Source organism: Paracoccus sp. (in: a-proteobacteria), assembly GCF_030538695.1.
Taxonomy (GTDB): Bacteria; Pseudomonadota; Alphaproteobacteria; order Rhodobacterales; family Rhodobacteraceae; genus Paracoccus.
In genome coordinates this window covers 1-54,885 of sequence record NZ_JAUNTN010000014.1, presented here as the reverse complement: position 1 = coordinate 54,885, position 54,885 = coordinate 1, and the positions used below count along the sequence as shown (strand labels likewise).

59 protein-coding genes (1 of these 59 only partly in view) are annotated in these 54,885 nt (G+C 61.1%); 28 read left to right on the top strand and 31 right to left on the bottom strand.

Going from position 1 to position 54,885, the window contains the following annotated elements; translation table 11 throughout:
- The 9 genes in view from Q4G24_RS09425 to fliL are tightly spaced (at most 9 nt apart) and all read right to left on the bottom strand, a layout consistent with a single transcriptional unit that may run on beyond the window.
- Positions 1-91, bottom strand: partial view of a hypothetical protein gene (locus Q4G24_RS09425; protein ID WP_303366269.1) — the 5' end (the start) only. 269 nt of this gene lie to the left of the window's left edge; 91 of the gene's 360 nt are visible here — the first part of the coding sequence; it begins with the start codon at positions 89-91; its stop codon lies off the left edge, out of view.
- Positions 85-1,146 carry a flagellar biosynthesis protein FlhB gene (locus tag Q4G24_RS09420; RefSeq protein WP_303366268.1) on the bottom strand — a complete coding sequence of 354 codons (1,062 nt, stop codon included), beginning with the start codon at positions 1,144-1,146 and terminating at the stop codon, positions 85-87. Before Q4G24_RS09420 ends, Q4G24_RS09425 begins: the two co-directional genes overlap by 7 nt.
- A complete protein-coding gene (locus Q4G24_RS09415) occupies positions 1,146-1,886 on the bottom strand; it encodes a flagellar biosynthetic protein FliR (protein WP_303366267.1) in 741 nt (246 codons plus the stop codon). The genes Q4G24_RS09420 and Q4G24_RS09415 overlap by 1 nt, the downstream gene beginning before the upstream one ends.
- A complete protein-coding gene (locus Q4G24_RS09410; RefSeq protein WP_303366266.1) occupies positions 1,883-3,964 on the bottom strand; it encodes a flagellar biosynthesis protein FlhA in 2,082 nt (693 codons plus the stop codon). Before Q4G24_RS09410 ends, Q4G24_RS09415 begins: the two co-directional genes overlap by 4 nt.
- On the bottom strand, positions 3,945-4,223 hold the full coding sequence (locus Q4G24_RS09405; RefSeq protein WP_303366265.1) for a hypothetical protein: 279 nt from the start codon (positions 4,221-4,223) through the stop codon (positions 3,945-3,947). Before Q4G24_RS09405 ends, Q4G24_RS09410 begins: the two co-directional genes overlap by 20 nt.
- The gene (gene motA / locus Q4G24_RS09400; RefSeq protein WP_303366264.1) at positions 4,220-5,086 is read right to left on the bottom strand and encodes a flagellar motor stator protein MotA; all 867 of its coding nucleotides are present in this window, start codon (positions 5,084-5,086) and stop codon (positions 4,220-4,222) included. The genes Q4G24_RS09405 and motA overlap by 4 nt, the downstream gene beginning before the upstream one ends.
- A 9-nt stretch (positions 5,087-5,095) precedes the next feature.
- Complete coding sequence (locus tag Q4G24_RS09395) at positions 5,096-5,632, bottom strand: MotE family protein (RefSeq protein ID WP_303366263.1); 537 nt, start codon at positions 5,630-5,632, stop codon at positions 5,096-5,098.
- Complete coding sequence (locus Q4G24_RS09390; protein WP_303366262.1) at positions 5,625-5,954, bottom strand: hypothetical protein; 330 nt, start codon at positions 5,952-5,954, stop codon at positions 5,625-5,627. Before Q4G24_RS09390 ends, Q4G24_RS09395 begins: the two co-directional genes overlap by 8 nt.
- Positions 5,951-6,421 (bottom strand): flagellar basal body-associated protein FliL, encoded by a 471-nt coding sequence (gene fliL / locus Q4G24_RS09385; protein WP_303366261.1) that lies wholly within the window; start codon positions 6,419-6,421, stop codon positions 5,951-5,953. The genes Q4G24_RS09390 and fliL overlap by 4 nt, the downstream gene beginning before the upstream one ends.
- Before the next feature lie 114 nt (positions 6,422-6,535).
- Between fliL and fliF the strand changes: the two genes are divergently transcribed.
- The 4 genes from fliF to fliP are packed head-to-tail and all read left to right on the top strand — an operon-like array spanning position 6,536 to position 9,610.
- Positions 6,536-8,101: a flagellar basal-body MS-ring/collar protein FliF gene (gene fliF / locus Q4G24_RS09380; RefSeq protein ID WP_303366260.1), complete on the top strand. Its 1,566-nt coding sequence runs from the start codon at positions 6,536-6,538 to the stop codon at positions 8,099-8,101.
- The gene (locus tag Q4G24_RS09375) at positions 8,098-8,649 is read left to right on the top strand and encodes a hypothetical protein (RefSeq protein WP_303366259.1); all 552 of its coding nucleotides are present in this window, start codon (positions 8,098-8,100) and stop codon (positions 8,647-8,649) included. The genes fliF and Q4G24_RS09375 overlap by 4 nt, the downstream gene beginning before the upstream one ends.
- Positions 8,646-8,900, top strand: coding sequence for a FliM/FliN family flagellar motor C-terminal domain-containing protein (locus Q4G24_RS09370; protein WP_303366258.1), 255 nt, complete (start codon positions 8,646-8,648; stop codon positions 8,898-8,900). The genes Q4G24_RS09375 and Q4G24_RS09370 overlap by 4 nt, the downstream gene beginning before the upstream one ends.
- Before the next feature lie 26 nt (positions 8,901-8,926).
- Positions 8,927-9,610, top strand: coding sequence for a flagellar type III secretion system pore protein FliP (fliP, locus tag Q4G24_RS09365; protein ID WP_303366324.1), 684 nt, complete (start codon positions 8,927-8,929; stop codon positions 9,608-9,610).
- 24 nt (positions 9,611-9,634) lie between these two features.
- Here the strand turns inward: fliP and Q4G24_RS09360 are convergent, their stop codons facing one another.
- A complete protein-coding gene (locus tag Q4G24_RS09360) occupies positions 9,635-10,321 on the bottom strand; it encodes an MOSC domain-containing protein (RefSeq protein WP_303366257.1) in 687 nt (228 codons plus the stop codon).
- A 231-nt stretch (positions 10,322-10,552) separates the two neighbouring features.
- Here Q4G24_RS09360 and argC point away from each other — a divergent pair, with 231 nt between their 5' ends.
- Together argC and Q4G24_RS09350 are read left to right on the top strand one after the other, a co-directional pair.
- On the top strand, positions 10,553-11,458 hold the full coding sequence (gene argC / locus Q4G24_RS09355; RefSeq protein WP_303366256.1) for an N-acetyl-gamma-glutamyl-phosphate reductase: 906 nt from the start codon (positions 10,553-10,555) through the stop codon (positions 11,456-11,458).
- Positions 11,455-12,558 carry an FAD-binding oxidoreductase gene (locus Q4G24_RS09350; protein WP_303366255.1) on the top strand — a complete coding sequence of 368 codons (1,104 nt, stop codon included), beginning with the start codon at positions 11,455-11,457 and terminating at the stop codon, positions 12,556-12,558. Before argC ends, Q4G24_RS09350 begins: the two co-directional genes overlap by 4 nt.
- A gap of 1 nt (position 12,559) precedes the next feature.
- Here Q4G24_RS09350 and fghA read toward each other — a convergent pair whose 3' ends face one another.
- From fghA to hrcA, 9 genes are all read right to left on the bottom strand, one after another.
- Positions 12,560-13,393: an S-formylglutathione hydrolase gene (fghA, locus tag Q4G24_RS09345; RefSeq protein ID WP_303366254.1), complete on the bottom strand. Its 834-nt coding sequence runs from the start codon at positions 13,391-13,393 to the stop codon at positions 12,560-12,562.
- Positions 13,390-13,896, bottom strand: coding sequence for a GNAT family N-acetyltransferase (locus Q4G24_RS09340; protein ID WP_303366253.1), 507 nt, complete (start codon positions 13,894-13,896; stop codon positions 13,390-13,392). Before Q4G24_RS09340 ends, fghA begins: the two co-directional genes overlap by 4 nt.
- A complete protein-coding gene (locus tag Q4G24_RS09335) occupies positions 13,893-14,516 on the bottom strand; it encodes an ATP-dependent Clp protease proteolytic subunit (RefSeq protein WP_303366252.1) in 624 nt (207 codons plus the stop codon). Before Q4G24_RS09335 ends, Q4G24_RS09340 begins: the two co-directional genes overlap by 4 nt.
- Before the next feature lie 57 nt (positions 14,517-14,573).
- Positions 14,574-15,701: an S-(hydroxymethyl)glutathione dehydrogenase/class III alcohol dehydrogenase gene (locus Q4G24_RS09330; RefSeq protein ID WP_303366251.1), complete on the bottom strand. Its 1,128-nt coding sequence runs from the start codon at positions 15,699-15,701 to the stop codon at positions 14,574-14,576.
- 65 nt (positions 15,702-15,766) lie between these two features.
- Positions 15,767-16,513 carry an amino acid ABC transporter ATP-binding protein gene (locus Q4G24_RS09325; protein WP_303366250.1) on the bottom strand — a complete coding sequence of 249 codons (747 nt, stop codon included), beginning with the start codon at positions 16,511-16,513 and terminating at the stop codon, positions 15,767-15,769.
- Positions 16,510-17,184 (bottom strand): amino acid ABC transporter permease, encoded by a 675-nt coding sequence (locus Q4G24_RS09320; protein WP_303366249.1) that lies wholly within the window; start codon positions 17,182-17,184, stop codon positions 16,510-16,512. Before Q4G24_RS09320 ends, Q4G24_RS09325 begins: the two co-directional genes overlap by 4 nt.
- A gap of 1 nt (position 17,185) precedes the next feature.
- Complete coding sequence (locus Q4G24_RS09315) at positions 17,186-17,944, bottom strand: amino acid ABC transporter substrate-binding protein (RefSeq protein WP_303366248.1); 759 nt, start codon at positions 17,942-17,944, stop codon at positions 17,186-17,188.
- Positions 17,945-18,106: 162 nt separating this feature from the next.
- Positions 18,107-18,613 (bottom strand): nucleotide exchange factor GrpE, encoded by a 507-nt coding sequence (locus Q4G24_RS09310; RefSeq protein ID WP_303366323.1) that lies wholly within the window; start codon positions 18,611-18,613, stop codon positions 18,107-18,109.
- Positions 18,614-18,646: 33 nt separating this feature from the next.
- Positions 18,647-19,696 carry a heat-inducible transcriptional repressor HrcA gene (gene hrcA, locus Q4G24_RS09305; protein WP_303366247.1) on the bottom strand — a complete coding sequence of 350 codons (1,050 nt, stop codon included), beginning with the start codon at positions 19,694-19,696 and terminating at the stop codon, positions 18,647-18,649.
- 70 nt (positions 19,697-19,766) lie between these two features.
- Between hrcA and rph the strand changes: the two genes are divergently transcribed.
- Genes rph through hemW form a run of 3 tightly spaced genes read left to right on the top strand, consistent with a single transcriptional unit; the run spans position 19,767 to position 22,224 of the window.
- Complete coding sequence (gene rph, locus Q4G24_RS09300; protein ID WP_303366246.1) at positions 19,767-20,480, top strand: ribonuclease PH; 714 nt, start codon at positions 19,767-19,769, stop codon at positions 20,478-20,480.
- Positions 20,477-21,079: an RdgB/HAM1 family non-canonical purine NTP pyrophosphatase gene (gene rdgB / locus Q4G24_RS09295; RefSeq protein WP_303366245.1), complete on the top strand. Its 603-nt coding sequence runs from the start codon at positions 20,477-20,479 to the stop codon at positions 21,077-21,079. The genes rph and rdgB overlap by 4 nt, the downstream gene beginning before the upstream one ends.
- On the top strand, positions 21,076-22,224 hold the full coding sequence (gene hemW / locus Q4G24_RS09290) for a radical SAM family heme chaperone HemW (RefSeq protein WP_303366244.1): 1,149 nt from the start codon (positions 21,076-21,078) through the stop codon (positions 22,222-22,224). Before rdgB ends, hemW begins: the two co-directional genes overlap by 4 nt.
- Here the strand turns inward: hemW and Q4G24_RS09285 are convergent.
- The 7 genes from Q4G24_RS09285 to Q4G24_RS09255 form a co-directional block, all read right to left on the bottom strand.
- Positions 22,221-23,096 (bottom strand): ParB/RepB/Spo0J family partition protein, encoded by an 876-nt coding sequence (locus Q4G24_RS09285; protein WP_303366243.1) that lies wholly within the window; start codon positions 23,094-23,096, stop codon positions 22,221-22,223. The two genes, hemW and Q4G24_RS09285, sit on opposite strands and share 4 nt — an antisense overlap.
- 1 nt (position 23,097) lies before the next feature.
- The gene (locus Q4G24_RS09280) at positions 23,098-23,877 is read right to left on the bottom strand and encodes a ParA family protein (protein WP_303366242.1); all 780 of its coding nucleotides are present in this window, start codon (positions 23,875-23,877) and stop codon (positions 23,098-23,100) included.
- On the bottom strand, positions 23,864-24,460 hold the full coding sequence (gene rsmG, locus Q4G24_RS09275; RefSeq protein WP_303366241.1) for a 16S rRNA (guanine(527)-N(7))-methyltransferase RsmG: 597 nt from the start codon (positions 24,458-24,460) through the stop codon (positions 23,864-23,866). Before rsmG ends, Q4G24_RS09280 begins: the two co-directional genes overlap by 14 nt.
- The gene (mnmG, locus tag Q4G24_RS09270) at positions 24,457-26,322 is read right to left on the bottom strand and encodes a tRNA uridine-5-carboxymethylaminomethyl(34) synthesis enzyme MnmG (RefSeq protein WP_303366240.1); all 1,866 of its coding nucleotides are present in this window, start codon (positions 26,320-26,322) and stop codon (positions 24,457-24,459) included. The genes rsmG and mnmG overlap by 4 nt, the downstream gene beginning before the upstream one ends.
- A 3-nt stretch (positions 26,323-26,325) precedes the next feature.
- Positions 26,326-27,588 (bottom strand): tRNA uridine-5-carboxymethylaminomethyl(34) synthesis GTPase MnmE, encoded by a 1,263-nt coding sequence (mnmE, locus tag Q4G24_RS09265; RefSeq protein ID WP_303366239.1) that lies wholly within the window; start codon positions 27,586-27,588, stop codon positions 26,326-26,328.
- A gap of 9 nt (positions 27,589-27,597) precedes the next feature.
- Positions 27,598-28,869, bottom strand: coding sequence for a transcription termination factor Rho (rho, locus tag Q4G24_RS09260; protein WP_303366238.1), 1,272 nt, complete (start codon positions 28,867-28,869; stop codon positions 27,598-27,600).
- Between the two features lie 121 nt (positions 28,870-28,990).
- Positions 28,991-29,446, bottom strand: a complete 456-nt coding sequence (locus tag Q4G24_RS09255; RefSeq protein WP_303366237.1) for a CopD family protein — start codon at positions 29,444-29,446, stop codon at positions 28,991-28,993.
- Between the two features lie 407 nt (positions 29,447-29,853).
- Here Q4G24_RS09255 and Q4G24_RS09250 point away from each other — a divergent pair, with 407 nt between their 5' ends.
- The 4 genes from Q4G24_RS09250 (at position 29,854) to Q4G24_RS09235 (ending at position 32,938) form a co-directional block, all read left to right on the top strand.
- Entirely contained in the window at positions 29,854-30,720 is an 867-nt protein-coding gene (locus Q4G24_RS09250; RefSeq protein ID WP_303366322.1) for a shikimate dehydrogenase, read from the top strand.
- On the top strand, positions 30,717-31,301 hold the full coding sequence (gene coaE, locus Q4G24_RS09245; RefSeq protein WP_303366236.1) for a dephospho-CoA kinase: 585 nt from the start codon (positions 30,717-30,719) through the stop codon (positions 31,299-31,301). The genes Q4G24_RS09250 and coaE overlap by 4 nt, the downstream gene beginning before the upstream one ends.
- Positions 31,294-31,995 (top strand): DNA polymerase III subunit epsilon, encoded by a 702-nt coding sequence (gene dnaQ, locus Q4G24_RS09240; protein WP_303366235.1) that lies wholly within the window; start codon positions 31,294-31,296, stop codon positions 31,993-31,995. The genes coaE and dnaQ overlap by 8 nt, the downstream gene beginning before the upstream one ends.
- A gap of 67 nt (positions 31,996-32,062) precedes the next feature.
- Positions 32,063-32,938, top strand: a complete 876-nt coding sequence (locus Q4G24_RS09235) for a YihY/virulence factor BrkB family protein (protein ID WP_303366234.1) — start codon at positions 32,063-32,065, stop codon at positions 32,936-32,938.
- On the opposite strand, the gene Q4G24_RS09230 is transcribed toward Q4G24_RS09235, so the two are convergent.
- Positions 32,939-33,742 (bottom strand): response regulator, encoded by an 804-nt coding sequence (locus tag Q4G24_RS09230; protein ID WP_303366233.1) that lies wholly within the window; start codon positions 33,740-33,742, stop codon positions 32,939-32,941.
- Positions 33,743-33,822: 80 nt separating this feature from the next.
- On the opposite strand from Q4G24_RS09230, the gene Q4G24_RS09225 reads away from it, so the two are divergent.
- The 11 genes from Q4G24_RS09225 (at position 33,823) to Q4G24_RS09175 (ending at position 46,599) form a co-directional block, all read left to right on the top strand.
- Positions 33,823-33,981: a NepR family anti-sigma factor gene (locus Q4G24_RS09225; protein ID WP_368660939.1), complete on the top strand. Its 159-nt coding sequence runs from the start codon at positions 33,823-33,825 to the stop codon at positions 33,979-33,981.
- A 7-nt stretch (positions 33,982-33,988) separates the two neighbouring features.
- On the top strand, positions 33,989-34,573 hold the full coding sequence (locus Q4G24_RS09220; protein ID WP_303366232.1) for an RNA polymerase sigma factor: 585 nt from the start codon (positions 33,989-33,991) through the stop codon (positions 34,571-34,573).
- Between the two features lie 6 nt (positions 34,574-34,579).
- Positions 34,580-36,364 carry a histidine kinase dimerization/phosphoacceptor domain -containing protein gene (locus Q4G24_RS09215; RefSeq protein WP_303366231.1) on the top strand — a complete coding sequence of 595 codons (1,785 nt, stop codon included), beginning with the start codon at positions 34,580-34,582 and terminating at the stop codon, positions 36,362-36,364.
- 36 nt (positions 36,365-36,400) lie between these two features.
- Entirely contained in the window at positions 36,401-37,801 is a 1,401-nt protein-coding gene (gene tsaE, locus Q4G24_RS09210) for a tRNA (adenosine(37)-N6)-threonylcarbamoyltransferase complex ATPase subunit type 1 TsaE (RefSeq protein ID WP_303366230.1), read from the top strand.
- Positions 37,798-38,466: a nucleotidyltransferase family protein gene (locus Q4G24_RS09205; protein WP_303366229.1), complete on the top strand. Its 669-nt coding sequence runs from the start codon at positions 37,798-37,800 to the stop codon at positions 38,464-38,466. The genes tsaE and Q4G24_RS09205 overlap by 4 nt, the downstream gene beginning before the upstream one ends.
- Positions 38,463-41,396 carry a double-strand break repair protein AddB gene (gene addB, locus Q4G24_RS09200; protein ID WP_303366228.1) on the top strand — a complete coding sequence of 978 codons (2,934 nt, stop codon included), beginning with the start codon at positions 38,463-38,465 and terminating at the stop codon, positions 41,394-41,396. The genes Q4G24_RS09205 and addB overlap by 4 nt, the downstream gene beginning before the upstream one ends.
- Positions 41,386-44,760: a double-strand break repair helicase AddA gene (addA, locus tag Q4G24_RS09195; RefSeq protein ID WP_303366227.1), complete on the top strand. Its 3,375-nt coding sequence runs from the start codon at positions 41,386-41,388 to the stop codon at positions 44,758-44,760. The genes addB and addA overlap by 11 nt, the downstream gene beginning before the upstream one ends.
- Positions 44,761-44,815: 55 nt before the next feature.
- Complete coding sequence (gene trxA, locus Q4G24_RS09190; RefSeq protein ID WP_303366226.1) at positions 44,816-45,136, top strand: thioredoxin; 321 nt, start codon at positions 44,816-44,818, stop codon at positions 45,134-45,136.
- Between the two features lie 144 nt (positions 45,137-45,280).
- Entirely contained in the window at positions 45,281-45,706 is a 426-nt protein-coding gene (locus Q4G24_RS09185; protein WP_303366225.1) for a hypothetical protein, read from the top strand.
- Between the two features lie 94 nt (positions 45,707-45,800).
- The gene (locus Q4G24_RS09180) at positions 45,801-46,205 is read left to right on the top strand and encodes a YbaN family protein (protein WP_303366224.1); all 405 of its coding nucleotides are present in this window, start codon (positions 45,801-45,803) and stop codon (positions 46,203-46,205) included.
- A gap of 52 nt (positions 46,206-46,257) precedes the next feature.
- Positions 46,258-46,599, top strand: coding sequence for a DUF2853 family protein (locus Q4G24_RS09175; protein ID WP_303366223.1), 342 nt, complete (start codon positions 46,258-46,260; stop codon positions 46,597-46,599).
- Between the two features lie 17 nt (positions 46,600-46,616).
- Here the strand turns inward: Q4G24_RS09175 and Q4G24_RS09170 are convergent, their stop codons facing one another.
- Positions 46,617-47,417, bottom strand: coding sequence for an IclR family transcriptional regulator (locus Q4G24_RS09170; RefSeq protein WP_303366222.1), 801 nt, complete (start codon positions 47,415-47,417; stop codon positions 46,617-46,619).
- 145 nt (positions 47,418-47,562) lie between these two features.
- Between Q4G24_RS09170 and Q4G24_RS09165 the strand changes: the two genes are divergently transcribed.
- From Q4G24_RS09165 to Q4G24_RS09150, 4 genes are read left to right on the top strand one after another with little or no spacing between them, the layout of a single operon-like run.
- Positions 47,563-48,360, top strand: a complete 798-nt coding sequence (locus Q4G24_RS09165) for a shikimate dehydrogenase (RefSeq protein WP_303366221.1) — start codon at positions 47,563-47,565, stop codon at positions 48,358-48,360.
- Positions 48,361-48,387: 27 nt separating this feature from the next.
- Positions 48,388-49,389, top strand: coding sequence for a tripartite tricarboxylate transporter substrate binding protein (locus Q4G24_RS09160; RefSeq protein WP_303366220.1), 1,002 nt, complete (start codon positions 48,388-48,390; stop codon positions 49,387-49,389).
- Positions 49,386-51,071 carry an FAD-dependent oxidoreductase gene (locus Q4G24_RS09155; protein WP_303366219.1) on the top strand — a complete coding sequence of 562 codons (1,686 nt, stop codon included), beginning with the start codon at positions 49,386-49,388 and terminating at the stop codon, positions 51,069-51,071. Before Q4G24_RS09160 ends, Q4G24_RS09155 begins: the two co-directional genes overlap by 4 nt.
- Positions 51,068-51,682: an NIPSNAP family protein gene (locus Q4G24_RS09150; RefSeq protein WP_303366218.1), complete on the top strand. Its 615-nt coding sequence runs from the start codon at positions 51,068-51,070 to the stop codon at positions 51,680-51,682. Before Q4G24_RS09155 ends, Q4G24_RS09150 begins: the two co-directional genes overlap by 4 nt.
- 36 nt (positions 51,683-51,718) lie before the next feature.
- Here the strand turns inward: Q4G24_RS09150 and Q4G24_RS09145 are convergent, their stop codons facing one another.
- The 3 genes from Q4G24_RS09145 to Q4G24_RS09135 all read right to left on the bottom strand — a co-directional run.
- Positions 51,719-53,386, bottom strand: coding sequence for an FAD-dependent oxidoreductase (locus Q4G24_RS09145; protein ID WP_303366217.1), 1,668 nt, complete (start codon positions 53,384-53,386; stop codon positions 51,719-51,721).
- Between the two features lie 10 nt (positions 53,387-53,396).
- Positions 53,397-54,209 carry a sugar phosphate isomerase/epimerase gene (locus tag Q4G24_RS09140; protein WP_303366216.1) on the bottom strand — a complete coding sequence of 271 codons (813 nt, stop codon included), beginning with the start codon at positions 54,207-54,209 and terminating at the stop codon, positions 53,397-53,399.
- 79 nt (positions 54,210-54,288) lie between these two features.
- On the bottom strand, positions 54,289-54,885 hold a 597-nt coding region (locus tag Q4G24_RS09135; RefSeq protein ID WP_303366215.1), incomplete at its 5' end, for an efflux RND transporter permease subunit.

Here is a 54,885-nt window from a genome sequence, read left to right as displayed (position 1 = left end):
GGCGAAATGCTGCAAACTTGCGCAGTTCCATATCGCTGAGCAGCTTGGCGGCCTTGGCCAGTTGCGCCAGTTTTTCAGCTTTGTTTACCATCCTTTCCGCGCCTTTTCCCGCATCGCTTCGGCAAAGCGGATTGCCGCAGCAACCGCCGCGAAATGTTCGGGATGGATTTCGTGACCAATATCCACCGTCGCATAAAGCGCCCGCGCACAAGGCGGATCAGACCAGATCGGCACCTGATGCTCCCCTGCCTTTTCGCGTATCCGCGCGGCCACCTGATCGACACCCTTTGCCACGCAAACCGGCGCCCGCCCGCTGCCACGTTTCCATTCCAGCGCCACCGCATAATGCGTCGGGTTCACCACGATCACATCCGCCTTGGCCACATCCGCCAGCATTGAACTGGTCGCGATTTCCACCGCCTTCTGCCGCCGCTGCTGTTTCAGATGTGGGTCGCCTTCGGAGTCCTTATGCTCATCCTGCATTTCCTTGCGCGACATGCGCAGCTTTTTCAGATGCTCACGCCGCTTCCAGAACAGGTCGATCACCGCAAAAGCCACCGAAATGGTGATCGCCAGCGCCAGAACACGCATCAGGATCAGCCCTGTCGCGGACAGCCATTGCCGCTCACCCATAAAGCCGGTTTCCGACAAAAGGATCAGCAGCGAGCGAAACAAAAACCAGCCGCCAACCCCGACCGCGATTGCCTTGCCCGCCGATATGGCAAATGTCACCAGCCCTGACGGCCCGAACTTTTTCTTGGCATTGCTGAACGGATTCAGCTTCTTCATATCCGGCTTCAGCTTTTTGGTCGAAACCGCAAAGCCGCGCTGCGCGGTGATCCCCGCCAGAATAATCAGCGCCGGAATCGCCACCAGTGCCAGCACGGCAACGCCTGCGAAACCTGCCAGCGCGCGCGCAAGATCAAAGGCTCCGATCTCTGGCCAGCCTTCGTCCCCCATGGCACGACCCGCCATCGGCAGCCATGCACGCAAGAAGAACGGCATGACCACCATCAGCGCAATTGCCAGGCCGATATAGGCCAACGCCGCATTAACCTCGGTCGAGCGGGGAATGTCGCCATCCTCACGCGCCTTGCGCAGACGCTGTTCGGTTGGTTCGAATTGCTTATCTTCGTCCTCAGCCATCAGGGCAGCCCGTAATCGAAGATGCGGTCGGACCAGACGCCAAGGATCGCAGGACCAAGCACGGCCAGCGCAATCAACGCCAGCAGGATCGAGGCCGGCGCACCGATCAACGCAATCGGCAGGGATGGCATAACCCGCGACACCACCCCCGCCAGTGACTGATACAGCAAACCGCCAAGAATGAAGGGCGAGGCCAGCAGCATCGCCAGCGTAAAGCTGCGCACCACCAGTGCCGCGCCAGATTCGCCCATCGTTTGCGCCGAAACAACCCTGTCCAGCGGCCAGAGTTCAAAGCTCTGCACCATCAGATCGGCCGCGAAAATTGGAAATCCCATCGCCATCAGCATCGCCAGCCCGGCAAGGTGAAAGAAGTTGCCGATGGGATGCGGCGCAGCCTCGCTTGGGCCCCCAAGGATTTGCGACAGGGATGCCGTCGCCGCAATGGCCGAGGTCGCGATACTCAGCGACATGGCCAGCAACCGTACCAGTAACCCGTTGGCAATCCCGACCAGCAGGTTCATGCCCGCCAGCGCCAGCAACCCGGTTTCAGCCACCGGGGCCGCAACCGACCCGGCCAGCAGCGGGGTCAGCACCAACGCCACCGAGACCCGTAACCGCACCGACAAAAGCCGCTCGCCATAGCCCGGAAGCGTCATCAGAAACCCCAAGATGCGCAGGTGAACCCCGATCAGTGCCGGGTCCACAAGGGCCACCAGCCGGGCAAGGTCATCCCAGATCATGCGGCCTCGACCTGACCGACCAGTTCCAGCGAGGCGGCGGGGTCGATCTCCTCCAGCCCCAGAACCGGGATGCCCATATTCTGCGAGGACAAGATTGACCGCACCATCCGGCGGCGATGATCCGGCACCGCCAGAACGACCTCTCGGCCCGTGGCCCGCTGATCACCCATCGCCTGTTTCAGCGCATCGGCAAGCTGCGGCCCCAGCGCCGGTGCAGGCATATCAGAACCAACCGGATCAGATTCCGCCTGCACCATCCGCGTTTCCCATTTCGGATGCAGGTTAATAATATGCAGCTTGCCATCCGGGTCGGCAAATTGCTGGGTAATCTGGCCGCGCAGCCGTTTGCGCACCAGTTCCGTCAACAGGTCCATCTGCTCAATTTGGCGAAACTCGGCCATGGTATCGACGATCTGCGGCAGATTGCGGATCGAGATTTGTTCATCCAGCAGGTTTTTCAGCACCAACAACAGCTTTTCGGGCGCAACCTTATCGGGGATCATCGCCTCGAAATAGCGTTTGTGGCGTTCAGCGCGTTTCGGGTCGGAAACCGTTTTCAACTCCTCGACCAGACGCATCAGTGTGGCTTGATTCAGGAACTCCGACAGGTGGTTCTTGGCAATCTCCATCAGATGCGTGGACAAAACCTCGATAGCCGTCACCACCGTGGCACCACTCGCCATCGCAATTTCCTGTTCCTGAGTCGCAATCCAACAGGCCGGGCTGTTATAGACCGGCTCGCGCAGCTGCTGGCCGCCAAGACTGGCCAGAACCTCAGGCGAGGCGAGGGCCAAAACCTCATGCGGCTTCACAAAGCCCCGACCGCGCACCACACCGTTCACCCGAATGACATAGTGACCGCTGGCGAAGCCATTGCCATCCGTAATGCGAATATCTGGTAATATAATACCGAATCGACGCGCGATGAACATGCGCAGATTGCCGATCCGTGCCGCCAGTCCCCGCCCCTCATCCATAGCGGAAACGATCAGATCCGAGGCGATCTCGACCGCAAGTTCGTCAGTATCCAGAGCTTCGGCCAACTCATTTTTGGGCGCGGCAACAGGCGCTGTCTCGGGGTGATCGGGCTGCGCAGCCGGTTTCGGACGCTGTGCGACCCACCAGGCAAATCCTCCGAAACCAGCAGCCATGGTCACAAACACAAGCGTGGGCATCCCCGGCACCACCGCCATCAACAGCATCGCCCCGGCCACCACCGCCGGAGCCTGCCAGTTCGAGGTAAACTGCCGCGTCAGAAGATCCGAGGTGGCATCCGTCGTGCCGCCCCGCGACAACAGCAGCGCCGCCGCCATTGAGGTAATCAGCGATGGAATCTGACTGACCAGACCATCGCCGATGGTCAGTTGCGAATAGGTGGACATCGCATCACCAACCGGCATCCCATGTGCCAGAATCCCGACGCCAAGCCCGACCAGAAGGTTAATCATGGTGATGACCAGCCCGGCAATCGCATCGCCTTTGACAAACTTTGACGCACCATCAAGCGAGCCGAAAAAGCTGATTTCTTTCTGCTCACGGTCGCGACGCGCCTTGGCTTCGGCATGGTCAATCGCGCCCGAGTTCAGGTCACCGTCGATCGAAAGCTGCTTGCCCGGCAGCGAATCCAGCGCAAAACGCGCGGAAACCTCGGCCATGCGGCCCGAACCTTTGGTGATAACCATGAAATTAACCACAGTAATCACGCCAAACACCGTCAACCCAACCATCAGCGAACCGCCCGCGACGAAGGCCGCAAAGCCGTTAATCACCATCCCCGCCGCATCCGGGCCGGTATGGCCTTCAGTCAGGATCAGCCGGGTCGAGGACACGTTCAGCGACAGGCGGATCAGCAGCGTGACCAGCAAAAGCACCGGAAAAGCCTGAAAATCCGTTGGCTTCTCAACCAAAGAGGCCATGACCAGCACCAGCGTGGCGGTGGCAATGGAAATGGCAATACCGACATCCAGCATCCCCGCAGGAATAGGAATGACCATCGACAGGACGATCACCACCAGCCCCCCGGTCATCGCCAGCGAGCGCAGGATATTCGGGCCAAGATCAGTCTTGAACAATTGCACCGTCGGATTCTCCGGCTTGGGCGGGTTTCAGCAGGTCTTCGGCGATCCAGCCCGGTCCCGTCAGCAGGCCCGAGCGGCGCAGGAACACGATGGCTTCAAAGCGCTGTGCCGGTGGCATCCGCATCAGCTCGAACCTGTAATCCGGTGGCAGGGATTGCCCATCCAGCAGGCGCTGCGTGGCACGGTCACGATAATCCGCCAAATCATCGGCCGCAGCAGGCACAGCCAGCAAAACCGTCAGAATCAACACCAGCCTCATGCTGCTTTCTTGACCTCACGCAGAGCTTCCTCGACCTCGACGAAGCTGGGGCGGGCGTGGTCCGAGGCTGCCTGACGCCCAACCTCGATGCAGAGGTTGGTTGCGTGCTGGTGCAACCCGGCAACCAGAACGGCCTTGATGACCTCATAAAAGTTCATCTCCTCACGCCGGATCGCAGCCAGACGCTGTGCCAGCGGAGCCACGAAACCATAGGCCAGAAACACCCCCAGAAAAGTGCCGACCAACGCGCCGCCAATCATTTTTCCAAGAACTTCAGGCGGTTGATCAATAGCACTCATGGTTTTGATAACCCCAAGCACAGCCGCAACAATCCCAAGTGCAGGCAGCGCATCGGCGGTCGTCTGCAAGGCATGGGGGACATGCATCGCTTCGTCGCGCATAGTAGACAGGCGGCGAGTCAGCATGTCTTCCACCTGGTAGGGGTCGTCATAGTTCAGGCTGGCTGAGCGCAACGTATCCGTAATCAGCGTCACGGCATTTTCGTCAGCCAGAATATCAGGATAGGCCAAGAAAATCTCGGATTCCTGCGGGTTTTCGACATGCTCCTCCAGCTCGACCGGATTGGCACGCGCCAACCGCAGCAGTTGGAACAGCAGACACAACACCTGTTCATGGTGCTGATGGTGCCAGCGCGGCCCCTTGAAACAACTGACCAGAGATTTCGGCGTCTGTTTCAGCACCGACTTGTCATTCGACAGCAGAAACGCCCCGACAGCCGCCCCGCCAATCATCATCATCTCATAGGGCAGCGAATAAAGAATCACCTCCAGATGACCACCGGCCAACAGATAGCCGCCAAAGACCATCGCAAAGGTCACAACAATTCCGATCATTCCAAACATTTGATTTTCCTATCGTTTGGCCAGATGGCGGGCGCCCATATGGGTGGTCAGGATCGCCGCCTGGCGCGGTTCGACCGCAGCGACAATGCGCGCCCCAGTTTCAGGACGCACACGCATCAGGATTTCAGCCGCAAAATCCGCAGGCAGATTGGTCAGGACACGCGCGGCCTCATCCGGCTTCATCGCATCATAAACCGAGACCAGACGATCAATGTCGGCCCGAACGGCCTCGTGATCATTGCGTCGGTTCGGCGCGGCATCCTTTGCAGCCTGCAAACGCACCAGAACCGCCGTCAGCTCGGCCCGTTGCGCCTCGATTTCGGCCTCTCGCCGGGCCAGCGTATCGCCGTAACGCTGCATCTGAACCAGACGGTCCTTATAGGTATCCATCAGTGCAATCGCCTCAGGGACATCCTCACAGCCGCGCAGAAAATCCGGGGCCTCGGCAAAGGCGGCAGAGGGGCGCCATTGCGATATGGGCAGCACCTCGGCCAGCGCACCAACGGCGAAAATCAGGCCAAAACCGGCCAGTATCCCTTTACGCATCGGCTTTCTCCTCGCGGCGACGGCGAAGGGGGCGCGGCAGCGGGGCTGACAGCGCGGTCAGCCGCTCCAGGCGTTCGGTCGCAGCTTTCGCCTTGCGCAGTTGCAATTCCAGCGCCTCGGCCTCGCCACGCGCGGCGGTGCGCGCAGCACGAATCGAGCCTTCCAGCCGATCCACCTCGATGGTCATAACCGCGATGGCCGCACCAAGCCCGCCTTCCAGATCATTCAGCTTGCGCACCCGCCGCGACAGCAGCGCACAATAACCCGCCAAAGCCGCCATCGCAGGCACCAACAGCATTTGCACATAATCCGCGATCATCATTGCAAGCGAAACTCCGTCACCAGAACATCCTCCAGGTTTTCAGCGCCCAGAACGAAGCGGCCGCGCGTGAGCAATTCGGCACGAACGATTTCCAAAATGCCGCGACGCTGAAATGCGGCAGGGTCGATGTTTGACAGAAAAAGGTTAAAACTATCTGAAAGGCGGGGCATTTTTTTCTGAACCTCTGCCGCACGGCCTTTTGGCACCTGCAAGCTGGCTTTCAACAGCAGGTAGCGAATCGGATCGCCCGGCAGAGAAATGGCAATATCCGGCACAGCAACAAACTCGGGCTGCGGCTGTGCCTGCGTGGTCTGGATCTGATTTTTCAGTAGTGCGGATGGCGCCCAGATGCCTGCAAATACAGACCCGAATCCGGCGGCAAGCGCCAATATCGTGGCCCCCACCAGCATCAATTTTCCGCGCCGGGAACGCGGCTGGCCCTCATCAGAAATGGTGTCTTCGATCATGGTGATTCTCCGATCATGCAAATCGGAAATATCAGCATCGCACTAACGAATATTTAACGACCGCTGTGCAATGACGGTTCTGACGAGAAGCAAAGCGATTCGGAGGAACAGGTTTTGCAAAAATTGCAGGACTATTGGCGGGAACGAAACCAGCAGCAGAAACTGATCCTTATATCAGCGTTTGCGGCAACCTTTCTGGGGATTCTGGCCCTGACGGCGCTGGCGAACCGCACGGAATACGCCCTTTTGTATTCCGGGCTGGAATCGAAACAAGCCGGAGAAATCGTTTCCGCGGTCGAGCGGGCAGGTGTGCCATATCAGGTGCGGGGCGATTCGATTTATGTTGAATCGGCCAGCCGCGACCGGCTGCGGCTGGAGCTTGCCGGCCAGAATCTACCGTCCCAAAGCGGTGCGGGTTATGAGCTGCTGGACGGGATTTCGGGCTTTGGCACCACCTCGCAGATGTTTGACGCGGCCTATTGGCGCGCAAAAGAGGGCGAACTTGCCCGCACGATTCTGGCGCTGCCCAATGTGAAAACCGCGCGGGTGCATCTGGCGGCCTCGAACAGCCGTGGGTTCCGGCGCAACACGCCCTCGACAGCTTCGGTGACGATCCAGACGAATGGTCGGCCGGTAACATCCGAGCAGGCCAAGGCATTGAAGCATATGATTTCATCTGCCGCACCAGGCATGTTGCCGGACAGCGTGACGGTGATTGATGCCGATAATGGCGTGGTCTCGCCCAGCAATGAGACCGACGGCACCAGCCGCGCCCAAGAGCTGAAATCAAACGTCGAGCGGCTTTTGGAATCTCATGTCGGGCCGGGCAATGCGATTGTCGAGGTCAACCTTGATGTCATTACCGAAAGCGAGTTGATCCGCGAACATCGCTATGACCCCGACAGCCGGGCGCTGGTCTCGCAGGAAATCGAGGAAACCAGTGACCAAAGCAGCATGGCCAACAGCGGCCCGGTGACGGCGGCCTCGAACCTGCCCGAAGGCACCAATACACAAGGGGCGGACAACAGCTCGGCCAGCAACGCAAACCGGCAGCGGTCAAATTTTGAGGTCAGCCAGTTGACCCGAGAGATTTCCCGCCAGCCCGGCGCAACGCGGCGGCTGAGCGTTGCCGTTCTGGTGAATGGCACGGTGACGGACGGACAAATCACCCCGCGCCCGGAAGCGGAACTAACGGTAATGCGCGAACTGGTCGCCTCGACCGTGGGTTTTGATGAAGAACGCGGGGACCAGATCACGGTGAAATCGCTGCCCTTTGCCGATCTCAGCGGCTCGGGGACGCTGGCGAAACCCAGCGGGCTGATTTCATCATTGGACCTGAACACGCTGGCGAAGATCGCGCTGGTCGGCATCTTTACCCTTCTGATCGGTCTGCTGCTGATGCGTTCGGTCGCAAAGGCGCGCGGTGGCGACATGCAGCCCGCTGTTCTTGACCAAAGCACCCCGCCAGCACCTGCAATCGACAGCGAGCAGATGGATATTTTCACCCCCGGCGACGCGCCCGACATGCCGATGATGGCCATGGCAGCGGATGATTTCGGCATCGGTGTAACCGATCCTGATGATCCGGTCGCACGCATGAAACAACTGATGAGTGAGCGGCGCGAAGAAAGTCTGAAACTGCTGGCAAGCTGGCTTGGAGATAAGGAAACCGCGAAATGAGCATTACCCCCTTCCGGGCAGAAAGTTTCGCCCGCCGCGCGACCTTGCCGCCCGTTTTCGGGCAGGACGATCTGGATATGGCCTTTGAGCAGGGCCGTGAACATGGCCAGCGACAGGCCATGCACAGTATCGAAGCGCGGCTTTTGGAACAGATCACGGCCCACTCGGACCGGCTGGACCAGATCGAGGATCACATCCGGGATGAGCGCCTGAAGCTGATGCAAACTATCGCCCCGGCGCTTGGTGCCATCATAGATCAATGCATCGTCAGCGGCTCTGTCGCGCGGCTGTCTGAGGCGGTAGCGCAACAGTTCTCGATCACCGCCCGGCAGGTTGATCCGGGCAGATTGTCGATCCGCTGCAGTCAGGGGGTTGCCACCGCCCTGAAGGCCCGGATGGGAGTCGACCTGCCGCATATCGAGATCCACGACGGCGATGCGCTGTCGGCCGAGCTTAGCCTGCCCGGCGGCACGGTCGGCTTTGACGCCACCCATGTCATTGCTTCGCTGAAACAAATCATTCGCAAAATCACCGAGGACGCAGCATGAACGATATCGAATCTCTGATCCTGACCGATCACATCAAGGTCGAAGTCTCGATCCGCCTTGGTGCAACGGTGTTATCCGTTGGTGAAATCTCGGCATTGCGGGCGGATGATGTGCTGCCGCTGGCTCAGGGCATCGAAGATGGTGTCGAGCTTTGCATCGGTGAGCGCATCATTGCCCGCGGCGAGATCGTCCGCAGCGAAGCCGACGGCAAGCTGGCGATCCGTATTCTGGGTCAGGCGGCCAGCGCGTGACGTGGGCGGGTGCAGCAATCCTGCTGATGCTGCTGCCCGGTGCGGCATTGGCGCAAAATCTGGCGGGGCTGGATCAGATCACTTCGGGCATGGGTCAGAACGCGGTGCTGATGGTCGTCGCCATGACCGTTCTGTCGCTGGTTCCGGCGCTGGCGGTTACGGTGACGTGCTTTCCCTTTATCGTCACCGTCCTGTCAATCTTGCGGCAATCGCTTGGGCTTCAACAGTCACCGCCGAATATGCTGATCATCGCGCTGGCCCTGTTTCTGACTTGGTTCGTGATGGAGCCGGTCCTGACCGACGCCTGGATCATCGCCGGCGCACCGCTGCAACAGGGCAATATCGGTTTGATCGAAGCATTCCAGCGCGGCATCGTTCCGTTCCGCGCTTTCATGGAACTGCGCACCGACCCCGGTATTATCACCGGCCTTGCCGAAGTTGCCCGCCGCGACATCACACCCGAGGTTCCACTGTCAGTGCTGATGCCGTCGTTCATGCTGTCGGAAATCACCCGTGCCTTTGAAATCGGCTTTCTTGTCGCCCTGCCCTTTTTGATTATCGACCTTGTGGTGTCGGCGGTGCTGATGTCGATGGGGATGATGATGGTGCCGCCCGCCATCGTCTCGCTGCCGTTCAAACTGGCGTTTTTCGTCGCGGTGGATGGCTGGGCGCTGCTTTCCGAGGCCCTTGTGCGGTCCTATCAGGGATAGAACCACAGCATGATGCCTCCTGTATCAAACCGGTGTGTCCAGCCGGGACCGCCAATCCTCGATCTGACGATTGCGCAGCCGGGCCTCAGCCAGTTTGCGCCAGCTTTCAGGCAGACCGGACAAGGCCGCAAAATCCGACAGCGCAGCAAAATCCTGCGTGTCACGATAGAGCAGGCGCAAAACCCGCGCCAGCGACCAGTCTGGATACGGGCGGGAGAGCAGCCGGGCCGTGCCGGGACTGACCTGCCCTTCACGCAAAACCCGGAAATACCAGCCGGTGCGCCCGCTGGCCTGAACCCGCCGCGCCATATCAGGCAGAGCAAAGCGCAGGTTCAGTTTCCAGCACGGCTGGCGGGCCTGACTGACCTCAAGAATGGCGGCGCCAAGTTGCCACTGGTCCCCCATGCAAATGCTGGTTTCATCCGCTCCTTCGATCACCAGATTTTCCCCAAAACCGCCGGGCCGGAAATGCGCGGCAACCTGCGGCAGATCGGCGGCCCACAACGGATAATGCGCAGCACTATAGGCGTGAACCGCCTTGTCCGGCCCGCCGTGATGACATGGATCGCCCTGTTCATCGCCCGCAAACCCAAGCCGACCCAGCCACAGCACCCCAGCCTGCGGCTGTTTATCAATCGCTGACACCTGCCCCTGCGGCCCAAAAGGCACCGCTTTGCCAATGCGCAACTGCGTTACCGTGAAAACCGCCATCCCGAACATCCCTCTGACCTGTCCGTGCTGCCGTTATCTTAGGCAAACCCGCTGTGGTGAAAATGCTTCCGATTGTCTCAGCAGGCCCGGAACTGGCACCCGTCCTTTATGTCCGGGTGTATATACCCGGAACATGAGCGGCGGCATATATCCCACGCCCCCCTGAATATTCGTTGCATTGATTGAAATGAGCAAAGCGCAGGTTTATGCAAAACCAAACAGGAGGCGCTTATGGCAAAGGTTTTCATTGACGGCGAAGCTGGCACGACAGGTCTGCAAATCCGCGATCGCCTGATCGGGCGCGATGATATCACGCTGATCCAGATTGATCCGGCCCGCCGTAAGGAGGCCAGCGCCCGGCTTGAGGCTTTTGCCGAAGCCGATGTGGCCATCCTGTGCCTGCCAGATGCCGCCGCAAAAGAAGCCGTCGCGCTGGCCAAAGGACTGAACGTGCGTTTTATCGACGCTTCGACCGCGCATCGGGTTGATCCTGCGTGGGTTTTCGGATTTCCAGAGCTGACCCCAAACGCATCAGCGCAGATTGCCAAAGCTGTGCGGGTCAGCAATCCCGGCTGTTATTCCACTGGCAGCATTGCGATTCTGGCACCTTTGGTTGCCGCCGGACTGGTGGCAAGGGATGAGGCGATCTCGATTAACGCCGTCAGCGGTTATACCGGTGGCGGTAAGGAGCTGATCGCGGAATATGAAAGCGGCACGGCCCCGGCGCATTTTATCTATGGGCTGACACAGGGCCACAAACATTTGCCCGAAATCATGCGGTATTCGGGGCTGGAAAAACGGCCGGTTTTTGCCCCTGCTGTCGGCAATTTCGCACAAGGCATGGCAGTTCAGGTGCCGCTGCATCTGGACGGTCGCAAGATTTCTGATCTGCATGACGCGCTGGCGGCACATTATGCAGGGCGTCGCTTTATGCGCGTGGTGGCAACCGAAGGGGCGCGGATCATTCCGACGGCACATAACAACACAAATATGCTGACGATTTCAGTTCAGGGCGATGATGCAAAAGGTTGCGCCACGGTGGTCGCGGTTCTGGACAATCTGGGCAAAGGGGCTTCAGGCGCCGCGGTTCAGAACCTGAACCTGATGATCGGCGCGGATGAAGGGGCCGGGCTATGAGTGATGTTCTGGTAATCGGCGGTGGCATGGCCGGGATCAGCGCCGCTGCGCGCATCGCTGCCGATGCGCAGGTTACAGTGCTGGAGGCCGAATCGGCGATGGGGTATCATTCCACCGGACGCAGTGCTGCGCTGATGGTGCGCAACTATGGCGGGCCGGTGCTGCGGGAATTGAACTTTGCCTCGGTGTCTTTTCTGGAACAACCGGAGGGCGTCAGTGATTTCAGCCTTTTATCACCGCGCGGCGAATTGATTGTCGCCGCCCCGGATGAGCTGGATGCCTTTGAATCCTATCTGGCTGGCAGTCGCGGGATTGAGCGACTGAACGAAGCAGAGGCCCTGCGCTATGTGCCGATTCTGCGCCCGGAACGGATCGCGGCCGCAGCCATAGAACATGATGCCGAGGACATCGACGTTGACCATATGCTGCAAGGCTTTGCCCGGCTGTTGCGCCAGCGGGGCGGACAGATCGTAACCGGCGTTCGGGTCGAGGCAATCCGTTTTGATGGCAGGCTGTGGCATGTCACGGCAGGGGGCAAAACCTATCAGGCTCCGGTCGTGGTCAACGCGGCGGGCGGCTGGGCCGATAAGCTGGCAGAAATGGCGGCTGTGACCCCGGTCGGGTTGCAACCAATGCGCCGCACCGCCTGCCTGATCCCGGCGCCTGACGGGTATGACATTACGAAATGGCCAATGTTTGTCAGCGCCAGCGAACGCTTTTACGCCAAGCCTGATGCTGGCAAGCTGATGATTTCAGCCGCCGAGGAAGACCCCGTTGATCCGCATGATGTCTGGGCCGATGACATGGTGCTGGCCGAGGGGATCGACCGTTTCCAACAGGCCGTAACGATCGAGGTTACGCGGGTGGAACACACTTGGGCTGGGATGCGCAGCTTTGTTTCGGATCGCACCCCGGTTGTCGGTTTTGCGCCTGATGCTCAAGGCTTTTTCTGGCTGGCCGGACAGGGCGGTTATGGGATTCAGACGGCCCCGGCGCTGTCACAACTGGCTGCGGATCTGATTTCTGGACGCACCCCGACGCTGCCCGACAGCGTGGTTCAGGCGCTGTCACCAGATCGCGCGGCACTGCGGGCCGTGTAAATCAGGCCAGCCGTTCGGCGTGCCAGAAGATATGCTCAGCGATGAAGCTTTGCACAAAGAAATAGCTGTGATCGTAACCCGGCTGCATCCTGAACTGACCGGGCTGGCGGCGCTCGGCCATTGCATGGGAGAGTGATTCAGGCTTCAGCAGATCAAGAAACTGGTCGCCGCTGCCCTGATCGACCAGCACTTCGCCCGGATAGCCGCGCTGGCGCATCAACAGGGTGGCGTCATGCGCCGCCCAGGTGGATTCATCCGCACCCAGATAGGCCGTCAACTGCTTGCGGCCCCAGTCCGAGGCGGTTGGGTTGGCAATCGGCGCAAAGGCCGAGACGCTGCGGAACCGTTCAGGCAGGGTCATGGCAATGGTCAACGCACCGTGGCCACCCATAGAGTGACCCGTAATGCCCATGGCGTCGCGATCGATGGGAAAATTATCGCTGACCAGCTCGGGCAGCTCATGCGTCACATAATGCCACATCTGGAAATGCGGCTTCCACGGGTCTTGCGTCGCATTGACATAAAACCCCGCGCCCTGCCCCAGATCATAGGCGGGATCGTCTGCCACATCCTCGCCGCGCGGGCTGGTGTCGGGAAAGACAATGGCAATACCGGCCTCGGCGCACCATTGTTGGGAGGCGGCCTTGGTCATGGCATTTTCATGGGTGCAGGTCAGACCCGACAGATAGAACAGCACCGGCACCCGGCTGCGCTCTGCGGCGGGCGGCATGTAAACGGCAAAGGTCATATTGGTGCCGGTGGCCTGCGATTTATGGCGATAAACGCCCTGCGTGCCGCCGAAACTGCGGTTTTCGCTGATCGTATCAAGGGTCATTCCGCTCCTCCTGCAAACGCGCAAAACATTACATAGGCGTCGGTATAATCACCCGAGGGCAGGCAAAACGCACCCGGCAGCGTGCCGACGATCTGAAAACCGACGCTTTGCCACAAATGCACCGCATCGGCATTGGTCGAGACGACAAAATTGAACTGCATCGCCCGAAACCCCTGCCCACGCGCCCAATCCTTTGCGTGATTGACCAGCGCCCGCGCCACCCCCTTGCCACGCGCCGCCGGGGCGGTGGCAAAGCTGGCATTGGCAACATGCGCCGCCGGACCGGGCCGGTTGCGCCCGACATGGCTGGTGCCAAGGATCTGGCCATCCAATTCCGCAACAAAGGCAGTGAAAGGTGCGGCGAACCAGTCGTCCAGCGCGTCCTGACGAGTGATGTCAGGCGGGATGCAATAGGTTTCCCCCGCGCGGTAAACCGGGCGGAGGATCGTCCAGATCGCGTCGTGATCCGCAACCGTGGCGGGGCGGATCACAAGCGTATTCATTTCAGGTCATCCACACTGGTGATAACCCGACCAAGCAGGCCATAATCCAGCGCCTCTTGCGTGTTCAGCCAGAAGTCGCGCTGGGTGTCCTGCTCGATCCGCTCCGGCGTCTGCCCGGTAGCATCCGCAAAAATCTGGTTCAGACGGTCACGCATCAGGCGGACCTGCTCGGCCTGAATCATCATATCGGACGAGGTGCCGCCGATTCCGCCAGACGGCTGGTGGATCAGGAAGCGCGTGTTCGGCAGGCAAAAACGGTTTTCCTTTTTCGCTGCAACAAAGATCAGCGCCCCGGCGCTGGCAACCCAGCCGGAACCGATGGTCCGAACCGTGGGGCGGATGAACTTGATCACGTCATGGATCATATCGCCCGATTCCACATGACCGCCGGGCGAAGAAATCAGCATGTTGATCGGCTTGTCGCTGTCCTCGGCCAAGGCCAGCAGATGCGCAACGGTGCGCTGCGCCAGCTTGTCATTGATCGGCCCGGCGACAATCACCGTGCGCGATTTGAAATAGAGCTTGCCGATCTTGTCCCCCTCGGGAAGACCAAGCCCGCCATCCTTGCCACCCTCTTCGCGGCGGTCGTCCTCGTCTTCGTCGTCAAGCCAATGCGGCATGGGTTCGTCCTTTCGTGCGGGCATTTCGTTGCCCGCACGCTACTCTGTTCAAGCGGATCAGTAAATGACGACCGAGCGGATGGATTCGCCCGCGTGCATCAGGTCAAAACCCTTGTTGATCTCATCCAGCTTCAGGGTGTGGGTAATCATCGGGTCGATCTCGATCTTGCCCTCCATATACCAATCAACGATTTTCGGCACATCGGTGCGGCCCCGCGCACCGCCAAAGGCCGAACCCTTCCAGACGCGGCCCGTCACAAGCTGGAACGGGCGGGTGCTGATTTCGGCACCTGCCGGGGCCACGCCGATAATGATGGACTGACCCCAACCGCGATGGGTGCATTCCAGCGCCTGACGCATCACATTGACGTTGCCGGTGCAGTCGAAGGAATAATCCGCGCCGCCGATCTGATCGAAGGGGGTTTTTGTCAGGTTGATGATTTCCTGAACCGTATTTTCCACCTGCGAGGGGTTGATGAAATGGGTCATGCCAAAGCGTTCGGCCATGTCCTTTTTCGCCGGATTCAGGTCCACGCCGATAATCATGTCGGCCCCGGCCAGACGCAGGCCCTGAATGACGTTCAGCCCGATCCCGCCCAAGCCAAAGACCACCGCCTTGGCGCCAACCTCGACCTTGGCGGTATAGATCACCGCGCCAATGCCGGTGGTGACGCCGCAGCCGATATAACAGATCTTGTCGAAGGGCGCGTCCTCACGCACCTTGGCAACCGAGATTTCCGGCAGGACCGTGTAATTCGAGAAGGTCGAGCAACCCATGTAATGCCGGATCGGGGTGCCGTCCAACATGCTGAACCGGGTGGTGCCGTCGGGCATAAGCCCCTGCCCCTGCGTTGCGCGGATCGCGTGGCAAAGGTTGGTTTTCCCCGACAGACAGGATGCGCATTGACGACATTCAGGCGTGTAAAGCGGAATGACATGATCGCCGGGTTTGGCGCTGGTGACACCGGGGCCAACCTCGACCACCACACCGGCACCTTCATGGCCCAGAATCGAGGGGAAGATGCCTTCGGGGTCGGCACCGGACAGGGTAAACTCATCCGTGTGGCAGATACCAGTGGCCTTAATTTCAACCAGAACTTCGCCGGCCTTGGGGCCTTCGAGGTTCACTTCCATGATTTCAAGCGGTTTTCCGGCCTCTAGAGCAACGGCGGCGCGGGTTCTCATGTGCTTTCTCCTGATGCGCGTTTAGACCAGTTTCAAGCATAAGCGCAGATCAGGCAAGCCGCCTGTCAGGAAACCCGGCGCAGAAAGGCGCGGGTGCGTTCGTCCTGCGGATCGTCGAAGATCTGCTCGGGCGGGCCTTGTTCAACAATGCGGCCGCCCTCCATGAAGATGATCCGGTCCGCGATTTCGCGGGCGAACTGCATTTCATGCGTGACGATCAGCATGGTTTGGCGACCATCCGCAATGGCGCGGATCAGGTCCAGCACCTCGCCCACCCATTCCGGGTCAAGCGCGCTGGTGGGTTCATCGAACAGCAGCAGTTCCGACCCCATCGCCATCGCCCGGCCAATGCCGACGCGCTGTTGCTGGCCGCCCGAAAGCGCCGCGGGATAGCTGTCGCCACGGTCGGCAAGGCCGATCTGTTGCAGGATTTGTGTCGCCCGCGCATCGGCATCCGCCTGCGGCACGCCGCGCACCGTGACCAGACCTTCGGTGATGTTCTGCCGCGCGGTCTTGTTGGCAAACAGGGCATAGTTCTGAAACACAAAGCCGGTACGCCGACGCAGGGCCAGAATCTCGGCGCGGTTGGCGCGGGCGGCATCGACGGCCAGATCTCCAATGCGGATCATGCCGCTATCGGGGCGGTCCAGAAAGTTCAGGCAGCGCAGCAGCGTCGATTTCCCGGTGCCTGAAGGGCCGATGATCGCCACCCGTTCGCCCGGCTTCAGGCACAGGTCGATGTCATTCAGCACCACATTCGCGCCAAAGGATTTGCGCAGCTTTTCTGCACTGATCTCGCAGGTGGTTTTCATCGCGCAAAGGCCCTGTGCAGACGGGTTTCAAGGCGGCGCTGCACAAGGCTGAGCGCCTCGACCAAAATCCAGTAGATTATCGCCACGACAAGGAAGGATTCCAGATAGAGGAAGCTGCCTGCCGCTTCTTTCTGCGCGGCGCCCATCATCTCGGTAACACCAAGCGTAAAGGCCAGCGAGGTCGATTTTATCATGTCGATGAAATAGTTCAGCAGCGTTGGCGCGGCGATGCGGGCAGCTTGCGGCAGGATGATCCGGCGCAGCATCTGGCCGCGCGTCATACCGATGGATTCGGCGGCCTCCCACTGGCTGCGGTCAACGCCGGTGATGGCGGCCTGAATGGACACCGCCATATAGGCCGCGAAATGCAGGGTCAGGCCGATCACCGCCGCCGTGATCCCGTCGATCCGGGTCAGGGTCGGCAAGAGTTGCGGCAGGCCGTAGTAAAACAGGAACAGCTGCACCAGCAGCGGGGTGCCACGGAAAAAGCTGATGAAGACGCCGGTTATCTGGTCCAGCACCGGGATTTTCAGCACCCGGATAATGGCCAGCCCCGCCGCCAGCACCAGCGCCAAGGCCATGGCGACACCGGCCATGGCCATGGTTTTCGGCACATAGCCCAGAATGATCGGCACAAGTTCGATCATATAGCCAGTGTCGAGCGGCTGCATCTTAGTCCGCCAGCGGCTTGGTCACGTCGTCATTCAGCCATTTTTTGGAAATCTCGGCCAGCGTGCCGTTTTCCTTGAGGCGGGTGATGGCAGCGTCAACCTCATCACGCAGCTTGCGACCCGCTTCGTCATTGCGGAACGGCAGCGCGTTGCGGATTTCATCAAACGGCTCGCCCGCTTGTTCCAGCGCCAGCGGGCTGTTGGCGATCACCTGGCCGGTGGACACGCGGTCCATCACCAGCGCATCAACCCGGCCCAGCGATACATCCTGTTGCAAGTTCGATTCATAGGTGCGGATGTCGATTTCGCCGGCATTGGGCAGCTTACGCAGCAGTTCTTCGTAATTCGAGCCAAGGTTGACCGCGACCGACTTGCCCGACAGCGTATCGGTGCCGGTAATCCCCTTGGGGTTGCCGCGCTGCACCACGATCTGCGCACCGTCATAGACGTAAGGTTGGCTGAAAGCGAATTTCGTCTCACGCTCGGGGGTAATGGTGATCTGGTTGGCAACCGTGTCGATACGGCCCGACTCCAGCGCACCGATCAGGCCCGAAAAGGACATGGTTTCAAACTGAATATCATGGCCGGTTTCCTGACCGATGGCATTCATCAGATCCACCTCGAACCCTTGCAGCTTATCGGCACGGACAAAGGTAAAAGGATAGTATCCGCCAGACATGCCAACGCGGATCGTATCGGCGGCGGCAGGGCTGATACCTGCCGCGATAAGGGCCAGAGCAGCCAGAAGTTTACGGGTCATATCAACCTCCTGTTCAGTTGCGGGGTAGATGTTATCGCAAGCAGGCCACCGCAAGGGCAGATTGCAGTCATTACCGAAAACGAACGAAATCTGCTGTCATGGAACGATAAAAGCGGAACAGGGTTCCCCCTGTCCCGCCTGAATCAGAAAATTGTTGTGCGCTTATGCAGGGGTCGATGAGACCCCGACCTTGGCCGGGCGCAGCAGCCGGTCATGCAACATAAAGCCGTTTTCCATGACCTGAATGATATCGCCCGCCGTGGTGCCGGGCAGCGGGGCCTCGAACATGGCTTCGTGGTGCTGCGGGTCGAAACGGTCGCCAACCTGCGGCGACAGGATGGTGATGCCGTGCTTGCCAAAGACGTTCGACAGCTCGCGCAGGGTCAGCTCGATCCCTTCGATCAGGGCCGGGGCGACGGTGCGCTGATCCTCGGGGACCGAGGACAGGGCGCGGTGCAGCGCATCATGGACCGGCAGCAGGTCACGGGCCAGACGGCTGCCGCCATATTGTTCAGCATCACGGCGCTCCTTATCTGCGCGTTTCCGGGCATTTTCGGCATCTGCAAGCGCCCGCAGGAACTTGTTGTGAAAATCGTCCCGCTCGGCGGTCAGGCGCTCAATCTCATCCGCCGGATCGGCCAGCGGGTCATTCAGCGGCACTTCGGGCATGTCATCCATCGGGTTCAGCGGGTCATTCATTTTTCATCCTTTCCGGCCGGACAGCATCCGCCCGACAAGCTGCGCGGTGTAATCGACAATCGGCACGATCCGGCCATAGTTCAGCCTGGTCGGACCAATCACCCCAACCGCGCCAACGATTTTGCGGTCAGAGTTCATATAAGGAGAAACCACCAAAGAGGAACCGGAAAGTGAGAACAATTTGTTTTCCGAGCCGATGAAAATGCGCACCCCCTCGCCTGTTTCGGTCAGTTCCAGAAAGCGGGCAATGTCGCGTTTGCGTTCCAGATCGTCGAACAAGCTGCGGATGCGGTCCAGATCAGCGGCCTGATGGTCCAGCAGATTGGCCCTGCCCCGCACGATCAGCCGCGCATCTTCGGCAACACCATCCCATAGGGCCAAACCGGATTCGACCATTTCAGCCGCCAGAACGTCCAGTTCCTGACGATGGCGGCTGATGTCTTGCGCCATACGGCTGCGCAATTCGGACAGGGTGCGGCCCTCGGCAAGCGCGTTCAGGAAGTTCGCCGCTTCGCGCATCGAGGATGGGGTTTGCCCGACCGGCGGGGTGAACAGGCGATTTTCAACATGCCCATCGGCAAAGACCAGCACCACAAGCGCACGATCGGGCGCAAGGCTGACAAATTCGATATGCCGCACCGGGGCTTCGTGCTTGGGCATCAGCACCAGCGAAGCGCCCTGCGTCATTGAGGACAGCGCAGTGCTGACCCGATCCAGCAACGCGCCCGTGTCGCCATCCGCACCAAGCGTCTGCTCCAGCGCAGCACGATCCTGCGGGGCCACCGGATCGATCTCCATGACGCTATCAACGAACAGCCGCAGCCCCAGTTGCGTCGGCAGGCGTCCCGCCGACACATGCGGGCTGTCCAGCAGGCCCATCAGCTCAAGATCCTGCATCACGTTGCGGATCGTCGCCGCCGACAGCTTTTCTGTCAGTTGTCGCGTCAATGTCCGTGAACCGACTGGTTCCCCCGTCTGCAAATAGCCCTCGACCACGCGACGGAACACCTCGCGCGAGCGGTCGTTCAGTTCGGTCAGCAGGCTGTCACTCATGCGTCGTCCGGGGTTGAAAGAATAGGCTTTGCGCCTGTAACTGACCCTAAGCGAGTGAAAGGATCAAGACATGCGCCCCTCTGCACGAGAATTAAGCGAAATGCGCCCGATTTCAATTGAAACCGGGGTGATGCGCCATGCGGAAGGCTCTTGCCTGATCCGCGTTGGCGGAACCGAGGTGCTTTGTGCCGCCACCATCGAGGACCGCTGCCCCCCGTTTCTGAAAGGTTCGGGGCTTGGCTGGGTGACGGCAGAATACGGGATGCTGCCCCGCGCCACCAACAGCCGCACCCGGCGCGAGGCTGCGGCGGGCAAGCAAGGCGGGCGCACGGTGGAAATCCAGCGCCTGATCGGGCGGTCGCTGCGGGCCGGTGTGGACCGGGTGGCCCTTGGCGAGCGGCAGATCGTTGTGGATTGCGACGTGATTCAGGCCGATGGCGGCACCCGCTGCGCCTCGATTACCGGCGGCTGGGTGGCGCTGCGGCTGGCAGTGAACAAGCTGCTGAAGGCCGGAATTATCAGCAGCGATCCGATCATGGATCACGTTGCGGCCGTGTCTTGCGGCATCTATGCAGGCCAGCCGGTGCTGGATCTGGATTATGCCGAGGACAGCGAGGCCGGGACCGACGGCAATTTCGTGATGACCGGCGCCGGTCGCATGGTGGAATTGCAGATGTCTGCCGAGGGCGCGACCTTTTCCCGCGCCGAGATGGAGGCGATGCTGGCCCTTGCCGAAAAGGGCGTGGCCGAGCTGGTCGCCGCACAAAAGGCAGCCGTCGCATGAGGAGGCTGACCGAAAAGCGGTTGCTGATTGCCACCCATAATGCTGGCAAGCTGGAGGAGTTCCGGCAAATGCTGACCCCCTATGGCATTGAGGTCGTCGGCGCCGCTGAGATGAACCTGCCCGAACCCGAAGAAACGGAGGATACGTTTATCGGTAATGCCCGGATCAAGGCACGGGCTGCCGTTGCAGCGACCGGCTTGCCTGCCTTGGCCGATGACAGCGGGATCTGCGTTGATGGGCTGGACGGTGCGCCGGGGGTTTATACGGCAAATTGGGCCGAGACGCCTTCGGGCCGGGATTTCGGGTTGGCGATGCAGCGCACCTGGGACGAGCTGGAAGCGCGGGGGGCGGCAGAGCCTCGGACGGCAGCTTTTCATGCGACATTTGTTCTGGCATGGCCGGATGGGCATGAAGAACTGTTCGAAGGCAAGGCCGAAGGTCATCTGGTCTGGCCGCCGCGCGGGGCGCAGGGTCATGGGTATGATCCGATGTTCGTGCCTGCGGGTTATGATGTGAGCTTTGCCGAGATGCCGGCCGAGGAAAAGAACCGCATCAGCCATCGCGCCGATGCCGTGGCAAAGCTGAAAGCCGCGCTGTGACTGAGGACTGGCGTGCGGGCGGGTTTGGGCTGTATGTGCATTGGCCCTTCTGCGCGTCAAAATGCCCCTATTGTGATTTCAACAGCCATGTTGCCGGTTCGGTAGATCATGCACGCTGGTCACAGGCGCTGGTTTCCGAAGTCGCCCGGCAGGCGGCAGAAACGCCGGGGCGCGTGCTGAACAGTATCTTTTTCGGCGGGGGAACGCCCTCGCTGATGCAGCCTGAAACTGTTGCGGCAGTGATTGACGCTGCCCGTGCGGCTTGGGGTTTTGCCAATGACATCGAAATCACGCTGGAGGCGAACCCGACCAGTGTCGAGGCAGGCCGGTTTCGTGGCTTCTCGGATGCTGGGGTAAACCGGGTTTCGATGGGGATTCAGGCGCTGAATGACGATGATTTGCGGGCGCTTGGGCGGATGCATTCGGTCGCAGAAGCGCGGCAGGCGTTTGATATTGCGCGATCGGTTTTTCGTCGGGTCAGCTTTGATCTGATCTATGCACGACAGGGCCAAAGCCGCGATATGTGGCAGTCTGAATTGCGTCAGGCGCTGGATATGGCCGTGGACCATCTGTCCCTATACCAGTTAACCATCGAGCCAGAGACCGCCTTTGGCCGCCGTCACGCTGCTGGCGGGCTGCGGGGCTTGCCGTCGGACGATCTGGCGGCGGATATGTATTTCGACACGCAGGAAATCTGCGAGTCGGCGGGAATGCCTGCCTACGAGGTTTCTAACCACGCGCGAGCTGGGGCGGAAAGCCGGCATAATCTGATTTATTGGCGGCAGGGCGATTGGGCTGCTGTCGGGCCGGGGGCGCATGGGCGGCTGACGATTGGGCAACGCTGGGCAACCGAGGCCGCGCAAATACCGGATGATTGGTTGTCGCGGGCAGAGGCCGGAAATGCTGAGGTGCTGCGCGAAACCGTGCCGAATGATGAGCGGGCAACCGAGCTATTGCTGATGGGCTTGCGTTTACGTGAAGGTGTTTCATTGGACCGTTATGCGGCGCTGGCCGGACCCTTGCCTGAAACGCGGCTGCGCGATCTCGACGCCATGGGAATGGTTCAGGTGCAAGATGGGCGGCTGGTTGTCACGACCGAAGGCCGCCCGGTATTGAATGCAATTTTGCGGGAATTGCTGGCTTAACCACCAAGCGCCTGACAAAGCTTATCAAGCTCATCCAGATTACGATAGCGAATGGTGACTTCACCGCCATCCTGCCCGGCATGACGAATCCGCACCTGCATCTTGATCTGCGCGCTGAGGTCCGCAGAAAGCTGGCGGGTGTCAGCATCCTCCTGCATCGGGGATTTGCGCTGTTTGGACTGCGTTGGTTCCGCTTGTTTGCGGACCAGATCTTCGGTCTGGCGAACGGATAGCTTTTTTTCGATCACCTTGCGGGCCAATGCTGTCGGATCAGTCGCCGTAATCAACGCACGCGCATGGCCGGTGCTGAGGTTGCCATCCTTGACCCAGCCCTGCACCTGATTTGGCAGGTTCAGCAGGCGCAACAGGTTGGCGATGTGGCTGCGGCTTTTATTCAGGCCCTCGGCCAGCTTTTCCTGCGTATGGCCGAAACGATCCATCAATTGACGATAGGACGCAGCCTCCTCTATCGCGTTCAGATCGGCGCGTTGGATGTTTTCGATAATTGCGATTTCCAGAACTTCGAGATCATCAAGTTCTCGAATAATCACTGGCAATTCATGCAATTGTGCAAGCTGTGCTGCGCGCCAGCGGCGTTCGCCGGCGACAATCTGGAACAACCCTTCGTCGGTCGGATGCGGGCGAACGATCAGCGGTTGAAGTACGCCTTTATGACGGAGCGAGCTGGCAAGTTCCTGAAGCTGCTCTGGATCATACTCGCGGCGGGGCTGGTCCGGGTTGGGCAGGATTTGTTCGATGGGCAGCTTATCACGACGGGCGGCCTGCACGTCAGGAATCAAATCGACATCAGCCATCAGCACCGAAAGACCGCGACCAAGAGCGCGTTTATCTTTGCGATTATCCTTGGTCATATTACCCCCTGCCCTTTTTCTGCTTATTCAGGAACTCTGCTGTCAGCTCACTATAAGCCGTCGCACCTTTGGATTGGCGATCATAATGTATAATCGGGCGGGCAAAAGAGGGCGATTCGGACAGGCGGACATTGCGCGGAATCACCGTCTGATAGACCACATCCCCGAGCGTCGCGCGTGCATCCGCCTCTACCTGTTGCGACAAATTGTTGCGGATGTCGGACATGGTTAGCACCACACCTTCTATCCGCAAATTGGGGTTGGCGCTTTGCCGAACCTCTCGAATCGTCAGCAAGAGTTGGGACAGGCCCTCTAAGGCGAAGAACTCGGTCTGAAGCGGAATCATCACCGAATCAGCCGCAACCAGTGCGTTCAGCGTCAGCAGACCGAGCGCGGGCGGACAGTCGATCAGGATGTAATCCGCCTGCGCTTCAGCCTGCAAAGCATTGCGCAGGATCGACAACCGGTTCCGCTGATCGGAAAGCTGCATTTCTGCTGAGGCAAGATCAGAGGTTGCCGGGATGATACGGAAATTATCAAAATCCGTTGGCTGTATCACCTCTGACAGCGTGGCATCTTCGGTCAGCAGATCATAGGTGCTTTTCGCACGCGCCTCATCTGAAATGCCGATACCAGTTGACGCATTGCCCTGCGGGTCAAGGTCCACCAGCAGCACATCATGCCCCGCTTCAGCCAGACAGGCCGCCAGATTGACAGCGGTTGTTGTCTTACCAACTCCGCCTTTCTGGTTGGTTATGGCAACAATTTTAGGCTTTGGCATGGCTGATATTGCTGATTTCCAGAATTGCGGCGTCAGGGTCCGTTTTACTGGCCTGCGCATTGCAATCGAAATGCCACATCTGCCGGGCCTCCTCAAGCTCATCCCGCCAGCGGGCGCCTTTCATAAGCAGGGCTTTGCCGTCCGGCGCAAGGTGGCGGTGAACATAACCGAGCAAATTGGGAAGTGCCGCAAGGGCGCGGGCGCTGACAACATCGGCAGATTGCGGCGGCAGAGCTTCAATCCGACTGTTCTCAACCAAAAAATTTTGCAGCTCCAGCTTAATCCCCACTTGCCTCAGAAAAGCTGCTTTGCGGGCGTCGGATTCGACCAAAGTGACTTTCGTTCCCGCGTCTTGCAGCAAGATCGAAACGACAACACCCGGCAGACCACCACCACTGCCAAGGTCGAGCCAGCTTGTCGGGCGGACGGTCAGGTCGATAAGCTGCGCACAATCCCCGATATGGCGACTTTCCAGCATTTCAATATCTGACCTGGACGCCAGATTAATCGCCGGATTCCAGCGCCGGAATAATTCCGCATAGCTCTGCAACCGCAATGTTTCACGTGAAACATTTTCGCTCATGACGCGGCCCGACTGCGGACGGTTAATGCGGCGATCACGAGCGAAACGGCCGCCGGGGTCATGCCTTCAATCGCATTGAGCGCCGCAATATCCTGCGGTTTCGCAGCATTTATCTTAGCCCGAAGCTCATTGGACAACCCCGGCAAGTCATTGAAATTAAACCCTTGCGGGATTGCCAAAGACATTTCCTTGTTTAGCAGCGTAATATCCCGCTCTTGTCGGTCGCGGTATTGCTCATACATCGCATCGGTAACGATTTGCTGCAAAATATCGGCCGGGACAGCGGTCAGCTCCGGTGCGATTTCCCGCGCTTTATCCGCATCAATCTGCCCCGCAGCAAGCAGCCGCAGAACCGAGCGCGCCGCTCCGTCACTCCGCACATGCACATCATGCGCCGCAAGTTGCTGCGGCGAGAAAGTCGTTTCCAAGGCGACAGCCTGCGCTTTGTCAATCTGCATACGCTTCCGTTCAAAAGCTGATTTCCTATCCTCGCCCAGCATCCCAAGCTGCTCTGCAAGAGGGGTAAGGCGCTGATCTGCATTGTCAGCCCGCAGCGTTAACCGATATTCGGCGCGCGAGGTAAACATGCGGTAAGGCTCCGTTACACCCCGCGTTACCAGATCGTCGATCATCACACCGATATAGGATTCCGCCCTGTTAAAGGTGACAGCAGGCTGCTTCCGGACGGCCAAAGCCGCATTCAGTCCGGCAACAAGCCCCTGTGCAGCAGCTTCCTCATAGCCGGTTGTTCCGTTGATCTGACCCGCAAAATAAAGACCATGAAAAGCCTTGACCCTCAGATCGCGGGTCAGGGCTGTCGGCTGGATAAAATCATACTCAACCGCATAGCCCGGCTGCAAGATTTCAACCTGTTCGCAACCCCGCATGGTTCGCACATAGGCAAGCTGCACATCAACAGGCAGGGATGTAGAAATGCCGTTTGGGTAAACCCGATCGCTGTCGAAGCCCTCCGGTTCCAGAAAGACCTGATGCGAATCCTTGTCCGCAAAGCGCACCACTTTATCCTCGATCGACGGGCAATAACGTGGACCAATACCGCTGATATGGCCGCCATACATGGCCGAACGGGATAAATTATCACGGATAATCTGATGCGTCGCAGGGTTTGTGTGCGTGATCGCACAACTGACCTGTGGGGCTGTCAGACGGTCCGTCATAAAGGACAGAAAGCTGAGTTCCTCATCGCCTGGCTGCTGCTCCAACACATCCCAGTCTATGCTTGAGCGAAGCAAACGCGGCGGTGTTCCGGTCTTAAGCCGCGCCATCGGCAAACCAAGGTTAATAAGCTGCGCAGCCAACGGCTTTGAGCTTCCATCTCCCATCCGGCCGGCCAGACGCGACTGGTCACCGATATGAATGACACCATTCAGAAACGTTCCGGTGGTCAGAACAACTGCATCAGCAAGGTAATCTGCCCCAGCCGTATGAATCCCAATGCAACGGTCTCTGTTGAAAATCAGTCCTTCAACCTCGCCAAAAATCAGACTCAGCCCAGATTGCGCATCCAGCATCCGTCGCGCGGCCTGCGCATAAAGACCACGATCCATTTGCGCCCGCGGCCCCTGGACTGCCGGACCTTTGCTGCGATTCAACAGCCGGTATTGAATACCTGCCTGATCCGCAATCCGCCCGATCAGCCCATCCATCGCATCGACTTCACGCACCAGATGGCCCTTACCCAAACCTCCGACAGCCGGATTGCAGGACAGCGCACCAATGTCACTTTCCGCCATCGTCACCAGCGCAACCTCGGCCCCAAGCCGCGCCGCAGCAGAGGCAGCCTCAACACCAGCATGGCCGGCCCCAACAACAATGACGTCAAAATGTTTCACGTGAAACATCCCTCATTTACCAATGCAAAAATTGGCGAAGATATGGCCAAGATAATCCTCCACATCGATTCGCCCAAGTAACTTTTCCAACGCCCTGTTCGCCTGCCAAAGCTGATCCGCCAGAATCTCCGGTTCCTCATCCCCGGAAACATCCAACGCATCTGCCGCAAGCCGCAGCGCATCCGCCTGTCGCTCATGCGCAATCAGGCCAGTTTTCGGCAAACGCTGTTCCAAAACGGAGCGAATGGCAGCCAAAAGATCCGCAATGCCCGCCCCTGTCGCCGCCGATACAGCCAAACCATTGCCTGTATCCAGATCAGCCTTTGTCCAGACCTGCAAATCTCCATCCTGCCACAGCCCCGCCTGAACCTTACCCTCTGGCGAAAGATGCAGTCGCAGATCAGCCTTCTCTGCCCGCTGTTCCGCCCTGCTGATCCCTTCACGCTCAACCAGATCTTCGGAATCGCGTAACCCGGCGGTATCCAGAAACGTTACCGGCAGTCCATCAATATCCGCAGCCAACTCGATCACATCGCGCGTCGTCCCCGCAATATCCGAGATAATCGCAATATCCCGCTGCGCCAGCCGGTTCAAAAGCGACGATTTACCGGCATTTACCGGCCCAATCAGAGCGACCTCATAGCCTTCGCGCAACCGCTCCGTCGCCCTGAAATCCGCCAATAATTCCAGAATCTGCTCACGCACATCTGCCATAAGCGCAGGCACCCGTTCAGAGACCTCCTGCGGCACGTCCTCATCAGCGAAATCCAGCGATACTGCAATCAGGCTTCCCGCCTCGATCAGTGACCCGCGCCAGGCTTCAACACGCCGCTGCAACTCCTGCGAAACGGCCCGCATCGCCTGACGTCGCTGTGCTTCGGTCTCCGCAGCCAGCAAATCACCCAGACCCTCGACTTCGGCAAGATCAATGCGTCCGTTCAGGAATGCCCGTCGGGTAAACTCACCCGCATCTGCCTGACGTAAGCCAAGCCGCTGCAACGCCAGCTTAACCCGACGCACCACCACCGGCGCACCATGCAGTTGAAACTCAACCACATCTTCACCGGTAAAGCTGGCCCCGGCATCAAACCGCAGCACCAACGCCTGATCCAGCACCTCGTCGGCCTCGCGCAGCACCCGAAAGTAAGCCTGCCGCGCATCTGGCAGCGAACCGGCCAATGCCTCCCCTGACGCCCGCGCCTGTGGTCCGCTGATCCGAAGGATCGAGACGCCGCCCCGCCCAGGCGGGGTCGCCTCGGCAAAGATCGTCGCCATATCAGCCCCTTATGCGTTCATCGAGTCGAAAAACTCGCCATTCGTCTTGGTCTGTTTCAACTTGGAAATCAGGAACTCAATCGCATCCGTCGTCCCCATCGGGTTCAGGATTCGCCGCAGCAGATAGGTCTTTTGCAGGTCTTTCGGATCAACCAGCAGTTCTTCCTTCCGCGTGCCGGATTTCAGAATATCCATCGCCGGGAAGACACGTTTATCAGCCACCTTGCGGTCCAAAACGATCTCGCTGTTGCCGGTGCCTTTGAATTCTTCAAAGATCACTTCGTCCATGCGTGAGCCGGTATCAATCAGCGCCGTAGCGATAATCGTCAGCGAACCGCCTTCTTCGATATTCCGCGCCGCGCCAAAGAACCGCTTGGGCCGCTGCAATGCATTGGCATCCACACCACCAGTCAGCACCTTACCCGAGGACGGCACTACGGTGTTAAACGCCCGCCCAAGTCTGGTGATCGAATCCAGCAGGATCACAACATCCCGCTTATGCTCAACCAGACGCTTGGCCTTTTCCATCACCATTTCTGAGACGGCAACATGGCGGCTGGCCGGTTCGTCAAAGGTCGAGGACACAACCTCACCCTTCACCGACCGCTGCATGTCCGTCACCTCCTCGGGCCGCTCGTCGATCAGCAGCACAATCAGATAACATTCAGGGTGGTTGCGTTCGATCGAATGGGCGATGTTCTGCAACAGCACCGTCTTACCCGTCCGCGGCGGAGCTACGATCAAGGACCGCTGCCCCTTCCCGATGGGCGCCACCAGATCAATGATCCGGGCGGAACGATCCTTGATGGTCGGATCTTCAATTTCCATCTTCAGCCGCTGGTTCGGATACAGTGGCGTCAGGTTGTCAAAAGCAACCTTGTGCCGCGCCTTTTCTGGTTCTTCAAAATTGATCCGTTCCACCCCGGTCAGCGCAAAATAGCGCTCATTCTCACCCGGCGCGCGGATCACCCCTTCCACGGTGTCCCCGGTCCGCAGCGAGAACTGACGGATCATGTCGGGGCTGACGTAAATATCATCCGGGCCGGGCAGATAATTCGCTTCGGTCGAACGCAGAAAGCCAAACCCATCCTGAACCACTTCCAGAACGCCATCGCCGCCAATGGTCCAGCCTTCTTCGGCATGTTCCTTCAGCAACTGGAACATCATCTCGCCTTTACGCATGGTCGAGGCGTTCTCGATTTCCCATTCCTCGGCCATCGCCAGCAGGTCAGCGGGGCTTTTCGCCTTCAACTGCGACAGGTTCAAACGTTCTTCGCTCATCAGCTTCCATCCACGGCACAGGGTTAATGCCCCGGCCTTCATTGTATCATGTCACGGAAAGACCCCGCCCGGACGGGCGGCTTACCGCGCCTATACGCGGTTTTCGGGTATGAGTCAATTTTCAGAACTTCAGCACAACCGAGGCGACGATCACCAGCATCAGCAGCGTGGGAACCTCGTTCATCATCCGGTATTGCCGCCCGCTCAGACTATGGCCACTGGTCAAGGCCCGCCGCTGACTTGCCAGCCACATATGAAACCAGGTCATCCCCAGAATCCCTGCCGCTTTGGTCCAGGGCCAGACCAGAGACCAGTCAACAATCCCCGGCGTTACCACCATCAGAAGTCCGGCGAGCCAGCTTGCAATCATTGCCGGGTTCATAATGACCCGCAACAGCTTTTCTTCCATGATAACAAAGGATGCCGCTGGTTCTTCACCCGCCTGTCCGCGTTCGGCATGATAGACGAACAGTCGGGGCAAATAGAACAGCCCTGCCATCCACGAGATCACGGCCATGATATGAAAGGCCTTCACATATGGATAGGCCCAGCTCAGTGCATTCCAGAGGGTATCCATTCCGGTCCCTAATAAAAGAAAAAGAAAGAAAAGATGTTGATGATGTTTGGCCCTGTGGATGGCGGGATTCAAGCATTTTCCGCATATTTTCACACAATGCCGAGGTTCGGGACAGTTTCCTTACAGACTTGTGAATAATCCTTATTTGTTAATATTATCATTGCGATAGCCAGGGGAAAGCCTGTTGATAACTACGCTTGTGAAAGATTATCCACAGGTTTGCCATTCTCTGCCACGTATCTTTCCCCATGTGGACAAACCTGTCTCGTTCCACCTTGGTTCTTGCGACTTTTCCACTGCCTTTCTTGCCCCCTGATCTGCCCCCGGCTTTCCCACGCAGTTATCCACAAATCTGTCCCGATCCGGGCTTTTCAGATGCCTGCACAAAGGTTATCAATTTGACCAAGATGCCGAACCAGACCGCGCCCCTGCCTGATCCGCAACCACTGGCCCAGATCCCGCTTGCCGGAGTGATTGGCTGGCCGGTGGCTCATTCCCGTTCACCCGTTCTGCATCAGCACTGGTTGGACCGTTACAACATTCCCGGTCATTACGTCCCGCTTCCCATCCAGCACGATCATCTGGCCGAAGTGCTGCACGCCATGCCACGGATGGGCTTTGTCGGTGCAAATGTCACCATCCCGCATAAAGAGGCAGTTTTGGCGCTGGCTGATATTGTCACCGACCGGGCGGCGCTGATCGGGGCTGCGAATACGTTGATCTTTCGGCCAGATGGAAAGATTCACGCTGATAATACAGACGGTTACGGTTTTATTGCCAATATTCGCCAGATGGCACCGGGCTGGATTCCTGAACTTGGCCCGACCGCTCTGATTGGTGCGGGTGGTGCTGCGCGGGCGGTGGTGGCCTCGCTGCTGGAAGCTGGCGTGACCGAGCTGCGGATCGCCAACCGCACCCGTGTTCGGGCGGAACAGATCAAGGCCGAGTTCGGCGCCCGCGTCGTGGTTTATGACTGGGCGCAGGTCGGCAATATGATGGAGGGCGCAACCACGGTTGTGAATGCGACCTCGATGGGTATGACGGGCAAGCCGCCGCTGCGGGTGCCGATGGATGCGCTGGCCCCCGGCACGCTGGTCACGGATCTGGTCTATACGCCGCTGGATACGCCCTTCTTGCTGGAAGCCCGCGCCCGTGGCTGCGAAATCGTGGATGGGCTTGGGATGCTGCTGCATCAGGCCGCGCCGGGCTTTGAACGCTGGTTTGGCACCCGTCCCGAGGTGGATGAAGATTTGCGTCAGGCCGTGTTGGCATGACCTGTTTTCTTGGCCTGACCGGCTCGATCGGCATGGGGAAATCAACCACCGCAGGGATGTTTACTGAACTTGGTTGCCCCGTCTGGGATGCCGATGCGGCAGTGCATCGGCTTTACCAAGGCCCTGCGGTTCAGGCGGTCGAGACTGCTTTTCCCGGCACCACCGGCCCCGCTGGCGTGGACCGTCAGGCGTTGAAAGCAGCACTGGCGGCTGATCCGGCGGCGTTGAAACGGCTGGAAGCTATCGTGCATCCGCTGGTTGCGGCGGATCGTGCAGCATTCCGGGCGCATGTCACGGCCCCGCTGGCGGTGCTGGATATTCCACTGTTGTTTGAAACCGGAGCGGATGCCGAGATGGACGCTACGGCAGTCGTATCTGCCCCTGCGGATATTCAGCGGCAACGCGTGCTGGCGCGTGGCACGATGACGGCACAGCAGCTTGATTTGATCCTGTCCCGTCAGATGCCGGACGCCGAGAAACGTGCCCGTGCCGATTACATCATCCCGACCAATGACATGGACAGCGCCCGCAAGGCGGTCCGTGCCATTTATGCCGAACTGACAGGACAGCCCGATGCGTGAGATCGTTCTGGATACTGAAACCACCGGCTTTGATCCCGTCACCGGCGACCGCATCGTTGAAATCGGCGCGATCGAACTGCTGAACCATTTGCCGACGGGCCGCACCTATCACCAATATATCAACCCCGAACGGTCGATGCCGGCCGAGGCTTTCGCGGTTCATGGTCTTGGTGATGAGTTTCTGGCCGATAAGCCCAGGTTTGCTGAAATTGCGCAGGATTTCAGGGATTTCATTGGAATGGATTCGCGGCTGGTCATCCACAATGCCAGTTTCGACATGAAGTTTCTGAACTTTGAACTGAAAAAGGCGGGCCACCCCGAAATTGCTGCGCCACGGGCGTTGGATACGCTGATGCTGGCGCGGGATCGCTTTCCCGGTTCACCCGCAACGCTGGATGCGCTGTGCCGCCGCTTTGGTATCGACAACTCGAACCGGACGCTGCACGGGGCGCTGCTTGACTCGGAACTGCTGGCCGAGGTCTATCTGGAGCTGATCGGCGGCCGCCAGCCGGATCTGGTGCTGGACCAGCCGCAGGAAAAGACCGAAACCCAAACGGTCCAGACCGGCCCAATGACCCCACGTCAGCCCCGCCCTGCCCCGCTGCCCCCGCGCCTGACCGAAGCCGAGGCCGAGGCTCATGCCGGATTTATCGCCAAAATAGGCGAAGCAGCGATCTGGAACCGCTATTCCTGACGGCTGCGGGTTTGCCCGCCCCGGACGCTTTCCCCACAATGCAGCCAGCAACCCTAAAAGGACCACCATGCCCCTGCTGCGCGATATATGGCAATTTATCGCCGCCCTGATCGAGCGGATGGACAAGATCCATATGACGTTAATTGCCGCCGGTGTCGCCTTTTACGCGATGTTTGCGGTCTTTCCCGGCCTGGCTGCGATCATCGCGCTCTGGAGCCTCTGGCTCGATCCAATCGTCATTCTGGAATATATGCAGGTTGCAGAGGAGTTTATCCCTACGCAAGCCGCTGAAATCCTTCATTCGCAGCTCAGTGCGCTGATGTCCACGGCGGGCGGTGGTGGGCTTGGCTGGGCGTCGGCGCTGTCGATCCTGATTGCGACGGTTTCGGCAAGGGCTGGGGTGATGGGGCTGATTAACGGGCTGAATGCGGCCTATGGGGTGCGGTCACATTCGACGATTTTCGGCTTTTTGCTGGCCTATATGCTGACGCTGGCCATCCTTGGCGTCGTGCTGATGGGGCTGGTGGTGATCGTGGTGGTGCCGGTCGTGCTGAATCTGGTGCCGTTCAGCCCGCTGCGGGTGGCGCTGATCTCTTATCTGCCCTGGGCCGGGATGTTCCTGATTGTGCTGATCGGTATTGGCATCCTCTACCGCTATGGCCCCAACGTCAAAACCCCGCGCACGCCGCTGTTTACCGGCGGGGCGCTGTTTGCGGCACTGGCATGGGCGCTGGCCTCGCTGGCACTGTCGCAATATCTGGCCAGTTTCAGCAACTATAACCGGATTTATGGTTCGATCGGGGCGGTGATCGCGCTGTTGATGTGGTTCTATCTGGCGGGGTTTTCTGTGCTTTTGGGGGCGGTCATCAATGTAGAGCTGGACCGCCGCAAGCGCATTGCTGCCGCCCGCGCCGCAAGGCGCGAGCCGCAAAAAACTGCATGATTACAGCTTGATCTCATCCGAGGACGCAAAGAACATGGCCTGACTGACCGCCGAACGCACCTGTTCTTCCGAATAGGGTTTCGAGATCAGGAAAGCCGGTTCCGGGCGGTCGCCGGTCAGCAGGCGCTCGGGGAAGGCGGTAATGAAAATCACCGGCATTTCGCCCATGCTGTCCAGCAATTCATTCACCGCGTCGATCCCTGACGAGCCATCGGCAAGCTGAATGTCGGCAAGAATCAGGTCCGGGCGCTGTTCCCCGGCCAGCTTGATCGCCGCCGAATGGGTGCGGGCGATACCCGTCACCTGATGGCCCATGGCCTGAACGATGCCCTTCAGATCCATGGCGATGATGGTTTCATCCTCGATCACCATGACTTTGCCGGAAATTGCCCGGCCCATTTCATCCAGCGCAATGCGGATCAGTTCTTCGGCTTCGGCCTGTTCAACACCCATGACACGGGCAATCTGGTCGTAACGCAGTTCTTCGATGGTGCGCAGCAGCAGCGCCTCACGCGAATTGGGGGTCAGCCCGGTCAGATAGGCCTGCGCCCGCTCCTCGCGTGCGCTGCGCTCCTCGCCGGCAACAGGCTGGCCCGAGCTTTGCCAGATGGCGTGAAAGGTGCGGAACAGGGCGATCCGGGTTTCCTCACCATCCATCAGGCTGCGGTCGGCCAGAATGGCATCCAGCGTTGCAGCAGCATAATTGTCACCGGCGGTCTGACTGCCGGTCAACGCCCGCGCATAGCGGCGCAGATAAGGAAGTTCGCGCCCGATAGCTTGGGCAAGGTCAGCAGCAGCGGTCATATGAACCCCAAAAAAACACTATAGCCTCGGAACCGTGTCGGATAGGTAACGGTTATATCCCGTGCGCACAAGATGATCGGATGTTTAAGGAAATGAATACAAAGCGTGAAGAACGCAAACGGGCAGCAATCGAACAGCAAATCGACGAAAACCTTCGCCGCGTTTATCAACAGGATGTGACTCAGGAAGTGCCGGACCGTTTCCTGGCGCTTCTTCAGCAATTGCGCGAGCAGGATTGAAAACCGCATGACCACGAAAAATGTGACGGCCAAGCAGGTTCATGGTGATCCCCGCGATGAGCTGGTCGAGCATCTGCCCGCGCTGCGTGCCTTTGCCCTGTCGCTGACCCGTGAAGGGGCTGCGGCGGATGATCTGGTTCAGGATTGCATCGTCAAGGCCTGGACGAATATGGACAAATTTCAGGCCGGCACGAACCTGCGGGCATGGCTGTTTACCATTCTGCGCAATACTTTTTATTCCGCCCGACGCAAGACGAAGCGAGAGGTCAGCGACAGCGACGGCATCCACGCCGCGCGTCAGGCAACCCGGCCCGAACATGATGGCCGCCTTGCAATGAACGACTTTCGCACGGCCTTTGCGCAGCTTCCCGATGAGCAGCGCGAAGCGTTAATTCTGGTCGGCGCATCCGGCTTTTCCTATGAGGAAGCCGCGAACATGACCGGCGTTGCCGTTGGCACCGTGAAATCCCGTGCCAATCGTGGCCGTCGCCGTCTGGCCGAATTGCTGCATCTGGAGGAGGGCGAGGAGCTGGAAATGACCGATCCCGCCACGCTGGCGGTGATGGGGGCAAGCCTTCCCGTCTCGCGCTAGGTTCCGATGCGCCAGTTCATCCGCGACAAGTTCGAGTTCACCAAGGGTCTTGGCTTTCGTCTGGCCACGCTGATTTCCGTGGCGATCCTGCCGATCGGGCTGATCTCGGTCGTGCAGACGCTGAACCTGTCTGCCGAGGCTGAACACAGCGCCGAAGTCGCGCTGCTGGGGCGCACCTCGGCGGCGGCGGCGGGGGAACGCGCCCTGCTGCAAAGCGCGCTTGGCACCGCTGACGCGCTTGGCCCGGCAGTTCTGGAAACGCTGGATGAGCCGGAAAAATGCTCGGATATGATGCGCAGTTTTGTCGAGCGCAGCGCCACCTATATCTATGCAGGCTTTACCGGGCTGGACGGCACATCCACCTGCAATTCCGGTGCCGAGATGAACTCGGCCCAATCGCCGCATTACGAACAATTCATGCGCAGCCCCGGCACGCTGATTTCGCGGGTGGAAAACGCGCTGGTGCCGACGCGTGACATGGTTGTGGTTTCGCAACCACTGTATCAGGGCCGCAATCTGATCGGTTATACTGCGGTCAGCGTTTCGCAGGAATTGCTGCGTTCGACCCATGCGATTCTGGCTAATGATGACGATGCACAGATCATGACGTTTAATCAGAACGGTGATGTGCTGACGGCTTTCAGCGATGACAACGCCGCGATTACTGCGCTGTTGCCTGTGGGCAAGCCGCTGAACACGCTGAATCTTCATACGGATACCACATTCCGGTCGCGGGCGAATGGCGGCGAAGAGCTGGTCTATTCCGTGGTGCCGGTGGTGCCGGGGCTGGTCTATGCGCTTGGCGTCTGGATGCCCGCGCAAAGCGGCATGATGACCTTTGAGCTTGCCAAATTATCCGCGATTCTGGTGCCGATTTTGCTGTGGATTTCCTCGCTTGCGGTGGCCTATTTCGCTGTTTACCGGCTGGTTTTGCGCCATATTTCGGAGTTGCGCGGCCAGATGCGCCGCTTTGCCATCGGCAACCGGGATCAGGCCCCACCGGTGCTGAAAAGCGCCCCGGCCGAGATTGCCGACGTGTCGCAGACTTTTTCCAACATGGCCCGCATCCTGATGCGGGATGAGGCCGCGATGGAGGCTGCCGTTAACGAAAAAACCGTTCTGCTGAAAGAGGTTCACCACCGGGTCAAGAACAACCTGCAACTGATCGCCTCGATCATCAACATGCAAACCCGGATGATCGACGATCCTGACGCCAAACGGGTGCTACGCAGCGTGCAGGACCGGGTGGCCTCGCTGGCGACGATTTACCGCAATCTGTATCAGGCTGAACATCTGGATAAGGTCGATGCCGACCGGCTGATCGGGGACATCATCAACCAGATGGTCAATGCGCAGGTCGAGGCCGGGTCTGGTATGCGCGTGGAAACCCAGCTTGACCCGCTGACCCTGCTGCCCGATCAGGCGGTGCCGCTGTCGTTGCTGGCGACCGAGGCATTTACCAACGCGTTGAAATATGCCGGAACGCCCGAGGGGCACAGCAACCCCTGGGTCCGGGTGCGTCTGGAAACCGACGCAGAGGCGGGCCGCGCCACCCTGAGCATCGCCAATTCCATGGGTCCGGGTGCGATTGCCGCCGAAGGCACCGGCTTGGGCAGCCAGTTGATCGAGGCGTTTTCGATGCAGCTTGAAGGCGAAGCATTTGCAGGGGTCGAAGGTGATGAATACCATCTCAGCCTGCAATTTGCCGTTGATACGCAAGCGATCCAGCAGGATCAGGATTTGCGCCCGGTTCTTGTGACTTCGGCGGCGCGGCCCGGCGCCCGGCATTAGGCTTGCACCAGACGGCGGCTGCGCTAGAAGCAGGGTATGACTGAACTTGCCCGCCTGCCCCATGCCGATGCCGACCTGACCGCGATGCTGGCGCGATGCCTGTCCTTTGACCTGCGCCCCGGCGATTGCCTGCGGTTGCAGGGTGATCTGGGTGCAGGCAAGTCGCATTTTGCCCGCGCCCTGATCCGCACCCGGTTGGGCGACCCTTGGGCCGAGGTGCCTTCACCGACATTCACGCTGGTTCAGGCCTATGATGCCCCGGATGGTTCCGAAATCTGGCATGCCGATCTTTACCGCCTGTCTGATCCCGCCGAACTGGCCGAGCTTGGGTTGGAGGACGCTTTTTCCAGCGCCATCACCCTGATTGAATGGCCCGACCGGGGTGAGGGCCTGCCGGACAATGCGCTGGTGGTTCAGATAACAGCGACGGATGATCCAGACTTAAGGAGTATCAGCCTTTTGGGCGATCCGGGTCATTGGGGATTTGTGCAAAGGGCGGCTCAGAAAACGGTATTACTGCACCGTTCGGGTTGGGCCGCGGCAGATATGACTGCGCTGGCCGGGGATGCCTCGTCGCGGCGTTATTTCAGGCTGTCTCGTGGTGATGAATGCGCCATTCTGATGGATGCTGCGCCGGGGTCTTGCGGGCCGTATCTGGCCATGACCGGCTGGCTGCAGGAACGAGGTTTTGCCGCGCCGGAAATCTATGCGCAGGATGCAGAGGCGGGGCTGCTGCTGATGCAGGATCTTGGCGATGATCTGGTGGCCCGCGTGACCGATGCAGACCCCACCCTGACGGTGCCGGTTTATGACCGGATCACCGATTTTCTGGTCGAACTGCACCGCCACCCTGCCCCTGATGTGCTGTCGCTGGACGGGGCCGAACTGGCGCGTCAGGTCAGCCTGTTCGGTCTGCATTACCTGCCCGCTGTGGGTCTGGACCCGGCCCGTGCCAATGCTGTTGCCCCGGCCATTCAGGCGCTGTGGGATCAGCTTTGCGCGGATGTCGCGCCGGTTTGCGCCTTACGGGATTTCCATGCCGAGAACATCATCTGGCGCGGGGATCAGCCACTTGGGTTGCTGGATTTTCAGGATGCTGTTGCCGCGCATCCGGCCTATGATCTGGTCTCGGTCCTGCAAGACGTGCGCCGGGATCTGCCGCCTGCGCTGGAGGCCCGGCAAATGGCCCGTTATTGTGCGGCGACCGGCACTGATCCTGACCGCTTCGCGGCGGCCTATGCGCTGCTGGGGGTGGCGCGGAACCTGCGGATTCTGGGGATTTTCGCGCGGTTGGCGCAGCAGGACGGAAAGCGCCGCTATCTGGCCTTTATGCCGCGCACATGGGCGCTGATCATGCGCGATCTGGCGCATCCGGCGCTGGCCCCTCTTGCCGCTGCACTGGACGGTATCCCCGCCCCTGACCGGAGCCTGCTATGACCCTGCCCGTGATGATTTTCGCCGCCGGTCGCGGCACCCGTATGGCACCATTGACCGATACGATGCCCAAGCCGCTGATCCCCGTGGCGGGGCGCAGCCTTCTGGATCGGTCGTTGGATCTGGTGACGGATGCGGGGCTGGGGCCGGTGGTGGTGAATACGCATTACCTTGGCGATCAGATCCGCGACCATCTGGCGGGGCGGGATGTGGCGATTTCGGATGAACCCGTGCTGCTGGAAACCGGCGGCGGCTTGCGCAAGGCGCTGCCGTTTTTGGGGCGGGGGCCGGTGGTGACGCTGAACCCGGACGTGATCTGGACAGGGGCGAATCCTTTGGTCGAGTTGTTGCAGGCCTGGGATGCGGCACGGATGGATGCGCTGCTGGCTTTGGTGCCTTTGGCGCAGACGCATGGGCGCGTTGGTGGTGGGGATTTCTCGACTGATGATAGCGGCAGGCTGACCCGTAAGGGGGATCTGGTCTATGGCGGGGCGCAGATTATCAAGCCGGATTTACTACCAGATGTTGTTGATGAAGTTTTTTCATTAAACAAACTGTGGGATATACAGATGACCCAAGGGCGTGCCTTCGGGATGATCCATTCTGGCGTGTGGTGTGATGTCGGGCGGCCGGACTGCATCCCTCTGGCTGAGGGTCTGTTGGCGTGAAGGGGGTTTACGCGCTGCCGCCGGGGGTGGATTTCGCGTCCGAGCTGGTGGCGGGGCTGCTGGACCGGATGCAGGGCCAGCCACCCGAGGTTTTGGCGCGTGTGACCATCTGGGCCAATGCCGGAACGACGCTTTCCGCGCTGAAACAGGCATTTGACCGGCGCGGGCCGCTGTTATTGCCCCGGTTGCGGCTGATCTCGGATCTTGGTGCGGGCGAGGCGGTACCGCTGGCTTCTGCGCTTGCGCGGCGTTTGCAACTGGGCCGTCTGGTTGAGGGGCTGATTGCGCGGCAGCCAGATCTGCGGGCCGGGCAATCGGTGCCGGATATGGCCGGATCGCTGGCGGATCTGATGACCGAGATGCAGTTCGAGGGGTTGTCTGCCGACGCTCTGGACCGGATCGACGCGGGCCAACACGCCGGGCATTGGCAACGGATGCTGGCCTTTTTGCGCATTGCGGCTGATTTTTACCTTGGTGGCGATCCGGTGGACCGGGGGGTGCGTCTGTATCAGGCGGCGGCACGTCTGGCCGGGGATTGGGCCGAAGGGCGCAACCTGCCTGCCGATCCGGTGCTGGTGGTCGGTTCGACTGGCTCTTATGGCGCGTCGCGGCTGTTCATGCGGGCGGTGGCCGGGCTGCCGAATGGTGCAGTTGTGCTGCCGGGTTATGATTTTGACATGCCGGAAACGGTTTGGGGCAGTTTTGGCAACCAGCCTGATGACCACCCGCAGGCGCGGTTCCTGCCGTTCAGGGTGGATGCTGCGCCGCGCTTTTGGACGTGGGCCGCGGCCGCCTGCCCGGCGCGAAACCGGCTGATTTCTTTGGCTTTACGGCCTGCGCCGGTGACGGATCAGTGGATTGCGGATGGCCCGGCGCTTGGTGATCTGTTGCCCGCCACGCAAGGGTTGACGCTGCTTGAGGCCGACCAGCCGGGGCAAGAGGCTGAGGCAATTGCGCTGATGATCCGCAAGGCGGTGGGCGAGGGGCGGGCGGTGGCCCTGATCTCGCCTGATGAGGAGCTGAAACGGCGGGTCACGGCGGCGCTGGACCGCTGGCATCTGGTGCCGGATGATGGCCGGGGTCAGCCGCTTGACCTGACTGCACCCGGTCTGTTCCTGCGCCATATTGCGGCGTTGTTCGGGCAGGCGTTGACCATTGATGCGTTGCTGGTGCTGCTGAAACATCCGCTTTGCGCGACAGGTGGCGGCGGTGCGGCGCGGGGCAACCATCTGCGGCAGTTGCGCGAGCTGGAGCTGCATCTGCGGGCGCATGGCCCGGCTTTTCCTGATGCGGATGCGCTGCTGGACTGGGCCAGCCGGGGCGATCAGGCGCGGCAGGACTGGTCGCGCTGGCTGGCGGCGCAGCTTGATCTGTTGGCCGAGCTGGGGGCTGAGACCGGCCCTTCGCCCTTGCCCGCGCGGCTGGCCCGGTTGCTGACCGTGGCTGAGGGTTTGGCAGCGGGTGAAATCAGCACCGGGGATTCGCAGCTTTGGCAGGGGCGCGCGGGTCAGGCCGTGCGGGCGGTGGTGGATCATCTGACCGCCCATGCGCATCACGCCCATGATATGCCACCGGGGGATGTCGTGGCGTTGCTGGACTGGCTGCTGGCCGGAAATGTGGTGCGTCAGGATGTGCAGGCGCATCCGTTGATCCGGTTCCATGGCGTGCGTGAGGCCCGGACCGAGGTTGTGGCTTCGGATAACCGTCTGGTGATCCTTGCAGGGCTGAATGAAGGCAGTTGGCCTGCGCTGCCTGCGCCTGATCCGTGGCTGTCCCGGCAGATGCGGGCGATGGCCGGGCTGACCTTGCCGGAACGCGAAATCGGTCTGTCGGCACATGATTTTCAGCAGGGTATTGCCGCCGCCGAGGTGGTTCTGACCCGCGCCCGGCGTGATGCCGAGGCCGAGACTATCCCTTCACGCTGGCTGAACCGTTTGCTGAACTTGCTGGCGGGTTTGCCTGAACAGGGTGGGCAGGCGGCATTGCAGGCGATGCGGGCGCGGGGGGCGGAATGGCTGCGGCTGGCCGTGGCGGCGAACCTGCCGCAAGACAGCGTGGCACCTGCGCCGCGGCCCGCGCCGATCCCGCCCACGCCGGCCATTCGTCAGCTTTCGGTGACTCAGATTCGCAATCTGATCCGCGATCCTTATGCGATTTATGCGCGTTATGTGCTTGGGCTGCGGCCTTTGGACCCGCTGCGCCCGGAACCCGGCGCGGCGATGCGCGGGCAGGTTTTGCATCTGATCGTGCAGCGCCTGCTGACGCCGCCGCCTGCTGCTGAGACGCCGCCGGATGTGTTACGGGCGCGGCTGCTGGCGATCACCGACGCGGTTCTGGCCGAAAATGTGCCCTGGCCCTCGGCCCGGCTGTTCTGGCGGGCGCGGATCGAGGCGATTGCCGACCGGCTGGTGGCGGATGAACTGGACCGTGCTGCGCGTGGCACGCCGCGCGTGGTCGAGGAACAGCGCGGCATTGACATTGGCGCTTTCCGGCTGGTGGCCAAGCCGGACCGGATCGACGCTTTGGCGGATGGGACCGCGCATCTTTACGATTACAAATCCGGCGCGGTGCCGACGGCGGCGCAGATCAAGGCGTTTGACAAGCAACTGCCGCTGGAGGCCGCGATGGTCATGCGTGGTGCATTCCCCGAACTTGGCCCGGTGGATGTGTCGGGTCTCAGCTATATCCAGCTTGGCGGTGAAGGCGCCACCGTGGACCGCAGCATGAGCGGCGATGAGATTGCCGAGACATGGGACAGGTTCGTTGAGTTGATCGGGATGTATCTGTCGGGTCAGCGTGGCTTTACCGCCCGGCTGGCGATGGAAAACCTGAAGGATGCCAGCGATTACGACCATCTGTCGCGCTTTGGCGAGTGGTCTTTGGCAGATGAGGCGCAGCCGGAGATTCTGGGGGGTGGTGATGATGGATGACGCAACCCGTCGCCAGATTGAGGCTGCGGACCCCGCGCGTTCAACATGGCTGACAGCCAATGCGGGCAGCGGCAAGACGCGCGTGCTGACGGATCGGGTGGCGCGGCTGCTGCTGTCGGGCTGTCCGCCTGAACGTATTCTGTGCCTCACCTATACCAAGGCAGCCGCCAGTGAGATGCAGAACCGCTTGCTGAAACGGCTGGGGGCCTGGGCGATGCTGGCGGATGCGCCGCTGCGGGCGGAACTTATGGCGTTGGGGCCGGATCGTCTTCCCGACCTGTCTGCCGCGCGGCGGTTGTTTGCGCAGGCGATCGAGACGCCCGGCGGGCTGAAGGTTCAGACCATCCACAGCTTTTGCGGCGCGGTGCTGCGGCGCTTCCCGCTTGAAGCCGGGGTGCCGCATGGGTTTGCCGAACTGGATGAGCGCAGCGCTGGTTTGCTGCGGCTGGAATTGCTGGAGGAGATGGCGCTGGCGGATGATCCGGTGCTGGATGATTTGCTGTCTTTGGTAGGTGATGGCCGGCTGGATCAGTTTTTGGCGCTGGTGACGGCGGGAGATTTTGGTCAGGCTATCGATGAGGGCCAGATCTACGCGCAATTCGGTCTGACGCCGGGGCTGACCACCGCCGATCTGTTGGCGGATGTTTTTCTGGGTGCCGAGGCCGATCTGCTGGATGGGCTGATCCCGGCGTTGCAGGCGGGGAAGGCAACGGATCAGAAGGCTGCCGCGCGTCTGGCGGAGGCGGACTGGACCGCGCCGGGGTTGGATGATCTGCTGGTGCTGGAAGCCATTCTGCTGACCGGAAGTGGTGCGAAAGAGCCTTTTACGGCCAAGATTGGTGGTTTCCCGACCAAGGATACGCGCGCAGGGCTTGGGGTGTTGCAGGATCGGCTGGAAGATCTGATGCGCCGGGTCGAGGCCGCCCGGCCGCGCCGTCTGGCCTTGCAAGCAGCCGTCAGGACCGCCGCGCTGCATCGGTTCGGCCATGCCTTTGCCAGCCGCTATGCCGCGCGCAAGCTGGAACGGGGCTGGCTGGATTTCGATGATCTGATCCGGCGGACGGCTGCGCTGCTTTCTACCTCGGCCATGGCGCAATGGGTGCTGTGGCGGCTGGATGGTGGCATTGACCATATCCTTGTGGACGAGGCGCAGGACACCAGCCCGGCGCAATGGCAGGTGATCCGGCGGCTGACGGATGAGTTCACCAGCGGTCAGGGCGCAGTGACGGACAAGAACCGGACCCTGTTCGTGGTGGGCGATCCGAAACAGTCGATCTATTCCTTTCAGGGTGCCGATATTCGTGTGTTTGAGGCGATGCGTGATGCCTTTGCCGGGGATTTTGCGCAGATTCAGCAACCGATGCAGCAAACCGGGCTGGCGCATAGTTTCAGGTCCTCACCCGCCATTTTGCAGGCGGTGGATGCGGTGTTTCAGGGCGATGCGGGCGAAGGGTTGGGGGTGCCGCCGCGTCATATCGCCTTTCATCAGGATATGCCGGGGCGAGTTGATCTGTGGCCTGCGATCCCCAAGCCGGAAAAGCCGGAAAAGGGCGACTGGTTCGATCCGGTGGATATGCCCGCTCCCGATTCCGAGATCGAGCGGCTGGCCGAGGCGGTGGCCGAGCAGATTGCCGGGATGATCGGCCAGCCGATTGCGACCTCGCAAGGGGTGCGGGCAATTGATGCGGGAGATGTGCTGATCCTTGTGCAGCGCCGCAATACGCTGTTCGAGGCGCTGATCCGGGCCTGTAAGGCGCGCGGTCTGCCGGTCGCGGGGGCGGACCGGCTGAAGCTGGCGGCGGAACTGGCGGTGCGGGATATTCGCGCGGTATTGGCCTTTCTGGCGACGCCCGAGGATGATCTGTCGTTGGCCTGTGCCTTGCGCTCGCCCTTGCTGGGGCTGTCCGAGGCCGAGCTTTACGAGCTGGCCCATGGTCGTAAGCGCGGGGAATATCTGTGGGCGCGGTTGCGCGACAGCCGGTTTCAGGATCAGCGGACGGTGCTGTCTGATTTGCTGGACCGCGCGGGTTTTGACCGGCCTTACGAGGTGATCTCGCGTCTGCTGACCCGGCATCAGGGGCGCGACCGCCTGCTGGCGCGGCTGGGGGTCGAGGCCGAGGACGGGATAGACGAGCTGCTGTCGCAGGCGCTGGCCTATGAACGGTCAGAGCCGCCATCGCTGACCGGGTTTCTGGTCTGGTTGTCGGGCGATGATGTCGAGGTCAAGCGTCAGCCCGGCAGCGGTGCAGGGCTGATCCGGGTGATGACGGTGCATGGCTCGAAAGGTCTGGAAAGCCCTATCGTGATTTTGCCGGATACGGCCAAGCGCCGTGCGCCAGCCGAGGGGATGCTGGTGCCTCGTGACGACGCGCCGGTGTTGTGGCGTGGGGTCAAGGATGAGCGCCCGGCCCTGATCGCGGAGGCGGCAGAGCAGCAGCGGGACCTGCAAGAGCAGGAGCGGCGGCGGTTGTTGTATGTGGCGCTGACGCGGGCGGAAAGCTGGCTGATTGTGGCGGCGGCAGGCGATGCTGGCGAGGGGCTGGAAAGCTGGCATAGCATGGTGGCTGAGGGGCTGGCCCGTAGTAGTGTTGATTTGGAAAAGCTGCCTTGTGATTGGGGTGAGCATATTCTGCGCCTGTCATATGGCGACTGGCCACAACTCGCAGGGGATAGGGTGCCGGTTGCTGATACCGTTCCGCTGCCGCTGCCGGACTGGTTGCATCAGATGCCGCCGGCGACACCCGTGCCGGTTCTGCCGGTTGCGGCAACGGCGCTGGGTGGCGCCAAGGTGCTGGCCGGGGATGCGGTGCCGGATGACAGCGCGACTGACCGGGGCGTGGCGATGCTGCGCGGTACGCGGTTGCACCTGTTGCTGGAATTGTTGCCCGGTCGTGATCCCGCCTCTTGGGCAGAGACCGCCAGTATCGCGCTGGCCGGGGCTGAAGGTGGGCTGCCTTTGGGGCCGGAACTGGCGGAACTTCTGGATGAGGTTGGCACGATCCTGACGGCCGAAGTGTTGGCCAGTGCCCTTGCGGCACCCGAAGGTGGTGTGGTGCTGACCGAAGTGGCGCTGACCGCGCCCCTGCCCGGCGGACGGCCGCTGAACGGGATTGTTGATCGGCTGATCGTTGCACCGGATCGGGTTGTGGTGATCGACTATAAGTCCAACGTGATCGTTCCGGCCCGTCCCGAGGACACGCCCGAGGGAATCCTGCGGCAAATGGCTGCATATCATGCGGCGTTGCGGGGGATTTATCCGGGCCGTGTGGTTGAAGCGGCGGTGTTGTGGACCTCGGCCCGCGAACTGATGCCGCTGCCCGATGCGCTGCTGGAACAGGTCTGGTCTGCAATCCCCGCCCCTTGACCCGCACGGTCTGGCTGCCTAGCTGTCAGACCAGACCCCGTTCAGGAGACACAGCATGAGCACCAAAGCCGTAACCGATGCTACTTTCGACGCCGAAGTGCGTCAGTCTGACACCCCCGTTCTGGTCGATTTCTGGGCCGAATGGTGCGGTCCGTGCAAGCAGATCGGCCCTGCGCTGGAAGAACTGGCCGCCGAATATGGCGACAAGCTGAAGATCGTCAAGGTCGATGTGGACAGCAACCCGGAAAGCCCGGCGTCGCTTGGCGTCCGTGGTATTCCTGCTTTGTTCATGTTCAAGGATGGTCAGGTCGTGTCCAATAAAACGGGTGCGGCACCCAAGGCCGCGCTGAAAAGCTGGATCGACGAAACTATCTGATTGTTAAGATGTTTCACGTGAAACAAGGCGGCGGGCTTGCGGGCCTGCCGCCTTTTATTATCGGGTGGATTGCCGCGACAGGCGGAACCTTGCCGGATGGCTGCGGGTTGTGACTGCAACTGTAACCAACCGAGAGGGGAAACCATGACCCCGCGCAAGATGATCCGCTTTGTTGCCGCTGCCGCTATTGCCGCCCTGCCCGTTTCAGGTGCTTTTGCGGCGATTGAATCCGCCGCATGGAACAATGCCAATCCGCGTGGCTGGTCTGCGGTATCCGGTGTTGATACCCGTTCGGTGATGGAATCCGTGCGCGATCAGACCGCCGTTGCGGCGGACCAGCCCTATTGCGATGTGACCAAGGCTGTCGAAGATACGCTGCGGCATGATTTTACGGAAAGTTTTGTCAGCGCAGGTGCGGATGACACCCAGCTTTGGGGGTCCGAGCAGATGGGAACCTGGACATTGGTGATGAATCGCGGTGATGGCACGGCCTGCATTGTGGCATCAGGTGTCGGTTATCAGACTGAAACCAGTCCGCAACGCTATTTCGCCCTTGCCGGGTTGCGCTGAGCCTGCCTTATATCGGCCAGACCGATCTGTCAGGTGCCGCAATGAACGCATATTCCCCCCTGAACGCCATGACTTGTGCAAAGGGGCGGTGCCAATGATCCGGGCATTGTGGATTGGGGGTGGCTGGCTGTCGGTGCTGCTGGGAGTGGTCGGGGTGTTTCTGCCGATCATGCCGACAGTGCCGTTCTTGTTGCTGGCCAGCCTGTGTTTCGCCCGAGGCTCGCCGCGCTTGCATCGCTGGCTGCGTCTGCATCCGCGCTTTGGTCGTTCGATCCGCGACTGGGAAGAACACGGCGCGATTCCAGCCCATATCAAGGTGATAGCGGTTACGGCCATGGCTGGATCTGTCGTGATCGGGGTCATGCTGTTGCCGCCTCTGGCAATCTGGGGGCAATCCATCGTGCTGTTTCTGGTGTCGCTGTTTGTCGTTACCCGGCCCGAACCGCCAAGGGGGACGCGCCGGAAACCGCGCAATGCGCCGAAAAATCTTGATATTTGATGTCTGATCGGCAAGCCTGCGGCTATCACGCAACCCCCTGAAGGATCTTGCCATGAGCAAACGTGACGACCTGATTGCGAAATATGCCGCCGATATGAAGGACAAGCTGGGCATGGCCCCGGATATGGACTTGCTGACCAAGGTGGTGATCGGCTGTGGCCCCTCGATCTATAACGCTGATGCCGAAACCGTTTCGGCCAGCGACCCTGATGAGGTTGCCCGCGTCAAGAACAACTTTCTGGTCAAGAAGCTTGGCCTTGCGGACTCGCCGGAGCTGGATGCCGCGATTGATGCGGTGTTCGAGAAATACGGCCGGTCCAACCGCAACAAATACCGCCCGGTGGTCTATTATCTGCTGACCGAGCATTTCGGCAAACAGGCAGTTTACGCCTGATCGGTTCGGGTGGGCGGTCAGACGGCCGCCTGCCCCATCTGCTGCCGGAAAAATGCCGAGCCGCGGGCAGCTACGGCCATTTCATCCGCTGCCGCCAGCAAAGCCGGGGCCAATTCTGTCATGCGTGTCTCGTCCAGCAGGATCGCTGGTCCGGCGATGGACAGCGCCCCAAGCGTCCGCCCGTCAGCCATCCGCACTGGCGCGGCCATTGCCGCCATGCCGGGAATGAAGCTGTTGACCGTCACCGACCAGCCTTGCGCCCGTGTTTGCGCCAGCCGGGCCAGAAACTCGGTTGCCCCCGATGGGGCACCCTGACCGGAACTGGCCTGCGCAAAGCCCTGACGCGCGACCTTTTCCAGCGCCTGATCGTCGCTGAGCGTTGACAGCCAGGCCAGACCGCTGGCTGAACTGGCCAGATGTGCCGTCGCCCCCTGCTCACGCCCCGGATCATAGCGCAACCCGGTCGTTGCGCCTTGTGCCACCGCCACCCACACCAGATTGCCGCCGTCAATTACGCTTAACCGCACAAGCTGCTGGCTGGTCGCGGCCAGACGGTCCAGCACCGGTTGGGCGATGTCGGTAATCCCGGCCTGTGCCAGATAAGACAGGCCAAGGGCGGGCAGTTTCATCCCCAGCGTATAGGCGCTGCGGGTGCCATCCTGATGCACATAGCCATATTCAACCAGTTGATTCAGCAGGCGATGTGTGCCGCTGGCGGGCAGGTCCAGCGTTTGCGCAACCTGTCCGACGGCCAACCCCTCGGGGTGGGCAGACAGCAGATCCAGCACCGACAGGCCGCGTTCCAGCGAAGAACTCATCTTCATCCCCCCCAGCAGATATGTTCCAGTTTGAAATGATATTCCGAAAGTTGCGCTCCGGCAATCGCTCACATAATCGGAATACAATTCCATTATTGACTTCAGTTTTAATTATGCGACAAGTGGACGCAGCAAAGGGGGCAGGATGATGCAATTGGATGGTGAAACGCGGCTGATCCCGATTCTGGGTGATCCGATCGGTCAGGTGAAATCCCCGGCGCTGCTGACGGCGGCGCTGGCACAGCAGGGGTTGAACGCCATCGTGCCGCCACTCCATGCGCCTGCGGCTGATTTCGCCGCTATCGTTGCCGGGTTGAAGCTGGTTGGCAATGTCGATGGGCTGGTCATTACCGTGCCGCATAAGTTCAGCGCGGCGTCGGTCTGTGACCGGCTGTCGGATCAGGCGCGCTTTCTTGGCGGTGCGAATGTCATCCGGCGCGAGGCTGATGGCGCTTGGTTTGGCGATCATTGCGACGGTCAGGGTTATGTCGCGGGGATCAGGGCGCAAGGTGGCGAGGTTCAGGGGCGATCTGTTCTGCTGATCGGTGCAGGCGGCGCCGGTTCAGCAATTGCTTACGAGTTTCTGCGCCAAGGGGCGTCTGAACTGGCCATCCATGATGCCGACACCGTGCGGCGCGACAGCCTGATTGCGCGGCTGAACGGCGAGTTTTCAGGTTGCGCACGGGCGGGCAGCATGGATCCGGGCGGCTTTGACATTATCGCCAACGCCACGCCGATGGGGATGCAGCCCGATGATCCGCTGCCGGTTCAGACCGATCGCCTGAATGCCGCGCAATTCGTCGCCGATTGCGTGACCCGCCCCGAGATCACCCCGATGATCGCCGCCGCGCGGGCTATTGGCTGCAACACCATGACCGGGCTGGGCATGTTCAACGGCGTGGCCGAACGCATGGTCGCCTTTTACACCGCCACCGCGCGGTAATTTGTCCGAAACTGGGAGGGATAGGACATGAAACGACGCAATTTCATTGGTATAAGCACTGCTGCACTGCTGGCGCTGGCAGCCCCGGCGTTGGCGCAGGATTACCCTGCGCGGGAAATCACCGGCATCATTCAATGGGGTGCGGGCGGGGCGACCGATACGGTCAGCCGCGCCTTGCAGCATGACGCCGAGCAGGCTTTGGGCGGACGTATGGTCATGACCAACCGTTCCGGCGGTTCCGGGGCCATCGGGATGCGCTTTGCGCAGGCGCAGCGGGCCGATGGCTATACGCTGTTGTTTGGCGCTGAAAATCCGCAGCTTTACAAGGTGTTGGGCCTTGCCGATGCGGATTACGGCGATTTCTTCCCGGTCAACCTGCCGGGGCGTGGTGTAGTCGTGCTGGCGGTCCCGGCGGATTCGCCTATTCAGGATATGCAGGGCTTGCTGGACGCTGCGCGGGCCAATCCGGGCAAGCTGCGGATGGGGTCGATGGGACCGGGCAGCCTGTCCCATGTCACCGAAACGATGGTCAAAACGACGGGCGATTTTCAGGTGACGTCGGTGCCATTTGACGGCGAAGGCCCCGGCCTGACGGCGATGATGGGGGGTGCGGTGGATTTCATCCCGGCCAGCCTGTCAGCGGCCAAGCCGATGCTGGATGCGGGCCGCATCCGCGCCATTGCCGTTGTCAATGCCGGGGAAATCAGCCAGTTACCCGGCGTCCCGCCGATCACCGACACCCTGCCCGATCTGGCACGTTTCCTGCCTTGGGGGCCGTTCTATGGCGTCTTTGTGGCCAAGGATGCGCCGCAGGACGCCCGTGACAAGCTGGTCGCCGCCTTTCATACCGCCGCGCAATCGCCGGATTTCGTTGCGCTGATGGAAAACCGGGGCAATGTGATGATGAATGTCTCGGGCGATGAGGCGCGGGCGTTTCTGGACAATTGGCAGTCGGTCACAAGCTGGCTGCTGTATGAGGCCGGAGCGACGAAACATTCCCCGGAAGATTTCGGCATCCCGCGTCCATGACCAGCGACCGGAATCAGTATGACGTGATCGTTGTCGGCTCGGGTGCGTCCGGGCTGGCGGCGGCGGTGACGGCGGCCGAAGCCGGGCTGTCGGTGCTGGTTCTGGAAAAGCACCATCAGTTCGGCGGCACAAGCGCATGGTCAGGTGGCTGGCTGTGGGTGCCGCGGAACCCGCTGGCGGTTCAGGCCGGGATCGTCGAGGAGGCCGACACCATCCGCAGCTATCTGCGGGCGGTGATTGGCAATCACTATGACGCGCCCCGGATCGACGCCTTTCTGGAGGCCGCGCCGGATATGGTGGCGTTTTTCCGCGACATCGGCATGGAATGGGTGGCGGGCAACACCATCCCCGACATGCTGGGCGATCTGCCCGGCGCGGGGGTTGGCGGACGGTCTGTCACCGCCGCGCCGTTTGACGGGCGGCGGCTGGGGCGCGACCTGCACCGGCTGCGCCCGCCGAAACCGGAAACGGCGTTCTTTGGCATGGGCATCGCCTCGGGGGCTGACCTTGGGCATTTCCTGCGGGCAGGGCGTTCGCTGCGGTCCTTCGCCTATGTCACGCGGCGGTTCCTGCGCCACATCTGGGACAGCGCGACGGTCGGGCGCGGGCGGCTGTTGGTGAACGGCAATGCTTTGGTGGCGCGGCTGGCACGGCTGGCGCTGGATCGCGGTGTCGAGATTCGCACCGAAGCGCCTGTCGCCGCCCTGCTGCGAGAGGGTGAGCGGGTCAGCGGTGTGCGTTTGGGCGATAATGCCGAAATCACCGCACGGTATGGGGTCGTTCTGGCGGCGGGTGGTTTTCCCGCCGAACCTGCGCGACGGCAGGCATTGTTTCCGCACACACCCACCGGGGCTGAACACTGGACCGCTGCCCCGCCGGAAAACACCGGCGACGGGCTGACCCTTGGCGAAGGCGCGGGCGGGGTGATCGACACCGATCTGGCCCATCCGGCCAGTTGGGCGCCGGTGTCGCTGGTGCCGGGGGGTGGCCATTTCCCGCATCTGATCGAGCGCGCCAAGCCCGGCATCATTGCCGTGACGCTGGACGGCAACCGCTTTACCAATGAGGCCGACGGCTACCATCAGGTTATCGCCGCGCTTCTGGCCGCCACGCCGCAGGGACAGCAGCCGCGATGCTGGCTGATCGCGGATCACCGCTTTGTGCGGCGTTACGGGCTGGGCCATGCCAAGCCTGCGCCGGTGCCGCTGTGGTCTGCGCTGTGGTCGGGCTATCTGAAAAAAGGCCGGACGCTGGCTGATCTGGCCGCCGCCTGCGGGATCGACGCGGCGGGGCTGGCCGCCACCGTGGCCGAATACAACCGCCACGCCGAACGGGGCCGCGACCCTGCGTTTCACCGGGGCGAGACGCCCTATAACTGCATCAACGGCGACCCTGACCACGACGGCCCGAACCCCTGCGTCGCGCCGATCATCCAAGGCCCGTTCTATGCGGTCGAGGTGCTGCCCGGCAGCCTTGGCAGTTTCGCCGGGCTGGCGACCGATGCTCGCGCGCGGGTGCTGGACGGTGCGGGCCAGCCGGTGCCGGGCCTTTATGCGGTCGGCACCGATGCGGCCAGCGTTATGGGCGGCACCTATCCGGCGGGGGGAATTAACCTTGGCCCCGGCATGACATTCGGCTTTATCGCCGCGCAGGACATCGCTTCACGAAAGGAAAACTCATGAAATATTACGAGCTTGCCATCCTGTTCCTGCCTATGGGGACAGCTCCCAAGGCCATCGAGGGCGTCCCTGCCTTTGCAAACGAGGGCGCGGGCCGCTTTCTGGGCATGTGGATGGTCGATACCGGTCGCCTGAACCGCATGTTCGTGCTGCGCGGGTTTGACGATCTGGCGCAGATGATGGCGGAACGCAAACGCACGCATGAAAGCACCAGCCCCTTTGGCTGTGGCGACGTGCTGGGCGATCTGTCGCTGGACAGTTTCGAGGCATTTCCCTTTATCGCCCCGGTCCAGCCCGGTGAATATGGCGGCGTCTATGAGTTCCGCACCTATCCGTTCAAGCTGGCCGGCGGTTTCCCCGAAACGGCGGCAAAATGGGAACAAGCCCTGCCCGAACGGGAAAAGTTTTCCAAATGCCTGCTGGCGGCACGCGCTCTGGATGGGCGCCCGCGTTTCCTGAACATCTGGCCCTATGCCGATATCGCCGCACGGTCCAAGGCGCGGGCGGATTCGGTCGCCGCCGGAATCTGGCCGCCTGCGGGCGGGCCGGCCTGGCTGAAATCGGAAATGGAATCGGAAATCGGGATTCCGGCGGCGGGGTCTCCGCTGCGCTGATGATGGAAACGCCCCGCATCTGCGGGGCGTTTTGCCTTACAGGTCATCCGGCGTCGGCAGCCCGGCGGCATGACGCGCCACGCGCCAGCCAAAGACCAGCGCTGGTCCGATGGTCGTGCCAGGCCCCGGATAGGTTCCGCGAAAGATGCTGGCCGCGTCATTGCCGACCGCATAAAGACCGGGGATCGTGCCACCCTGCCCCTGAACCTGCCCGTGAATATCGGTGACGATCCCGGCGCTGCTGGCCAGATCGGCCGGGCGGACCTGCACGGCATGGAACGGTCCCGGCCCGATGGCGCGCAGGCAGGGGTTCGGCCCGACCGAGGCATCGCCGTTGAAACGGTTCATCACGCTGGTGCCGCGCCCCATCGGGTCATCGCCGGTTTCCGCCGCTTGGTTATAGGCGGCAACGCTGTCGGCCAGCCCCGCCGCATCGACGCCAATCGCACCGGCCAGCCCGGTCAGATCGGCTGCGCTGACGACATATCCCGCCTTTTGCAGCCGCCGCAGCCCGCGCCCGCCCGGCAAGACCAGACCAAGCCCGTAACGGCGAATGAACGCATCGTCACAGATCAGCCAGGCCGGGAACGCCCCCTGCGCAATCTGGCCCATGCTGAAATCATGGTAGCTGTTGCTTTCGTTCACGAACCGCCGCCCCTGCGTATTTACCGCCAGCAGGCCCGGTTTGGCCCGGTCCAGCAGGATATGCGGCCAGACCGCCAGATGACCATCGGCCCGGCGATAGGACGAAACCGGCATCCACAACGCCGGGCTGTCGCCACCATCGTCAAGCCGCCCGCCCACCGCCTGCGCGGCATCCGCCCCGTCGCCGGTGTTGGTTTTGGGGGCAAGTGACAGATCGCGCGTTTCAGGCGGAAACAGTGCCGCCCGGATCGCCGGGTTCCACGCCACGCCGCCAGTGGCCAGCACCACCCCGCGCCGCGCCCGAACCCGGACGGGGCCTTGCGGCGTGGTCAGTTCAGCGCCGGTCACACGGTCGCCCTCGCGGATCAACCGGGCCAGCGGCGCGTCATAGATCACCGGCACGCCACGCGCACGCAGGCTGAACAGCAGCCGCGCCACCAGCGCGTTGCCCATCAGCAGCCGTGTTCCGCGCGGGTGGCGCAGCCGGTCGGCCAGATAGCGCAGCACGATCCCCGCGCCCTGCCGGAAGTTCGCGACCGATCCAAAGGGATTCAGCAGCGCGTCCAGCTCGTTCCGGCCAGCCATCATGCCGCCAAGGCCCAGAAACTCGGGCCTTGGGGCGCGGATGCGGGCAAAATCGGCACCCAGCAGCCGCCCGTCAAAGGCCAGCGGTCCCATGGCCCGCCCGCCATAGGCCGCCCCCGGCCCGTCCAGATAATCGGGATGCGCAGCAGCGGCGGCGAATTGCACCTGCGTTTCGTCCTGAAACTGCGCGAATGCCGCCCGGGCCGAGGCCAGAAACGCCTCGCGCAGATCGTCGCCGCCGCGATTGCCGACGACATGGCGCAGGAAGGTATCCGCATCAGCGGCGCTGTCACCGGTCAGCGCGTTCCCCGGCACCCAGACTGTCCCGCCCGAAGTCGCCGTGGTGCCGCCGACCTGATCGGTCTTTTCCGCGATCAGCACGTCCAGCCCATTCAGCGCCGCGATCAGTGCCGTGCCCATGCCACCCGCGCCCGCGCCGCAGATCAGCAGATCCGTTTCACGATCCCATTCCATTGTCGCCCCCTTATGCCGCGTCCAGAACCGCGTGGGTGGTATCATAAGCCCGTTGTGCCGTATCTTCGGGCGACAGGCGGTTCGTCCGGTCCGCCACCTCGACCGAGATCATCACGCCGGGCGGAATCGCCCGCGCCAGCCCGGTCAGATCAATGCCCCCTGCCCCCGGCATCAGCCGTGCGCCGCGCGCAATGGCGATCAGCCCTTCGTCGCTGGGGTCGTAATCGGCGGGACCATCGCAGAACTGAACATAGTTGATCCAATCGCGCGGCAGGTCGCGCACCTGATCCGGCGTCGCGCCCGCGCGGTCATAATGCAGCGCGTCGATCAGCAGGCCCACGTTTGGCGCACCCGCTGCCTGAATGATCCGCCGCGCAGTGGGCAGGTCAGGAACGGCGGTCCAGGGCATGAACTCCAGATCGGCGGTCATATTGAACTGCGCCGCAGTGGCGCAGAACCGGGCATAGTTGTCGGTCAGCCGTGCTTCGTCCCGGTCGTCCCCGGCCACCAGCACGTGCCGCGCGCCAAGCTGGGCGGCGCGGTCCAGAAACGGCAGCGTGGTGGCAACGTCGAACCCTGCGCCAAGGCGGATAATTTCCACATCCGCCACCGCCAGCCCGGTATCGCACAGTGCCGCCAGCGTCTCGGTCAACAGGGCGTTGTCGGTCAGGATCGGATAAGGCCCTTCACCCTGAAACGCAGCAGGCAGCAGGCGCAGCCCGACCGCGGCGAAACCAGCTTTGGCCGCCGCCTGAATCATGGTGGGCGGTGATACATCGGGCAATGTCAGAAAAGCCAGCGACAGCGGATGTTTGGCACCCATGATCCCCTCCCCGGATGGCTGATGCCCGTCCGGGGTAGCGGATCACAAAACGGAATACAATTCCAATTTTGATTCTTGTTCACGCTTGTGGGGCAGTAGGGTCCGGCTCTTCGGGGGTTGCAGGCAAGTCGCGCGGGGAAATCAGTGTGTAAACCGTCGGCACGATGAACAGGGTGAACAAGGTACCAACGGTGATGCCGGAAAAAATCACCAGCCCCATGGCAAAGCGGGCTGCCGCCCCTGCCCCGTCGGCGGTCATCAGCGGCACCACACCCACGGCGGTGGCGATGGTGGTCATCAGGATCGGGCGCAGCCGCAGCCGGGCGGCCTGAACCATCCCGGCTTCGCGGCTCAGGCCAAGCTCATGCCGCTGCTGGTTGGCGAATTCGACCAGCAGGATACCGTGTTTGGTGATAATCCCGATCAGCGCCAGCATCCCGATCTGCGTATAGATGTTCAGCGTGCCAAGCCCGATGTTCAGTGGCACGATCACCCCGAAAATTGCCAGTGGCACGGTCATCAGAATGATGAACGGGTCGCGGAAGCTCTCGAATTGCGCCGCCAGCACCAGATAGATTACCACCAGCGCCAGACCAAAGGCGGCGATGATGCCTGAACCTTCGGTCTTTTCGGTGCGTGACTGGCCGGAATAGTCGATAAAGAACCCGTCGGGCAG

Bases quoted from the DNA above. Each gene is read 5' to 3' on its own strand.
- Q4G24_RS09420 (WP_303366268.1), bottom strand. From the start codon at position 1,146: ATGGCTGAGGACGAAGATAAGCAATTCGAACCAACCGAACAGCGTCTG.
- Q4G24_RS09415 (WP_303366267.1), bottom strand. From the start codon at position 1,886: ATGATCTGGGATGACCTTGCCCGGCTGGTGGCCCTTGTGGACCCGGCA.
- Q4G24_RS09405 (WP_303366265.1), bottom strand. From the start codon at position 4,223: ATGAGGCTGGTGTTGATTCTGACGGTTTTGCTGGCTGTGCCTGCTGCG.
- motA (WP_303366264.1), bottom strand. From the start codon at position 5,086: ATGTTTGGAATGATCGGAATTGTTGTGACCTTTGCGATGGTCTTTGGC.
- Q4G24_RS09395 (WP_303366263.1), bottom strand. From the start codon at position 5,632: ATGCGTAAAGGGATACTGGCCGGTTTTGGCCTGATTTTCGCCGTTGGT.
- Q4G24_RS09390 (WP_303366262.1), bottom strand. From the start codon at position 5,954: ATGATGATCGCGGATTATGTGCAAATGCTGTTGGTGCCTGCGATGGCG.
- fliL (WP_303366261.1), bottom strand. From the start codon at position 6,421: ATGATCGAAGACACCATTTCTGATGAGGGCCAGCCGCGTTCCCGGCGC.
- Q4G24_RS09375 (WP_303366259.1), top strand. From the start codon at position 8,098: ATGAGCATTACCCCCTTCCGGGCAGAAAGTTTCGCCCGCCGCGCGACC.
- Q4G24_RS09370 (WP_303366258.1), top strand. From the start codon at position 8,646: ATGAACGATATCGAATCTCTGATCCTGACCGATCACATCAAGGTCGAA.
- fliP (WP_303366324.1), top strand. From the start codon at position 8,927: ATGCTGCTGCCCGGTGCGGCATTGGCGCAAAATCTGGCGGGGCTGGAT.
- Q4G24_RS09360 (WP_303366257.1), bottom strand. From the start codon at position 10,321: ATGGCGGTTTTCACGGTAACGCAGTTGCGCATTGGCAAAGCGGTGCCT.
- argC (WP_303366256.1), top strand. From the start codon at position 10,553: ATGGCAAAGGTTTTCATTGACGGCGAAGCTGGCACGACAGGTCTGCAA.
- Q4G24_RS09350 (WP_303366255.1), top strand. From the start codon at position 11,455: ATGAGTGATGTTCTGGTAATCGGCGGTGGCATGGCCGGGATCAGCGCC.
- fghA (WP_303366254.1), bottom strand. From the start codon at position 13,393: ATGACCCTTGATACGATCAGCGAAAACCGCAGTTTCGGCGGCACGCAG.
- Q4G24_RS09340 (WP_303366253.1), bottom strand. From the start codon at position 13,896: ATGAATACGCTTGTGATCCGCCCCGCCACGGTTGCGGATCACGACGCG.
- Q4G24_RS09335 (WP_303366252.1), bottom strand. From the start codon at position 14,516: ATGCCGCATTGGCTTGACGACGAAGACGAGGACGACCGCCGCGAAGAG.
- Q4G24_RS09330 (WP_303366251.1), bottom strand. From the start codon at position 15,701: ATGAGAACCCGCGCCGCCGTTGCTCTAGAGGCCGGAAAACCGCTTGAA.
- Q4G24_RS09325 (WP_303366250.1), bottom strand. From the start codon at position 16,513: ATGAAAACCACCTGCGAGATCAGTGCAGAAAAGCTGCGCAAATCCTTT.
- Q4G24_RS09320 (WP_303366249.1), bottom strand. From the start codon at position 17,184: ATGCAGCCGCTCGACACTGGCTATATGATCGAACTTGTGCCGATCATT.
- Q4G24_RS09315 (WP_303366248.1), bottom strand. From the start codon at position 17,944: ATGACCCGTAAACTTCTGGCTGCTCTGGCCCTTATCGCGGCAGGTATC.
- Q4G24_RS09310 (WP_303366323.1), bottom strand. From the start codon at position 18,613: ATGCCCGAAGTGCCGCTGAATGACCCGCTGGCCGATCCGGCGGATGAG.
- hrcA (WP_303366247.1), bottom strand. From the start codon at position 19,696: ATGAGTGACAGCCTGCTGACCGAACTGAACGACCGCTCGCGCGAGGTG.
- rph (WP_303366246.1), top strand. From the start codon at position 19,767: ATGCGCCCCTCTGCACGAGAATTAAGCGAAATGCGCCCGATTTCAATT.
- rdgB (WP_303366245.1), top strand. From the start codon at position 20,477: ATGAGGAGGCTGACCGAAAAGCGGTTGCTGATTGCCACCCATAATGCT.
- Q4G24_RS09285 (WP_303366243.1), bottom strand. From the start codon at position 23,096: ATGACCAAGGATAATCGCAAAGATAAACGCGCTCTTGGTCGCGGTCTT.
- Q4G24_RS09280 (WP_303366242.1), bottom strand. From the start codon at position 23,877: ATGCCAAAGCCTAAAATTGTTGCCATAACCAACCAGAAAGGCGGAGTT.
- rsmG (WP_303366241.1), bottom strand. From the start codon at position 24,460: ATGAGCGAAAATGTTTCACGTGAAACATTGCGGTTGCAGAGCTATGCG.
- mnmG (WP_303366240.1), bottom strand. From the start codon at position 26,322: ATGTTTCACGTGAAACATTTTGACGTCATTGTTGTTGGGGCCGGCCAT.
- mnmE (WP_303366239.1), bottom strand. From the start codon at position 27,588: ATGGCGACGATCTTTGCCGAGGCGACCCCGCCTGGGCGGGGCGGCGTC.
- rho (WP_303366238.1), bottom strand. From the start codon at position 28,869: ATGAGCGAAGAACGTTTGAACCTGTCGCAGTTGAAGGCGAAAAGCCCC.
- Q4G24_RS09255 (WP_303366237.1), bottom strand. From the start codon at position 29,446: ATGGATACCCTCTGGAATGCACTGAGCTGGGCCTATCCATATGTGAAG.
- Q4G24_RS09250 (WP_303366322.1), top strand. From the start codon at position 29,854: ATGCCGAACCAGACCGCGCCCCTGCCTGATCCGCAACCACTGGCCCAG.
- coaE (WP_303366236.1), top strand. From the start codon at position 30,717: ATGACCTGTTTTCTTGGCCTGACCGGCTCGATCGGCATGGGGAAATCA.
- dnaQ (WP_303366235.1), top strand. From the start codon at position 31,294: ATGCGTGAGATCGTTCTGGATACTGAAACCACCGGCTTTGATCCCGTC.
- Q4G24_RS09235 (WP_303366234.1), top strand. From the start codon at position 32,063: ATGCCCCTGCTGCGCGATATATGGCAATTTATCGCCGCCCTGATCGAG.
- Q4G24_RS09230 (WP_303366233.1), bottom strand. From the start codon at position 33,742: ATGACCGCTGCTGCTGACCTTGCCCAAGCTATCGGGCGCGAACTTCCT.
- Q4G24_RS09225 (WP_368660939.1), top strand. From the start codon at position 33,823: ATGTTTAAGGAAATGAATACAAAGCGTGAAGAACGCAAACGGGCAGCA.
- Q4G24_RS09220 (WP_303366232.1), top strand. From the start codon at position 33,989: ATGACCACGAAAAATGTGACGGCCAAGCAGGTTCATGGTGATCCCCGC.
- Q4G24_RS09215 (WP_303366231.1), top strand. From the start codon at position 34,580: ATGCGCCAGTTCATCCGCGACAAGTTCGAGTTCACCAAGGGTCTTGGC.
- tsaE (WP_303366230.1), top strand. From the start codon at position 36,401: ATGACTGAACTTGCCCGCCTGCCCCATGCCGATGCCGACCTGACCGCG.
- Q4G24_RS09205 (WP_303366229.1), top strand. From the start codon at position 37,798: ATGACCCTGCCCGTGATGATTTTCGCCGCCGGTCGCGGCACCCGTATG.
- addA (WP_303366227.1), top strand. From the start codon at position 41,386: ATGATGGATGACGCAACCCGTCGCCAGATTGAGGCTGCGGACCCCGCG.
- trxA (WP_303366226.1), top strand. From the start codon at position 44,816: ATGAGCACCAAAGCCGTAACCGATGCTACTTTCGACGCCGAAGTGCGT.
- Q4G24_RS09185 (WP_303366225.1), top strand. From the start codon at position 45,281: ATGACCCCGCGCAAGATGATCCGCTTTGTTGCCGCTGCCGCTATTGCC.
- Q4G24_RS09180 (WP_303366224.1), top strand. From the start codon at position 45,801: ATGATCCGGGCATTGTGGATTGGGGGTGGCTGGCTGTCGGTGCTGCTG.
- Q4G24_RS09175 (WP_303366223.1), top strand. From the start codon at position 46,258: ATGAGCAAACGTGACGACCTGATTGCGAAATATGCCGCCGATATGAAG.
- Q4G24_RS09170 (WP_303366222.1), bottom strand. From the start codon at position 47,417: ATGAGTTCTTCGCTGGAACGCGGCCTGTCGGTGCTGGATCTGCTGTCT.
- Q4G24_RS09165 (WP_303366221.1), top strand. From the start codon at position 47,563: ATGATGCAATTGGATGGTGAAACGCGGCTGATCCCGATTCTGGGTGAT.
- Q4G24_RS09160 (WP_303366220.1), top strand. From the start codon at position 48,388: ATGAAACGACGCAATTTCATTGGTATAAGCACTGCTGCACTGCTGGCG.
- Q4G24_RS09155 (WP_303366219.1), top strand. From the start codon at position 49,386: ATGACCAGCGACCGGAATCAGTATGACGTGATCGTTGTCGGCTCGGGT.
- Q4G24_RS09150 (WP_303366218.1), top strand. From the start codon at position 51,068: ATGAAATATTACGAGCTTGCCATCCTGTTCCTGCCTATGGGGACAGCT.
- Q4G24_RS09145 (WP_303366217.1), bottom strand. From the start codon at position 53,386: ATGGAATGGGATCGTGAAACGGATCTGCTGATCTGCGGCGCGGGCGCG.
- Q4G24_RS09140 (WP_303366216.1), bottom strand. From the start codon at position 54,209: ATGGGTGCCAAACATCCGCTGTCGCTGGCTTTTCTGACATTGCCCGAT.